This is a genomic window from Rouxiella badensis, from assembly GCF_002093665.1.
GTDB classification, from domain to species: Bacteria; Pseudomonadota; Gammaproteobacteria; order Enterobacterales; family Enterobacteriaceae; genus Rouxiella; species Rouxiella badensis.
In genome coordinates, this window is the sequence record NZ_MRWE01000019.1 from 1 (window position 1) to 57,671 (window position 57,671).

48 protein-coding genes and 4 tRNA genes (1 of these 52 running past the window's edge) are annotated in these 57,671 nt (G+C 54.5%); 30 read left to right on the top strand and 22 right to left on the bottom strand.

Translation table 11 applies throughout. The features are described from left to right. Positions 1-240: 240 nt before the first annotated feature. The 6 genes from actP to BS640_RS12510 all read right to left on the bottom strand — a co-directional run bounded on the left by actP (position 241) and on the right by BS640_RS12510 (position 7,680). Positions 241-1,899 carry a cation/acetate symporter ActP gene (gene actP, locus BS640_RS12485; protein ID WP_017493020.1) on the bottom strand — a complete coding sequence of 553 codons (1,659 nt, stop codon included), beginning with the start codon at positions 1,897-1,899 and terminating at the stop codon, positions 241-243. Beyond that, positions 1,896-2,207: a DUF485 domain-containing protein gene (locus BS640_RS12490; protein ID WP_017493021.1), complete on the bottom strand. Its 312-nt coding sequence runs from the start codon at positions 2,205-2,207 to the stop codon at positions 1,896-1,898. Before BS640_RS12490 ends, actP begins: the two co-directional genes overlap by 4 nt. 54 nt (positions 2,208-2,261) lie before the next feature. Beyond that, positions 2,262-4,223 carry an acetate--CoA ligase gene (acs, locus tag BS640_RS12495; protein WP_017493022.1) on the bottom strand — a complete coding sequence of 654 codons (1,962 nt, stop codon included), beginning with the start codon at positions 4,221-4,223 and terminating at the stop codon, positions 2,262-2,264. 122 nt (positions 4,224-4,345) lie between these two features. Beyond that, entirely contained in the window at positions 4,346-5,377 is a 1,032-nt protein-coding gene (locus tag BS640_RS12500) for a S66 family peptidase (protein ID WP_084912664.1), read from the bottom strand. Between the two features lie 104 nt (positions 5,378-5,481). Continuing rightward, the gene (locus BS640_RS12505; protein WP_084912665.1) at positions 5,482-6,954 is read right to left on the bottom strand and encodes a sensor histidine kinase; all 1,473 of its coding nucleotides are present in this window, start codon (positions 6,952-6,954) and stop codon (positions 5,482-5,484) included. 3 nt (positions 6,955-6,957) lie between these two features. Further along, entirely contained in the window at positions 6,958-7,680 is a 723-nt protein-coding gene (locus BS640_RS12510; RefSeq protein WP_017493025.1) for a response regulator transcription factor, read from the bottom strand. A 158-nt stretch (positions 7,681-7,838) separates the two neighbouring features. Here BS640_RS12510 and BS640_RS12515 point away from each other — a divergent pair, with 158 nt between their 5' ends. The 6 genes from BS640_RS12515 to BS640_RS12540 all read left to right on the top strand — a co-directional run bounded on the left by BS640_RS12515 (position 7,839) and on the right by BS640_RS12540 (position 15,419). Next, positions 7,839-8,459 carry a cytochrome b/b6 domain-containing protein gene (locus BS640_RS12515; protein WP_017493026.1) on the top strand — a complete coding sequence of 207 codons (621 nt, stop codon included), beginning with the start codon at positions 7,839-7,841 and terminating at the stop codon, positions 8,457-8,459. 7 nt (positions 8,460-8,466) lie between these two features. Further along, the gene (locus BS640_RS12520) at positions 8,467-9,261 is read left to right on the top strand and encodes a molybdopterin-dependent oxidoreductase (RefSeq protein ID WP_084912666.1); all 795 of its coding nucleotides are present in this window, start codon (positions 8,467-8,469) and stop codon (positions 9,259-9,261) included. A gap of 60 nt (positions 9,262-9,321) precedes the next feature. After that, positions 9,322-9,552, top strand: a complete 231-nt coding sequence (locus tag BS640_RS12525) for a pentapeptide MXKDX repeat protein (RefSeq protein ID WP_017493028.1) — start codon at positions 9,322-9,324, stop codon at positions 9,550-9,552. A gap of 230 nt (positions 9,553-9,782) precedes the next feature. Then, entirely contained in the window at positions 9,783-11,174 is a 1,392-nt protein-coding gene (fes, locus tag BS640_RS12530; RefSeq protein ID WP_084912667.1) for an enterochelin esterase, read from the top strand. Beyond that, positions 11,161-11,370, top strand: coding sequence for an MbtH family protein (locus BS640_RS12535; protein WP_017493030.1), 210 nt, complete (start codon positions 11,161-11,163; stop codon positions 11,368-11,370). Before fes ends, BS640_RS12535 begins: the two co-directional genes overlap by 14 nt. 113 nt (positions 11,371-11,483) lie before the next feature. Continuing rightward, the gene (locus BS640_RS12540) at positions 11,484-15,419 is read left to right on the top strand and encodes an enterobactin synthase subunit F (protein WP_084912696.1); all 3,936 of its coding nucleotides are present in this window, start codon (positions 11,484-11,486) and stop codon (positions 15,417-15,419) included. A 36-nt stretch (positions 15,420-15,455) separates the two neighbouring features. Here BS640_RS12540 and BS640_RS12545 read toward each other — a convergent pair whose 3' ends face one another. The 3 genes from BS640_RS12545 to fepD are packed head-to-tail and all read right to left on the bottom strand — an operon-like array spanning position 15,456 to position 18,330. Beyond that, positions 15,456-16,256, bottom strand: a complete 801-nt coding sequence (locus BS640_RS12545) for an ABC transporter ATP-binding protein (RefSeq protein WP_017493032.1) — start codon at positions 16,254-16,256, stop codon at positions 15,456-15,458. Beyond that, entirely contained in the window at positions 16,256-17,287 is a 1,032-nt protein-coding gene (gene fepG, locus BS640_RS12550) for an iron-enterobactin ABC transporter permease (RefSeq protein WP_017493033.1), read from the bottom strand. The genes BS640_RS12545 and fepG overlap by 1 nt, the downstream gene beginning before the upstream one ends. Then, positions 17,284-18,330 (bottom strand): Fe(3+)-siderophore ABC transporter permease, encoded by a 1,047-nt coding sequence (gene fepD / locus BS640_RS12555; protein WP_017493034.1) that lies wholly within the window; start codon positions 18,328-18,330, stop codon positions 17,284-17,286. Before fepD ends, fepG begins: the two co-directional genes overlap by 4 nt. A gap of 196 nt (positions 18,331-18,526) precedes the next feature. Here fepD and entS point away from each other — a divergent pair, with 196 nt between their 5' ends. After that, on the top strand, positions 18,527-19,789 hold the full coding sequence (entS, locus tag BS640_RS12560; RefSeq protein ID WP_084912668.1) for an enterobactin transporter EntS: 1,263 nt from the start codon (positions 18,527-18,529) through the stop codon (positions 19,787-19,789). A gap of 44 nt (positions 19,790-19,833) precedes the next feature. Here the strand turns inward: entS and fepB are convergent, their stop codons facing one another. Further along, positions 19,834-20,799 (bottom strand): Fe2+-enterobactin ABC transporter substrate-binding protein, encoded by a 966-nt coding sequence (gene fepB, locus BS640_RS12565; protein ID WP_084912669.1) that lies wholly within the window; start codon positions 20,797-20,799, stop codon positions 19,834-19,836. Positions 20,800-20,989: 190 nt separating this feature from the next. Here fepB and BS640_RS12570 point away from each other — a divergent pair, with 190 nt between their 5' ends. From BS640_RS12570 to dhbA, 4 genes are read left to right on the top strand one after another with little or no spacing between them, the layout of a single operon-like run. Then, the gene (locus tag BS640_RS12570; protein WP_084912670.1) at positions 20,990-22,192 is read left to right on the top strand and encodes an isochorismate synthase; all 1,203 of its coding nucleotides are present in this window, start codon (positions 20,990-20,992) and stop codon (positions 22,190-22,192) included. Between the two features lie 29 nt (positions 22,193-22,221). After that, entirely contained in the window at positions 22,222-23,850 is a 1,629-nt protein-coding gene (locus BS640_RS12575) for a (2,3-dihydroxybenzoyl)adenylate synthase (RefSeq protein ID WP_084912671.1), read from the top strand. A gap of 3 nt (positions 23,851-23,853) precedes the next feature. Then, positions 23,854-24,717 carry an isochorismatase family protein gene (locus BS640_RS12580; RefSeq protein ID WP_084912672.1) on the top strand — a complete coding sequence of 288 codons (864 nt, stop codon included), beginning with the start codon at positions 23,854-23,856 and terminating at the stop codon, positions 24,715-24,717. Beyond that, positions 24,717-25,475 carry a 2,3-dihydro-2,3-dihydroxybenzoate dehydrogenase gene (dhbA, locus tag BS640_RS12585; protein WP_084912673.1) on the top strand — a complete coding sequence of 253 codons (759 nt, stop codon included), beginning with the start codon at positions 24,717-24,719 and terminating at the stop codon, positions 25,473-25,475. The genes BS640_RS12580 and dhbA overlap by 1 nt, the downstream gene beginning before the upstream one ends. A gap of 419 nt (positions 25,476-25,894) precedes the next feature. Here dhbA and BS640_RS12590 read toward each other — a convergent pair whose 3' ends face one another. The 6 genes from BS640_RS12590 to aspA form a co-directional block, all read right to left on the bottom strand. Then, on the bottom strand, positions 25,895-26,818 hold the full coding sequence (locus BS640_RS12590; RefSeq protein ID WP_081601466.1) for a glycosyltransferase family 2 protein: 924 nt from the start codon (positions 26,816-26,818) through the stop codon (positions 25,895-25,897). Between the two features lie 489 nt (positions 26,819-27,307). After that, positions 27,308-27,383: transfer RNA gene (locus BS640_RS12595), tRNA-Phe, on the bottom strand. A 131-nt stretch (positions 27,384-27,514) separates the two neighbouring features. Continuing rightward, a complete protein-coding gene (dicD, locus tag BS640_RS12600) occupies positions 27,515-28,090 on the bottom strand; it encodes a division control transcriptional repressor DicD (protein WP_026110786.1) in 576 nt (191 codons plus the stop codon). 77 nt (positions 28,091-28,167) lie between these two features. Continuing rightward, positions 28,168-29,925: a protein-disulfide reductase DsbD gene (locus tag BS640_RS12605; protein ID WP_084912674.1), complete on the bottom strand. Its 1,758-nt coding sequence runs from the start codon at positions 29,923-29,925 to the stop codon at positions 28,168-28,170. 180 nt (positions 29,926-30,105) lie between these two features. Next, a complete protein-coding gene (locus tag BS640_RS12610; protein WP_084912675.1) occupies positions 30,106-31,407 on the bottom strand; it encodes an anaerobic C4-dicarboxylate transporter in 1,302 nt (433 codons plus the stop codon). Positions 31,408-31,589: 182 nt separating this feature from the next. Further along, positions 31,590-33,026, bottom strand: coding sequence for an aspartate ammonia-lyase (aspA, locus tag BS640_RS12615; RefSeq protein ID WP_017493789.1), 1,437 nt, complete (start codon positions 33,024-33,026; stop codon positions 31,590-31,592). A gap of 367 nt (positions 33,027-33,393) precedes the next feature. On the opposite strand from aspA, the gene BS640_RS12620 reads away from it, so the two are divergent. The 4 genes from BS640_RS12620 to BS640_RS12635 all read left to right on the top strand — a co-directional run bounded on the left by BS640_RS12620 (position 33,394) and on the right by BS640_RS12635 (position 36,726). Beyond that, positions 33,394-33,876 (top strand): FxsA family protein, encoded by a 483-nt coding sequence (locus tag BS640_RS12620; protein ID WP_084912676.1) that lies wholly within the window; start codon positions 33,394-33,396, stop codon positions 33,874-33,876. Positions 33,877-34,032: 156 nt separating this feature from the next. Beyond that, the gene (locus tag BS640_RS12625) at positions 34,033-34,326 is read left to right on the top strand and encodes a co-chaperone GroES (protein ID WP_017493787.1); all 294 of its coding nucleotides are present in this window, start codon (positions 34,033-34,035) and stop codon (positions 34,324-34,326) included. A gap of 50 nt (positions 34,327-34,376) precedes the next feature. Then, positions 34,377-36,023, top strand: coding sequence for a chaperonin GroEL (gene groL / locus BS640_RS12630; RefSeq protein ID WP_017493786.1), 1,647 nt, complete (start codon positions 34,377-34,379; stop codon positions 36,021-36,023). Positions 36,024-36,381: 358 nt separating this feature from the next. Continuing rightward, positions 36,382-36,726 (top strand): DUF4156 domain-containing protein, encoded by a 345-nt coding sequence (locus BS640_RS12635; RefSeq protein ID WP_084912677.1) that lies wholly within the window; start codon positions 36,382-36,384, stop codon positions 36,724-36,726. 103 nt (positions 36,727-36,829) lie between these two features. On the opposite strand, the gene epmB is transcribed toward BS640_RS12635, so the two are convergent. Next, positions 36,830-37,858: an EF-P beta-lysylation protein EpmB gene (epmB, locus tag BS640_RS12640; RefSeq protein WP_026110778.1), complete on the bottom strand. Its 1,029-nt coding sequence runs from the start codon at positions 37,856-37,858 to the stop codon at positions 36,830-36,832. Between the two features lie 40 nt (positions 37,859-37,898). Here epmB and efp point away from each other — a divergent pair, with 40 nt between their 5' ends. The 3 genes from efp to BS640_RS12655 all read left to right on the top strand — a co-directional run bounded on the left by efp (position 37,899) and on the right by BS640_RS12655 (position 38,971). Then, the gene (gene efp / locus BS640_RS12645; protein ID WP_017493725.1) at positions 37,899-38,465 is read left to right on the top strand and encodes an elongation factor P; all 567 of its coding nucleotides are present in this window, start codon (positions 37,899-37,901) and stop codon (positions 38,463-38,465) included. A 106-nt stretch (positions 38,466-38,571) separates the two neighbouring features. Further along, positions 38,572-38,688, top strand: a complete 117-nt coding sequence (locus tag BS640_RS12650; RefSeq protein WP_376783578.1) for an entericidin A/B family lipoprotein — start codon at positions 38,572-38,574, stop codon at positions 38,686-38,688. Positions 38,689-38,836: 148 nt separating this feature from the next. Further along, a complete protein-coding gene (locus tag BS640_RS12655) occupies positions 38,837-38,971 on the top strand; it encodes an entericidin A/B family lipoprotein (RefSeq protein ID WP_017493726.1) in 135 nt (44 codons plus the stop codon). A gap of 48 nt (positions 38,972-39,019) precedes the next feature. Here BS640_RS12655 and blc read toward each other — a convergent pair whose 3' ends face one another. After that, the gene (blc, locus tag BS640_RS12660) at positions 39,020-39,544 is read right to left on the bottom strand and encodes an outer membrane lipoprotein Blc (protein WP_084912678.1); all 525 of its coding nucleotides are present in this window, start codon (positions 39,542-39,544) and stop codon (positions 39,020-39,022) included. 107 nt (positions 39,545-39,651) lie between these two features. On the opposite strand from blc, the gene epmA reads away from it, so the two are divergent. From epmA to BS640_RS12675, 3 genes are all read left to right on the top strand, one after another. Beyond that, positions 39,652-40,629 carry an elongation factor P--(R)-beta-lysine ligase gene (gene epmA, locus BS640_RS12665; protein WP_084912679.1) on the top strand — a complete coding sequence of 326 codons (978 nt, stop codon included), beginning with the start codon at positions 39,652-39,654 and terminating at the stop codon, positions 40,627-40,629. A 292-nt stretch (positions 40,630-40,921) separates the two neighbouring features. Then, positions 40,922-42,298: a nucleobase:cation symporter-2 family protein gene (locus BS640_RS12670; RefSeq protein WP_084912680.1), complete on the top strand. Its 1,377-nt coding sequence runs from the start codon at positions 40,922-40,924 to the stop codon at positions 42,296-42,298. Positions 42,299-42,385: 87 nt separating this feature from the next. Beyond that, positions 42,386-43,744, top strand: a complete 1,359-nt coding sequence (locus tag BS640_RS12675) for an 8-oxoguanine deaminase (RefSeq protein ID WP_084912681.1) — start codon at positions 42,386-42,388, stop codon at positions 43,742-43,744. Positions 43,745-43,789: 45 nt separating this feature from the next. Here the strand turns inward: BS640_RS12675 and mscM are convergent, their stop codons facing one another. From mscM to rsgA, 3 genes are all read right to left on the bottom strand, one after another. Then, positions 43,790-47,122: a miniconductance mechanosensitive channel MscM gene (gene mscM, locus BS640_RS12680; RefSeq protein WP_017493731.1), complete on the bottom strand. Its 3,333-nt coding sequence runs from the start codon at positions 47,120-47,122 to the stop codon at positions 43,790-43,792. Positions 47,123-47,143: 21 nt separating this feature from the next. Then, complete coding sequence (gene asd, locus BS640_RS12685) at positions 47,144-48,049, bottom strand: archaetidylserine decarboxylase (protein WP_017493732.1); 906 nt, start codon at positions 48,047-48,049, stop codon at positions 47,144-47,146. Between the two features lie 116 nt (positions 48,050-48,165). Beyond that, positions 48,166-49,203 (bottom strand): small ribosomal subunit biogenesis GTPase RsgA, encoded by a 1,038-nt coding sequence (gene rsgA, locus BS640_RS12690; protein ID WP_017493733.1) that lies wholly within the window; start codon positions 49,201-49,203, stop codon positions 48,166-48,168. A 109-nt stretch (positions 49,204-49,312) separates the two neighbouring features. Between rsgA and orn the strand changes: the two genes are divergently transcribed. From orn to BS640_RS12710, 4 genes are all read left to right on the top strand, one after another. Continuing rightward, a complete protein-coding gene (gene orn, locus BS640_RS12695) occupies positions 49,313-49,858 on the top strand; it encodes an oligoribonuclease (protein ID WP_084912682.1) in 546 nt (181 codons plus the stop codon). Between the two features lie 204 nt (positions 49,859-50,062). Continuing rightward, positions 50,063-50,138 (top strand) — tRNA-Gly (locus BS640_RS12700). A gap of 72 nt (positions 50,139-50,210) precedes the next feature. Then, a tRNA-Gly gene (locus tag BS640_RS12705) sits at positions 50,211-50,286 on the top strand. Between the two features lie 72 nt (positions 50,287-50,358). Further along, positions 50,359-50,434, top strand: a tRNA-Gly gene (locus BS640_RS12710). Positions 50,435-50,736: 302 nt separating this feature from the next. Here the strand turns inward: BS640_RS12710 and queG are convergent. Further along, a complete protein-coding gene (gene queG, locus BS640_RS12715; RefSeq protein ID WP_084912683.1) occupies positions 50,737-51,894 on the bottom strand; it encodes a tRNA epoxyqueuosine(34) reductase QueG in 1,158 nt (385 codons plus the stop codon). Here queG and nnr point away from each other — a divergent pair. The 5 genes in view from nnr to miaA are tightly spaced (at most 42 nt apart) and all read left to right on the top strand, a layout consistent with a single transcriptional unit that may run on beyond the window. Further along, positions 51,893-53,407: a bifunctional ADP-dependent NAD(P)H-hydrate dehydratase/NAD(P)H-hydrate epimerase gene (nnr, locus tag BS640_RS12720; protein WP_084912684.1), complete on the top strand. Its 1,515-nt coding sequence runs from the start codon at positions 51,893-51,895 to the stop codon at positions 53,405-53,407. The two genes, queG and nnr, sit on opposite strands and share 2 nt — an antisense overlap. Positions 53,408-53,417: 10 nt before the next feature. After that, a complete protein-coding gene (gene tsaE / locus BS640_RS12725; RefSeq protein ID WP_084912685.1) occupies positions 53,418-53,885 on the top strand; it encodes a tRNA (adenosine(37)-N6)-threonylcarbamoyltransferase complex ATPase subunit type 1 TsaE in 468 nt (155 codons plus the stop codon). 7 nt (positions 53,886-53,892) lie between these two features. Then, entirely contained in the window at positions 53,893-55,674 is a 1,782-nt protein-coding gene (gene amiB / locus BS640_RS12730; protein WP_084912686.1) for an N-acetylmuramoyl-L-alanine amidase AmiB, read from the top strand. Between the two features lie 42 nt (positions 55,675-55,716). Next, the gene (gene mutL, locus BS640_RS12735) at positions 55,717-57,645 is read left to right on the top strand and encodes a DNA mismatch repair endonuclease MutL (protein WP_084912687.1); all 1,929 of its coding nucleotides are present in this window, start codon (positions 55,717-55,719) and stop codon (positions 57,643-57,645) included. Beyond that, a protein-coding gene (miaA, locus tag BS640_RS12740; RefSeq protein ID WP_084912688.1) for a tRNA (adenosine(37)-N6)-dimethylallyltransferase MiaA crosses the window boundary here: on the top strand, positions 57,638-57,671 show its beginning. 908 nt of this gene lie beyond the right edge of the window; only the first 34 of its 942 coding nucleotides appear in the window; the start codon lies at positions 57,638-57,640; its stop codon lies off the right edge, out of view. The genes mutL and miaA overlap by 8 nt, the downstream gene beginning before the upstream one ends.

Consider the following 57,671-nt stretch of genomic DNA (forward strand, 5'->3'; position numbering starts at 1 on the left):
GAAGTGAAACGCCGTAGCGCCGATGGTAGTGTGGGGTCTCCCCATGCGAGAGTAGGGAACTGCCAGGCATCAAATAAACAGAGAAACCTCAGTCGAAAGACTGGGGTTTTTTTGTTGCTTGCAGCGGCCCGAAGGGGGTATGGCGAAGTCATGCATAAACTGCCAGCCATCAAATAAAGAACAAAAAGCCCTCAGTCTCGCGACTGAGGGCTTCTTTTTTGGAGAATTTTTGGGCGTTATCTAGTGCTTACTGCTCTGCGAAATGCCAATACCGGTCTGAGAACGTACAAACTGCGGCCAAAAAAGCTCTCTTTCCCGCTGTCCTTCTGCCGATTTATCGGTAATCGAAAAGAACCAGATGCCGACAAAAGCAACAATCATCGAGAACAGTGCAGGGTATTCATACGGGTAAATTGGCTTGGCGTGGCCCAGAATCTGTACCCAAATTGTCGGGCCAAGGATCATCAAAATGACCGCAGTGAGCAACCCTAACCAGCCTCCAATCATCGCCCCGCGCGTAGTCAGTTTGGACCAATACATCGACAGTAAAATAATCGGGAAATTACAGCTTGCCGCAATTGAGAACGCCAATCCGACCATAAACGCAATATTCTGTTTTTCAAACAAAATACCCAGTGCGATCGCGACGAAACCCAGCACCACTACGGTAGATTTCGACACCCGCAGCTCGGCTAATTCAGTTGCCTTACCGTCCTTCATGACGCTGGCATAAAGGTCATGAGAAACCGCAGAAGCGCCTGCTAACGTTAATCCAGCGACAACGGCCAGAATTGTCGCGAAGGCCACCGCCGAGATAAAACCGAGGAAGAAACTGCCGCCAACCGCGTTAGCCAAATGCACCGCTGCCATATTGTTACCGCCGAGCAGGACACCACTGGCATCTTTGAAGGCAGGATTGGCACTGACCAGCACGATAGCACCGAAGCCGATAATAAAGGTCAAAATATAAAAATAACCAATAAAACCAGTGGCATAGAACACACTTTTGCGGGCTTCCTTGGCATCATTCACCGTGAAGAATCGCATCAGTATATGCGGTAGGCCAGCGGTACCAAACATCAGTGCCAGCCCGAGGGACAGTGCCGATATCGGGTCAGATACCAGCCCTCCCGGACTCATGATCGCTACCCCTTTCGGATGCACGGCAACCGCCTGAGAGAACAGCGTATTAAAGTTAAAGCCGACCGACTTCATGACCATAATTGCCATGAAAGTTGCCCCCGCCAGTAGCAGCACGGCCTTGATGATTTGTACCCAAGTGGTGGCCAGCATGCCACCAAAGAGAACGTACAGCACCATCAGAATACCGACCAATACCACGGCCACTAGATAGTTCAGCCCGAACAGCAGTTGAATCAGCTTACCCGCACCGACCATCTGTGCAATCAGATACAGTGCGACGACAACCAGCGAGCCGCAGGCCGATAGAGTACGAATCGGTTTCTGCTTCAGGCGGTAGGAGGCTACGTCAGCAAAAGTATACTTGCCCAGATTGCGGAGACGTTCGGCGATAAGAAACAGAATGATCGGCCAGCCAATCAGAAAACCAATTGAGTAGATAAGTCCATCATATCCCGAGGTGTAAACCAGCGCGGAGATGCCAAGAAAAGATGCGGCAGACATAAAGTCGCCCGCGATAGCCAGACCGTTTTGCAGGCCCGTAATCTGCCCACCTGCGGTGTAATAGTCCTGACGAGAGCGGGTGCGTTTAGAAGCCCAATAGGTGATATACAGCGTCGCGCCCACGAACAGCACGAACATGATGATAGCTTCAACGTTGAGCGGCTGCCGTTTAACTTCACCGCCAACGCCCTCAGCGGCCCAGGCGGTAGAGCTCAACGCCAGAGAGGCCAGAACGCCCAGACGACGCGCGTTCATGGTTGCACCTCACGGATGATATCGGCCGTCAGACGATCAAACTCGCCGTTGGCACGAAACACATAGATTCCGGTCAGTACAAAAGAGATAACAATCAGCCCTACGCCAACCGGGATCCCACGGGTGATGGTCGCACCGGCATACAGCGGCGTGCCCAGCCACCCGGGTTCGAAGGCGATAAGAAAGATGAAAGCAACGTACAACAACAGCGTAATGCCAGAAAGCAGCCAGGCGAACCGGCTGCGTTTTTGCACCAACTCTTTAAAGCGCGGGTTACTTTCAACCTTTTGATAAATGAGATCATTCATCTACACCACTCCTATGAGGCATTGATTGAGTTCACCGCGCTGAAGCGGTGAAAATTATGACGACGCTTTCATTGATTGTTTTTCTTCCAGCAGTTTATCGACCACGCCAGGATCGGCGAGGGTAGAAGTATCTCCGAAGTTAGTGGTGTCGCCAGCGGCAATCTTGCGCAGGATACGACGCATAATCTTGCCCGAGCGGGTTTTTGGTAATGAATCGGTCCAGTGAAGAATATCCGGTGTGGCGATCGGCCCTATCTCTTTACGTACCCAGTTACGCACTTCGGTATAGAGCTCTGGCGACGGTTCTTCACCGTGATTCAGCGTGACGTAGGCATAAATAGCCTGCCCTTTGATGCTGTGTGGGAAGCCAACCACGGCCGCCTCGGCAATTTTTGGATGTGAAACCAGCGCGGACTCGATTTCCGCCGTGCCCAGACGGTGACCGGAGATGTTCAGCACGTCATCAACGCGGCCGGTTATCCAGTAATAGCCGTCTTCGTCACGACGCGCGCCGTCGCCGCTGAAATACATATTTTTGAAGGTTGAGAAATAGGTCTGCTCGAAGCGCTCGTGGTCGCCGAATAGCGTACGCGCTTGTCCCGGCCAGGAATCGGTGATAACCAGATTACCCTCGGTTGCACCTTCCTGCGGATTGCCCTCGTTATCGACCAGCGCAGGCTGCACGCCGAAGAATGGACGGGTCGCCGAACCGGCTTTCAGCTCGGTCGCACCCGGCAGTGGGGTGATCATAAAACCGCCGGTTTCGGTCTGCCACCAGGTATCAACGATAGGGCACTGGCTGTTGCCGATAGTCTTGTAATACCACTCCCAGGCTTCCGGGTTAATGGGTTCACCCACCGACCCCAGAATACGCAGCGAACTGCGGCTGGTGCCTTCAATGGCTTTATCGCCCTCTGCCATCAGTGCGCGGATGGCGGTCGGAGCGGTATAGAGAATGTTAACCTTATGTTTATCAACTATCTGAGACATACGGTTGGTGGTCGGATAGTTTGGCACACCCTCGAACATCAGCGTAATCGCGCCCACCGCCAGTGGGCCGTACAGCAGGTAGCTGTGGCCTGTTACCCAGCCCACGTCCGCCGTACACCAATAGACGTCGCCAGGGTGATAGTCGAAGACGTATTTGAAGGTCAGGGCGGCATAAACCAGATAACCGCCGGTGGTGTGAAGCACACCCTTTGGCTTGCCGGTCGAGCCGGAAGTGTAAAGGATAAACAGCGGATCCTCAGCCTTCATCTCGGTCGGTGGACACTCAGCCGAAGCGTTGGCGATAACGTCATGCCACCACAGGTCCCGCCCCTCTTTCCACTCACCTTTCTTACCGGTGCGCTGGTAAACAATCACGTTAGTCACACTGACGACGGCAGGATTTTTCAGCGCGTCATCGACGTTTTGCTTCAGTGGAATAGTGCGACCGGCACGCAGGCCTTCGTCGGCAGTAATGACCAGCTTGGCGTTAGAGTCGATAATACGGCCAGATACGGCTTCCGGAGAGAAACCGGCAAAGATGACGGAATGCACCGCGCCGATGCGTGCACAGGCCAGCATCGCGACGGCAGCTTCAGGCACCATCGGCATATAGATAGCCACCACGTCACCTTTGGTCACGCCATGGTCTTTCAATACATTGGCAAATTTACACACGTCTTCGTGCAGCTGCCTGTAGGTCACAAATTTGTTCTCGGCCTTCGGATCGTCGCCTTCCCAGATGATAGCGACCTGATCCCCTCGTTCGGCGAGGTGACGGTCGAGGCAGTTTGCGGCCAGATTCAGCGTACCGTCTTCAAACCATCGAATATCGATGTTGCCCGGTGCAAACGAGGTGTTTTTTACTAGGGTGAAAGGTTTGATCCAGTCCAGCACTTTAGCCTGCTCGCCCCAAAATGCCTCAGGATCCTGCACAGATTGTTGATAATATTGCTGATATTTCTCGGGTGTGATCAGAGTTCGTTCTGCAATAGACGCAGGAATAGGATGCTTGTGGGATTGGCTCATCATTTTTCTCCTTAGGAATACGTTAATACTATGTCAATCAAAGGTTAATTGTAGTTTGCACCCGGGCTTTGTTTAGGTTTTGGGTGGCAGATCACGCAAAGTGGTGACTCGTTAATCAACGGTCATTGATGAATAAGATAAGGTGAAATTAATTCAATCTTATTGCTCTCAAAATCGATCTGAATTTGGCTGCCTAACGGGAGAGTCAGCATCGGATGTGTGTGGCAACAGTCAAAGCCATCGACCAGGGGAGGAACGCGGTCACCGAGCACCTCAAGTAATACGTCTACCGGACGACGCCCGGTAGCGGAATCATTAAATCCTTCGTGTTTTCCCAGCAAAATGGCGGCAACGCGGTCGAAAACGCCGTTAATTTTCAGCAGAGAGAACGCACGCTCGACGGTCGCAATATCCTTCAGGCTGTCTTCAATCAATAAAATATCGCCCTTTCCGATCTCCGGCATATACGGACTGCCCCAGATACCAGACATCGTATTCAAATTGCCGCCTAGCACTCTGCCGGAAACTTTCCCGTTACCCAGGAAGCGGCAGTCGTTGTCATAGCACTGTTTAGGACGTTCGGGCACCAGGTTATCCCAGTTGAGACGTTCGTCGCTCCAGAAAGGCGGTAAGGGATAGGCGTAAGGCAAGGCGGGTGGCGTGACCAGTATCTGTGCGAAGGAATCCCAGGTGGTATCAACCAGAGGAGGAAACTCGCCGAAGGAGGCGACCAGCGCGGGACCGTAAAAAGTAATCAGCCCCGTTTGGGCATAAATGCCGAGCAGCAGCGCGGTGGTGTCCGAATAGCCGATAATAATTTTAGGATCGGCCTTAATCGCCTCATAGTCGAGGTAGGGCAGCAACGAATTGCTGTTCATGCCGCCGATAGTCGACATCACGCAGCGTACCTGCGGATCGCGCAGCAGCTGATTCAGCTCTTCTGCCCGCTCCTGTATCGATCCCGCGCGGTAGAAGTCTGCCTTATGCGTCAGCTGTCCCGCTTTTAGCCTGAAGCCCTTGCTCTCAACGAACTGCCTGGCGCGCGCAAACCGGTTCGGGGCGGTGACGGTGACAGGGGAAGAGGGCGAAAAAAATCCAATCGTTTCGCCTGGGTTAAGTGGCTGAGCTAGCAACGTTTTTGAAGGCGTATCCATCGTCGTCTCTCCTGACGTATAAGGGAGACTTACCATCGCTTATTCGTTGCACTTCCTCAATCAAAATGATTCACGGCACTTATACAATGCATAAAACATCGGCGTTAAAGTGGCACCGAAAATTCAAAACAGGCACCTTTGCCGGGCTGCTCAATCAGCGCAATATTGCTGCCGTGTAATTCGAGTATTCGTTTTACGATCATCAAGCCTAAGCCGCCGGCTCGTTTTCGACCGGTACTCAAAATTGAGGGGCGAATGAACAAGTCTTCTTTCAGCTCTGCGGCAATGCCCGGTCCGCTGTCGTTAAGTTGAACCACTACCTTCTCTTTCTGCTGCCAGAGACGAATCTCAATGGTGCCGTAATCGGGGGTGAAACGAATGGCGTTATCCAGCAGATTAGTCATAACACGCTCTATCAACGCCAGGTCGGCATTCACCAAAGGGATGCCTGGCGAGATATCCGCACGAAGGATCAGATGACGTGTCTCTGCGGTGAGCTCAAACTTCTGATACACGTCCTGAACCAACTCGCCCATCGAAAAGGGTTCTTTTTGCGGTTTGACCACACCATATTCGAGGCGCGCCAGTTCAAAAAGCTCTTGAGCTAGACGGCCAACCTTTCTGCTCTGCACCAGCGCAATGTTCAGATAACGGTTTCGCTCCTCGTCGCTTAGCTGCTCTGATTTGACCGACAGCGTTTCCAGATAACCATGCAGGGAGGTTAACGGGGTACGCAAATCATGCGAGATGTTGGCGATAAACTCCCGCCGCTGCTGGTCCTGACGGGTGAGCCTTTGCCACTGTTCGTCAATGCGCTTGGCCATCTTGATAAACGCCTGTTGCAGCAGAAAAACCTCGTCACGCGGGCCTTGGGGGGAGGCAATCGTTTTAGATAGCTGTTGCACAGCCTCCATCCCGCCGCTGTCCAGATTGCTGACCTGCTCGGTCAATCGGCGGATGGGACGCGTCACCCAACGAAAGGCGATGGCACCGGCCACCAATCCAAATAAAATAACCAGCCCCATTGAACGCACCGCCATCAGCACGGCCCAGTGAAACTGGGCGTCTTTATCCAACGCGGTAACCTCGTCGCCCAATAATACGATATAGACGTACCCCTGCACCTGCCCATTGTCGATCAGTGGGGCGGCACTAAAGACCTGGAGTGAAGCGCTGTCTGCGCTTCGTGGGTTGTCGCCATAGACCGGCATTTTGGCACCCTGCAATAACGCCTGCACCGGCTGCAAATTGACCTGCGTCCTTTTTACTGACCCTTTGGGTGCCGCATCGCCAATAATTTTTCCCTGTTTATCGAGGAGATAAACCTCAACGCTGGGGTTGACCGCCATCAGTTGATCGAAAAGCGTGTGCACCGAGGCATTATTTAATCCGTTCTGACTCAGCAGGGGATTGCTCTCGGCGATGTGTTTGGCCAGATTCTGCGAAAGGCGTTGAATAACCGCCTGGCTATATTGATTGCTCGACCGTACCTGCAAATACCCTGAGATTGAGCCGCAGGCGACCAGCAGCACAATAAAAACCAGCGTTAACCTCTGCGATAGCGTCATATTTTTCACGGTTTACCCCTGGTTTTCATCGCTGGAGAGCATGAACTTATAGCCCATACCCCATACGGTCAGGATCCTTTCTGGCTCGGCAGGGTTGGCCTCGATTTTGATGCGCAGGCGGTTGATATGAGTGTTCACCGTATGCTCATAGCCTTCATGCTGATAGCCCCATACCTGATTAAGCAGGCTGAGGCGTGAGAATACTTTTCCTGGATTCCTGGCAAAGAAATAAAGCAGGTCGAATTCGCGAGGTGTGAGCTCGATACTCTGCTGATTAAGCAGCACTTCTCTGGAAATGGGATCAATAACCAGCCCTTTAAAACTCAGCGTGCCTGCATCCATTTGCAGATTACGTCCCATCGCTTCCTGACGGCGGAATAATGCTTTAACGCGAGCAACCAACTCCAGCATAGAAAATGGCTTGGCGAGATAGTCGTCGGCCCCAAGTTCCAGCCCGAGTACGCGATGCACTTCGCTCGAGCGTGCGCTTATCATGATGATTGGGGTATAGCGCGTCATATTGCGCGCCCTACGGCAAATCTCGAGCCCGTCGATGCCCGGCAGCATTAAATCGAGAATTAACGCATCCCATCCCCCTTTTTCCAGCAGCGCGACGCCCAGATTGCCATCGGGCGCATGGGTTATTTCATAACCTTCGTCAGTGAGATGAAGCGTCAGAAGTTCAGCAATATTACTGTCGTCTTCGACAATCAGGATCTTTTTATTCTTTTCCATTACTGGCCCTGAGGTGGTTAAAACCTGTGCATTACCTTGCAGTCTACACAAGGTCATCCGTTGGAGTTATCACATTTTATTTAACTTTGCGTGAGGTCTTGGGGAACAAATCGGCTTAATACTCTCCCCATCGAAACCGCTGAGTCAGGGAGTGCATGATGGCACTGCATACCACACCTTTACTGCCCGCAGGACAGCAAAATATCCACGCCTTATGGCTGCGTTTAGCGCATTGGATCAATGCGTTGGCAATATTGATTATGGTCACCAGCGGATGGCAAATTTATAACGCCTCGCCGTTGTTCGACTTTGAGTTTTCGAAAACCATAACGCTCGGCGGCTGGCTGGGGGGCGCCATTCAATGGCACTTTGCCGGGATGTGGTTATTCGGCATAAACGGCCTTTTTTATCTCCTGATGAACGTTGCCACCGGCCGATTACAGAAAAAATTCTTTCCGGTAACCCCGCGCGCACTGTGGGACGATCTTCTTGCCGCCGTGAAAGGCAAGCTGGCGCACAACGATTTACGTCATTACAACACGGTGCAGCGCGTTGCTTATCTGTTCGTCATGGCAGATGGCGTCCTGTTGGTGGTCTCCGGGCTGGTGGTGTGGAAATCGGTGCAGTTTCCATTATTAAGAACCTTGATGGGCGGGTTTGATGCTGCTCGCTACGTACACTTTTTTGCCATGTCAGCGATGGTCGGTTTTGTCGCCGTCCATTTAATTATGGTGATGTTGGTACCCAGAACATTACTGGCAATGCTGCGCGGACGCTGAGGCCATCATGAGAAAAAAAGACAGCAAAATCATTATTCCGAATGCCGATACGCAGGACGTGATCCATGAGGCTCAGCGCTTGATTGCTCGTAAGCTCGGGTCAACCTCCCGCCGCCATTTTTTGCGACAGGGCCTGACGCTTGGCGGGATGGTGATGCTCACGGGCTGTGATATCAGCGATAACAGCAGTGTGGAAAAGGCCTTGGTTGCAATTTCCGGCTTTAACGACAGAGTACAGGCGTGGCTCTTTGGCGCGGATCGTCTGGCACCGGAATATGCCGAATCGATGATAACTCGCCCCTTTCCTTTTAACGCCTTTTACGGCGAAGAGGAGGCTCCAGAGGTGGATGCCCAGACTTACCGTCTGCAGATAGCGGGCAATGTATTGGACAAATCCAGTTGGTCGCTGACTCAACTTTATCAGATGGCTCAGGTCAGCCAGATAACCCGTCATATCTGTGTAGAAGGCTGGAGCGCAGTCGGTAAGTGGGGAGGGGTTCCATTTTCAACTTTCTTGAAGCTGGTCGGTGCGGATCTCAATGCTAAATACGTGAGCTTCAAATGCGCTGATGACTATTACACCAGCATTGATATGGCGACTGCGCTGCATCCCCAAACGTTGCTGGCATTGACTTATGACGGTCAGATTTTGCCGCGTCAGTATGGCTTCCCTATGAAATTAAGAATGCCGACCAAGCTTGGCTACAAGAATCCTAAACATATCAAGGTGATTGAAGTGACTAACGCCTATCCCGGCGGATATTGGGAGGATCAGGGGTACAACTGGTTTGGCGGTAGCTAAAGACGAATTCTGAATGACCCTGCACACTCCGTGCATTTTCTTACCTTAGAAGGAAATACTATGAAAAAGTTAATCGCTGTTTTGATCTCTTCAACATTGATGTTGGGCATGATGGGCGCACACGCTGAGGATGCGATGAAAAAGCCAGTGGTCAAGAAAGACAGTATGGGGATGTCTAAAGACGCGATGTCTAAGGATTCTATGTCCAAAGATTCTATGTCCAAAGATTCGATGTCTAAAGGCAAGATGAAGAAAGATGAAATGAAGAAAAAATCTGCGATGAGCCAATAGGTTCGCCTCGACTGACTCCGTGTGTTTGGTACGCGGAGTCAGAATTAAGCCTAACAATATCCCCTCAAAAACTAACACTGCCAGCAAGTTACCCGCGTTAGCGTCAATCCTGCACAAAACATCACGCCGTTATTTTCATGGTTGGTTACACGCTATTGCAAATGAAAATAATTATCAATACTATTCTCTGTACCGTTTAATGTTTTTGAATCATAACAAGAGTAATTGTTTTGAAACCAGATTGTTTAGACAGGCTGTCGACATCAGCGAGCGAAACGCTGTTAAACAGCAAGCATGCAGGGAGCAGCGGTTGGTGGCTGGAAGTCGCTCGACGGGGTACGCCCTGGATAGAGCCCTCCGGTGAGGGGCGATGCAAAGTCACCTTCTTCTGGCGCGATCCGCAGGGGAGTGAATTTACCTCCGCCTACAAACGGGTCTGGATCAACATTAACTGTCTTACCGATCACCATCAGTCATCGCCGCCTCAAAGCCTACAGCGCCTGAGTGGAACCGACGTCTGGCACTGGCAAATCGAACTGAAATCCGACTGGCGCGGCAGCTACAGCTTTATCCCGAGCGTCGAGGACCGCGGTGTTCCCGATGATGCAGAAGATGCGTTCGGCCGTATGTTTGCGGTGCGCAGCTGGTGGAGAAGCATTTTTGCCAGCGCGAGCCATGATCTACTGAATCCAACTCGCAGCTGGCCCGGTGCGAAGGGCCACGCGCTTTCCGGCGTAAGCCTGCCGGATGCACCTGCCCAGCCTGCCTGGCAAGATTTTGACTGTTACGCCACCTCCAGCGGACTCTGTATGCCCGCACCGCCAGCTAAAATACAGCGTTATCAGTGGAATAGCTCTCGTCTTGGCAATGAGCGCAAGGTGTGGATCTATACCACCGGTGAAAGTGAGAACCCCGCATCGCGCCCGTTGGCTATCCTGCTCGACGGCCAATTCTGGTCGCAGAAAATGCCGATTTGGGAACCGCTGATGCAGCAAACGGCGCAGGGAAAATTGCCCGAAGCGGTGTACGTGCTGATTGAGGCGATCGACACCCAGCACCGCAGCGAAGAGCTCACCTGCAACCCTGATTTCTGGTTAGCCGTGCAGGAAGAGCTGCTGCCGGAGGTCGCGAGCCTGGCGCCTCATACGCGCAGCCCGTCCAAAACCGTAGTCGCAGGGCAAAGCTTTGGCGGGCTGTCGTCGCTGTACGCCGCGCTTCACTGGCCGCAACGCTTTGGCTGCGTGCTGGCCCAGTCCGGCTCATTTTGGTGGCCGCGTCGCGATATGCTGCAGCGCCACACGGTGCCCGAAGACGCCTGCTGGCTGCCAAAACAGGTGCAGCAGGGACTGGGGCAGAACGCCGCACTCAGAATATTTATGGAGGCCGGTAGGCATGAAGGCCTGATTCATCAGGTGAACGACAGCCTGGTCAACATTCTGCAGGACTCCAATCACAGCGTGCATTACCGCATCGTTGAAGGCGGACACGACGCGCTGTGCTGGCGCGGTGGATTGGTTGACGGCCTGCAGGCGCTTTGGGCCGAGAAATTCATCGCTCGTCAACCCTCTCTCTCTTTTTCATTAAATTCAATCAAGTCAGGAGCTCAGCATGGAAAAGCTTAACCCCTTCGATGACGAAAATCAGCGCAGTCTGATCCTGGAAAACGAGGAGAAGCAGTTCAGCCTGTGGCCGGATTTCAGCGAAATTCCTGCGGGCTGGCAGCCGATTTTTGGGCCGGCATTGCGCGCTGATTGTATCAGCTGGCTGGAAAGCCATTGGCAGGATATGCGTCCCGCCTCGCAGCGCGCCGCTTCATAAGCTATTTATCAGGAGTACTTAGGGTGCAAGACGTGACTTCGAAGCGACAGCCAGTGAAGGCTGAGACGCCAAATAAACAGAGTTCAAAACCACATTCTTCCAGCCGCGATATGATGCCGCTGGTGGCCGCACAGCCGGGTATTTGGGTTGCAGATCAACTTTCTCCCCACGATAACGCCTATGCCGTTGCTCACTATATCGAGCTGACCGGCTCGCTCGAGCGCGAGCACATGAGTGAGGCCATTGCTCAGGGGCTGGCGGAGGCTGACACGCTGCGTATGCGTTTTGAAGAGCAAGACGGCGTGCCGATGCAGTGGTTTGACGCGACGGCGACGATCCCTGCCGTGGAGTGGGTCGATCTTTACGATCGTGCGCGGTCAAAAGCGGCATCCGGGCAGCAAACTGCTGAAAGTCAGGAGTCGGCGGCGATCGCGCTGATGCGTCAGGATCTCAATGGCGCTCTGCGTGTGGCCGACGGACAGCCGCTGTTGCGCCACATACTGATCCGCGTGGGGGAGGATCGTTGGTTTTGGTACCAGCGTTACCACCATGCGATCGTGGATGCCTACAGCTTCACCGCCATCGCTCGCCGCATCGCTCATCTCTATACCGCCCTGTGTCAGCAGCAACAGCCCGAGGAGACGCCGTTCGTGGCTTTCCGCGAGGTCGTGGAAGAGTATCAGCAGTATGAGCAATCCTCCGTCCGTCAGCGCGACAGGGAGTTCTGGCTTGAAAAGGTACGTCAGCTGCCGACTGCGGCCAGCGTCAGCCCGCAGCCATTGGCCGGTCAGACGCCGTCGACGCATATTTTCCGCCTGTCTCAGGCCTGTTCGCACGAACCGTTTTCTCAGCTCATTGCGGCCGGTGAGGCGCACAGATTAACGCCTTCAGACATGGCGTTAGCGCTGGTTTCGCTGTGGGTCGCACGGTTGAGCGGGCAAAACGAATTTGGTGCCGGATTTATCTTTATGCGCCGCATGGGATCCGCCGCGCTCTGCGCCACCGGACCGGTTATCAACGTGCTGCCGATGGCGTTTAACGTCGCACCACAGAATACCTTGGTCGAGGTGGCCGCTGAGATTGCGCGTGAGCTGAAGATGGCGCGTCGTCATCAGCGCTACGACGCCGAGCAGATCCAGCGCGACGTCGGCAGTATCGGCGATGCCCAGCCGCTTTATGGCACTGTCTTTAACTTCAAGATGTTCGATTTCCGTCTCGATTTCAACGGCATGGAGGGTGTCACGCACGAGCTGGCATCAGGACCGGTTCGCGACCTGGAGATTGCGCTTTATATCGATGAGACGGGGCAGCTTACCGTCGACTTGCTCGCCAACGGCGAACGTTATCAGGCGGACGAGCTGGCTACCCACTTGGCACGCTTGCCGCTGCTGCTCGAACAGTTTGCTGCCAACCCCGCGCTGCGGGTTGGCGATGCCAATATGCTGAGCGCCGATGACCATGCGCTGTTGGCTCGCGTCAACGACACCGCCTTCCCGGTCGAGGAAAACACCCTTAGCCGTCTTCTGGCACAACAGGCCGAGAAAACCCCTGACAGCCCGGCGCTCGCCGATGAGCAGCATTATTTTACCTATCGCGAGACCCGCGAACAGACCCTTGCTCTGGCGCAAAGGCTGGTGGAACAGGGCGTTCAACCCGGAGATATCGTCGCCGTAGCGTTGCCGCGATCCGTATTCCTTTCGCTGGCGCTGATGGCAATCGTCGAGGTCGGGGCTGCTTACTTGCCGATGGACACCAGTTATCCTGACGATCGTCTGGCGATGATGCTGGAGGACGCCTCGCCGCGTCTGATTATTACCGACAACAGCCAGTTGCCTCGCTTCGCCAGCTTCGGCAACGTGATGCTGTACGACGCGCCTCTCAGCATAAGCTCAGATTTACCTCAGAGTTTTAAGGGCGCTTCGCCTCATCATCCGGCTTATCTCATCTTTACCTCAGGGTCGACGGGCAGGCCTAAAGGCGTGGTGGTAGGTCACCAGGCTATCGTAAACCGTCTGCTGTGGATGCAAAACCACTACCCGATGAACGGTGACGACGTCGTACTGCAAAAAACGCCGAGCAGCTTCGACGTCTCGGTCTGGGAGTTTTTCTGGCCGCTTATCGTCGGCGCAAAACTGTTTATGGCCCCGCCGGAAGCGCATCGCGATCCTCAGCTGCTTCAGCAACTGATCGCCTCTCACCGCGTGACCACGATGCATTTTGTTCCCTCGATGCTGGCCGCGTTTGTCAGCACGCTGGAAGAGCCGGACGCAGTGCGCCAATGTGCCTCGCTGCGTCAGGTATTTTGCAGCGGCGAAGCGTTACCGGCCGAGCTGTGCCGCCTGTGGCAGCGTCGGACTGGAGTCGCGCTGCACAATCTTTATGGACCGACCGAGGCCGCCGTTGATGTGAGTTGGCATCCTGCGTGGGGCGAGGCCTTGGCCGCCGTCAGCGGGGCAAATGTGCCGATTGGCCTGCCGGTCTGGAACACCGGTCTGCGTATTCTCGATGCCCGCCTCCAGCCGGTACCACCGGGCGTCGCGGGTGACCTCTACCTGACCGGCGTGCAGTTGGCACACGGCTATCTTGCGCGCCCTGACCTGACTGCCAGCCGTTTCGTAGCCGACCCACAGGGCAACGGTGGACGCATGTATCGCACCGGTGACGTGGCGCGTTGGTTGTCGACCGGCGCGGTAGAGTACCTCGGGCGCAGCGACTTCCAGCTCAAAATTCGTGGACAGCGTATCGAGCTGAGCGACATAGACCATGCGCTGCTCTCATTGCCTGGCATCGCGCAGGCGGTGACGCATGCCCTGACCCTGGGTCACGTAGGGCAGGATGCGACCGGCGGCGATTCTCGCCAGCTGGTGGGGTATCTGGTTGCTCAGCCCGACGTGCGCCTGGATCCCGAGGCGCTGCGCCAGGCGCTAACCGGCCTGTTGCCGCCGCATATGGTGCCGGTGGCGTTGGTCGAGCTGCCGACGTTGCCGCTGAGCGCCAACGGTAAACTGGACCGTAAAGCCCTGCCGCAGCCGGAATCTGCGCAGCAGACCCAGGGACGTGAGCCGGAGCCGGGACTGGAGACGGTGGTAGCCGAAACGGTGGCAGCGTTGCTGGGCCGTGAAACCGTGTTCGCCGACGATGACTTTTTTGCACTCGGTGGCCACTCACTGCTCGCGATGCGCCTCGCCGCCCAACTGCGCCGCGAGCTGAGTAGACCGGTCACGGTAGGGCAGATTATGGTGGCCTCCAGAATTGAACAGCTTGCGGCGTTACTGAGCGAAGAGCAGAGTCAGGCTGAAGCCGATAACTGTGGATTCGAGGCGCTACTGCCGCTGCGCAGCGGCACCGGACCCACGCTGTTTTGTTTGCATCCGGCATCCGGTTTCTCTTGGCAGTTCAGCGTGTTGCCACGCTATATCGACCAGCAGTGGTCGGTGGTCGGCATCCAGTCGCCGCATCCGGATGGCCCGCTATGCACCAGTCAGAATATGGACGAAGTGTGCGACGCGCATCTGCAAACCGTGCTGAGCGTGCAGCCGCACGGGCCTTATCACTTCATCGGCTATTCGCTCGGTGGCACGCTGGCGCAGGGTATCGCGGCACGCCTTCAGGCACGGGGTGAAGAGGTGGCGTTTCTTGGGTTGCTGGACACCTATCCGCCGGAAACCCAGAACTGGGACGTCATGCTTGATGACAACGTGCTCAAGGAGATCCAGCGCGAAAGGCAGCAGTTTATTGCCGTCTCCGAAGAGGCGTTGGATCCAGACGACGCCGGCGACAAGCACGGCATGTTCGACAAGATCGAGGCCAATTACGCCGATTCAGTACGGCTGCTTTCGGCGACCCACACGGCGCGCTTTAACGGCGAGGCGACTCTGTTTGTGGCGAAACGTACTCTGCAAGAGGGGATGGACGTGCAGCAGACGTGGTCTCGCTACGTGGATGCTTTACGGGTTCATGAGCTGGACTGCGCGCACGTAGATATCGTTTCTCCGGCGTCCTTCAAGGTGCTGGGGCCGATGCTGAATCGGCTGCTGCGTGCGCTGTAGAATAAACAACCCCGCCTGGTGCGGGGTTTTTTTTACCTATTTGCCGTGGCCCAGTGGAATGATCAGCGGGGTATGGGAAATCGGACAGTCGATGATATGACAGCGCAGGCCAAACACCTGCTCTATCAGTTCTGGGGTGACAATATCCGCCGGTGCACCCTCTGCGACAATCTTGCCGTCTTTCATGGCGATAAGATGGCCCGCGTAGCGACAGGCGTGATTAAGATCGTGTAGGACGACGACCAGCGTACGCGCGTTTTGCTGATTCAGCCTGCACATTAACTCCATCAAATCAATCTGATGTGCGATATCCAGCCAGGTTGTCGGCTCGTCGAGCAGCAGCAGCGGCGTCTGCTGCGCCAGCACCATCGCTATCCAGACGCGCTGGCGTTGGCCGCCGGAAAGGTTATCGACCAGCCTGTCGGCAAGTTCATACACGCCGGTGGCGCGCATCGCTTCCTCGACCGCCTGTGTGTCTTCCGCTCGCCAGCGGCTGAAGAGATTCTGATGTGGATAACGCCCTCTGGCGACCAAATCTGCCACGCTGATATCTCCCGGTGCGGTCGAATTTTGCGGCAGCAGGCCCAGCTGTTTGGCGACCTCTTTGGTCGGCATCTCACCGATCATTTTTCCATTCAGCCACACCGCGCCCTTTTGCGGCTGCATCAGGCGGCTCAGGGTACGCAGCAGAGTCGATTTGCCGCAGGCGTTGGGGCCGATAATGACCGTGACTTTGCCCTCAGGGACAGCGACCGACAAATCGCGTGCGACCACCTTTTTCTCATAACCGAGGGTGAGATTTTCTGCCCGTAACGGGGAAAACTGTGCAGTGCTCATTAGCGTCGTGACTCCCGAATGAGTAATACAATCAGATAGATGCCGCCAAGGCTGACGGTAAGCACGCCAACGGGTATTTGGTAGGGCATAAACAGGCGCTGGGCGGTGACGTCGGCGGCCAGCAGCAGTAGAGCACCGGTCAACGCCGCAAAGAGCAGCGGCTGTTGTTGATTGGCACACAGACGGCGAGAAATCTGTGGGGCAACCAGCGCGATAAATGAAATCGGTCCGGCGACGGCGGTCGCCGCAGCAGTCAGCGAAACCCCGGTCAGCAACAGCAGCAGGCGCGAACGTTCGACCGGTACGCCAAGCGCAGAGGCCGTGTCGTCGCCCATTTCAAGCAGCCGCATTCTTCTGCACAGCATTTGCGCCAGCAGCACGGCAACAACGATGACGCCGATCGCAGGGAGACTCTTCTGCCAGGTGATGCCGTTGAGCGAGCCGGCGCTCCATAAACCGGCGGTCAGCGCCGACTCCAGCGAGGCATTGATGATGAGCCAGGTATTGGTGCCAATCAGCAGGGCGCGAATGGCAATGCCGACCACGATCAGCCTGAAAGTCTGCACGCCCTTACGCCACGCCAGCCAGTAAATCAGCAGGCCAGTAAGGATGCCTCCCGCCATGGCACCGGCGGTTATTTCGCTGATGCTGCCGTTGAACAACACGATAGCGATCAGCACACCGCTGTAAGCACCGGTGTTAAAGCCGATGACGTCGGGGCTGCCGAGCGGATTTCGCATCAGTGACTGAAATATGGCACCGCTAATGCCCAGTGCTGCGCCCAGAACCAAGGCCATTGCGACACGGGGTAAACGCCATTGGGTGACAATAACCGACAGATTTTTCGGGCCTTCACCGCGCAGTGCATCAATCACCTGATGGGCACTGAGCGAGAGCGTGCCGCTGCCAAGCGCGTAGACGGCTAACAACACGCAGCCCAGCAGCAGCGCGAAGGCGGTCAGCAGCGGGCGTGCGAGGCGTGATTTTGGGGGCGTCAAACGCGGTGAGTTCAGGGCGGGATCCATGCTCATCCTCGGCTCAGTCCGTCAGGGCGGCGTACCAGCCAAATCAGCATCGGCGCGCCAATGAAGGCGGTAACCACTGAAACCCGCATCTCGCCCACCACCAGAATTCGACCCAGCAGGTCGGCGGCCAGCAGCAGCGACGGCGTCAGCACCAACGTCCAGGGCAGCATCCAGCGCGGATTGGCGCGCGAAAGACGACGGGCAATGTGCGGCATCATCAGACCGACGAAGCCTATCGGGCCGACGGCGGCCGTCGCACTGCCACAAAGCAAAGTTATCGCCAGCAGGCCGGTGAGCTGCGTCAGAGCGATGCGCGTGCCCAACGCGGTGGCCAATTCGCTGCCCAGGGTCAGATTATTAAGCGAACGACTCATCAACAGCGTCAGCAGGCTGGCAAAGAGAATGGGCGGAGCGACGGTGCGGATAACAGCCATGCTGCGTATGTCGAGGGTACCGGCCTGCCAGAAGCGCAGCTGATCGAAGGCCTGTGGATTAAGCAGCGAAATACCCGAAGACATGCCTTCGAGCACCGCGCCGAGTGCCACACCGGCTAGCGTGAGACGGACAGGATTGATGAGTCCGCGTCCTAGCGCACCTATCACCGCGACCAGCAGTGTCGCTATCATCGCACCGCCAAATGCGTACCACAGATAGTGGTTGATATCGGTGGCGCCAAAAAAGGCGATGCCGATAACTACCGCAAAGCTGGCACCCCAGTTGACGCCAAGAATGCCAGGATCGGCCAGAGGATTGCGGGTGAGAATCTGCATCAGCGCGCCTGAAAGCCCGAGCGCCATTCCCGCCAGAATGCCCGCTAGCGTGCGCGGCAGACGAGCGTCGAGCACTATCACACAGTCGGCGTTGCCACATTGCCCCTTTAACGCTGTGATGACCGTATCAAAGGGGATAGATTTTTCCCCCACTGACAGGCTGAGAACTATCATCAAAAGGAGCAGCAGGAGAGCCACGAAAATACCACCCAGCTGGCGTGAGACAAGGAAAGAAGGCGGTGAGGTATTAAGTGCGGTGGCATGGGTCTGCCGAGACATAAGCTCTATCCATTTTTTATCGAAACGGTCCATCGATTCGAACCAATGATGTAATGTTAATGATATTTATTATCGTTATCGCTTGTATTTGTATATGTTAGCATGACTCATCGATCTGTTGCAGCATCCACGCTTGCGGATCCGCTACACCGCCATTTTGGCTACGATTCAAATGACTTTTGGTATAAAAACTTGCATGGATAAGCCCTCTATTTTATTGAATTTTAGTTTACTGAAAACGCACCCTGACTTCCGGTCAGTATTCTGTGCACGCTTTATTTCTATTCTGGCGCTTGGCCTGCTCGGCATTGCTCTGCCGGTGCAGATACAGGCGTTAACCGGCTCTACCCTGCTGGTGGGGCTGGCGGTAACGCTGGCGGGGAGCGGGATGTTTGTCGGGCTGCTGATGGGCGGCGTCATGGCCGACCGCTACGAACGCCGCCGGTTGATTCTTTTTGCCCGATCCACCTGCGGTCTCGGTTTTGTCGGTTTGTGCGTTAACGCTGCCATGCCTTCCCCTTCGCTGGCGGTTATTTATTTCCTGTCCGTCTGGGACGGCTTCTTTGGCGCAGTGGGCGTGACCGCGCTGCTGGCCGCAACGCCTGCGCTAGTGGGGCGTGAGAACCTAGTGCAGGCGGGGGCCTTGAACATGCTGACCGTGCGCTTCGGCTCGATCCTTTCGCCTGCCATCGGCGGCCTGATCATCGCCAGCGGCGGCGTAGTGTGGAACTATGGTCTGGCGGCGCTTGGCACGCTGCTGACCTTGCTGCCTATCCTGCAATTGCCGCAGCTCGCACCGCCGCCGCAGCCGAGGGAACATCCGCTGCGGGCGCTGATGAGCGGATTCCGCTTCCTGTTGCAGAACAAGATTATCGGCATGGTGGCGCTGATTGGTGCGCTCTTGACGATGGCCAGCGCGGTTCGCGTGCTCTATCCGGCGCTTTCCGGGCAATGGCACGTTGACCCGTCGCGGCTGGGGTTAATGTATGCAGCGGTTCCTTTGGGGGCGGCCATTGGTGCCTTTACTAGCGGTCGGGTGGCCGGCGTGGCGCGTCCCGGCTGGATGATGCTGATGACTGCCATTGCCTCATTTGTTGCCGTCGGCCTGTTTAGCCTGATGCCGTGGTATAGCACTGCGCTGCTGTGTCTGGTGATTTTTGGTTATCTGAGCGCCATCAATTCTTTGCTGCAATATGGGCTGATTCAGCGCCTGACGCCAGATGAGTATTTAGGACGAATCAACGGATTATGGACGGCGCAGAACGTCACGGGTGATGCGTTGGGCGCGCTGCTGCTTGGCTCGATGGGGTCTATTATGCTGCCCGCCGTTAGCTCGGCGAGTTTTGGGCTGGGGGCGGCGATCGTTGGCATCGTATTGGCCTTCTTTATGCGTGCACTGCGCAACGTCAGCCAGGGCGAGGTGGGAGCGGTTCAAAATCTGACGCGTTCGGTGAAGTAACGTTAACCGCGGGCCAGCGTCAAACTCCGGCCCGCTGCGCAGTTTTAGTGACTGCTAAACTGTTTTTCTAACTGCGTTAGCACATTGCTGGCGCTGTAGTAATCCAATCTGAAAGTATCATCACCTAACGCATAGACCTGCTTGCCTTGTACCGCAGGCAAGTGGCTCAAGAACACGTTTCCTTCCACACGCTGCACGTCATTTTTATCGCCAGCAAACAGCAGCAGCGTTTTGCCGTTCAGGCCGGCCGCCATATTTTCCCCTGCTAACTGCAGGATATCCTTACGCACGCCCTGCGACTGGCCGCTAGCAGCATTGGCCGGCGGTTGTGCGAGCGTAAAGCCCAACTGTTGCAGCATCTGCCCCTGTGGGGAAGCCGGTGTCCACAGATTGGCCGCTTTACCGTCTGGACGATAAACCAAGGCAGAAACCGGCTGTGGCGGCAGGTGAATGCTCGCCTTCACCGCTTTCTCACGTGCGTCAAAGCGGGCAACCGCTTTGGCGGCCTGGTCCTCCTTGCCCGTCGCCTGGCCTAACTCCTGCGCCAGCTCCTGCCAGCTTTTATCGTCGTAGTTGACCACCAATACCGGCGCAACGGCCGACAGCTGGTCGTAAAGTTTTATCGCCGAGTCACCGCCGGTGGCGGCCACGACGATCAGATCCGGCGCAGCTCCGGCGATCGCTTCAGCATTGGGTTCACCGATATACAGGCGCTGCACGCCGCGCTGTTTGGCGACGTCACCCCATTGGCGGAAAAAACCCTGAGCGTCGGCGATTCGCGTGTTTGGGCTAGTCGCTCCACTGGCAACAACGGGGGCATCAATAGCCAAAAGCGTGCCGGTCACGGTCACGCTGGTGGAAACAATGCGCTGTGGAGCGTGCTGGAGCGTAATCGTACCCCGCGAGGTTTTAATCTCCCTCGGCCAACCGTCAGCGGCGTGGGCCGAAGCCGTTAAAGTAAAAAATACTCCCAAAATTACTGCCAGTTGGCGAAAACCTGTCCACTTCATTTTCAAAACCTTAAATGTGAGTAACTGCCGGTTTCAGTCGGTTGCGAGCAATACCAGAGCGGATGAATCGTGCCGGACTGAATTCTCGCGCATTGACACTGATAAATGCATAACGTACTTTAAACATGTTTAAATACAAATGATAATAATTATCATGAGAATTATCATTATATCACGTAGGATTATACAGATGGATACTGTGTTGAAAACGTTCGATTTTGCCGATGGGCAGCAAGACCTTGAAAGCGTAAACGTTGCCGAACTTTCCCCTACCTCGGGCTTTTTCTTTACCTCGCCATACCGAAGTCTTAGTACGGAAGGTTGTCTGGTCAAAATTTCAGAACCTGCTGCCGATGGCGACGTTATGGGTGGCAAGTTCCAGCAGGCCATTGAGGCCGCTTTTTCCGACGCACGTGCGGCAGGCATAAAACACCCTGTACTGTGCGGCGCGATTCCCTTCGATAAACGCCAACCTTCGGCGCTTTTCGTGCCACAGAAGACCCGCTGGCTCGCGCGCGATGCCGCGATGTCCGTCGCCACGCAGGCCGAATCTTCTTTGCCAGAGATCCTCACCAAAAACGAATTGCCTGGGCAAGACGTGTTTATGCAGATGGTCAGCGATGCGGTGCAGGCGATGAACGACGGAAAGCTGGACAAAACGGTGCTGTCGCGTCTGCTCGAGATAAAAACCTGTGAGCCGGTGGCGCGTCCGGTGCTGCTGAGTCGGGTTGTCAGTCAGAATCCAAACGGCTATCACTTCCATGTCCCGCTCGAGAAGGGGGCGCTGATCGGTGCGAGCCCGGAGCTGCTGCTGCGTAAACACGGCAATAAGTTCCACTCCAATCCGCTAGCCGGTTCCACCCGCCGAGAGAGCCATCCGAAAAAGGATAGGGAAGTCAGCCGCGCGCTGCTTGAGTCTGGTAAAGACCTTTATGAGCATCGCATCGTCACTGAAGGGATGGGTAAGGTGCTGAAGAGCCGCAGCCGTGCCCTGGATATCCCGTCTTCCCCTGAATTGCTGAGCACCGCGACGCTCTGGCACCTCTCGACGCCGATTAATGGTGAAGTCCAGGACGCGCAGGAGAACGCATTGTCGCTCGCCTGCCTGCTGCACCCGACGCCTGCGCTGTGCGGGACACCAACGTTGGTTGCCCGAGATCTGATAGAACAGCTTGAACCTTTCGATCGTGGGCTATTCGGCGGGATCGTCGGCTGGTGTGACGATCGTGGCAACGGTGAGTGGGTTGTCACCATTCGCTGCGGCACGGTCAGCGACGATCGGGTGCGCCTGTTTGCGGGGGCGGGCATTGTTCCCGACTCCTCACCCGAATCCGAGTGGCGCGAAACTGGCGTCAAACTCAATACCATGCTGCGCGCATTTGGTCTGAATTAACGACAGAAACTGACGTTCGAGAAAATACTATGAGCATTGCCTTTACCGCCTGGCCGGAGAATCTTGCACGGCTTTACCGCGAACGCGGTTACTGGATTGATAAACCCCTGATCGACATCTTGACGCGTCAGGCCAATAACGACCACGTCGCGATGATTGATGCGGCGGGCAGCATGACCTATCGCGAGCTTGAGAAGCAGTCCAATCAACTGGCGGGCGCCCTGCGCCGCCGCGGACTGACCTCGGGTGACACCGCGCTCGTTCAGCTTGGCAACGTAAACGAATTTTATGTCGTGTTCTTTGCGCTGCTGAAAATTGGAGTGGTGCCGGTGAATGCACTGTTCAGCCATCAGCGTACCGAGCTCCAGTCCTATGCCAGCCAAATCAAGCCAGCCCTGCTGATTGCCGACCGCAGTCATGCACTGTTTGGCGACGATGCCTTCCTTGATACGTTTCTGGGTCAGCACCCGTCCTTACGGCAGGTTGCGCTGCGCGGTGCGCAGTCGGAAGAACAATCACTGGCGGCGTGGATTAGCGAACAGCAGGCAACGTTTACTGCCTCGCCAACCGCCGCCGATCGGGTCGCCTTTTTCCAGCTTTCGGGGGGCAGCACCGGTACGCCGAAGCTGATTCCACGGACCCATAACGACTACTACTACAGTATTCGCCTGAGCGTTGAGGTGTGCCGATTCAATAGCGAAACGCGTTACCTCTGTGCGCTGCCGATTGCCCACAACTATCCGATGAGCTCACCAGGTGCGCTCGGTGTGTTTTACGGTGGCGGTCAGATGGTGCTGGCGGCGGATCCGAGTGCGCTGGTGTGCTTCCAGCTGATTGAAAAGCATCAGATTAATGTGACGGCGCTGGTCCCTCCTGCGGTTACGCTGTGGCTACAGGCCATTGAAGAATGGGGCAGCAACCAGGCGCTGAGCAGCCTTAAGCTGTTGCAGGTCGGCGGCGCCAAGCTGGGGGAAACGCTGGCGGCACGCATTCAGAATGAGATTGGCTGCCAGCTACAGCAGGTATTCGGCATGGCAGAAGGGTTGGTGAATTACACCCGTCTGGATGATGACGAGCAGCATATCCTGACCACGCAGGGCTATCCGATGTCACCGGACGACGAGCTCTGGGTCGCCGATGAACAGGGTAATTCTTTGCCAGCCGGGCAAGTCGGTCGCCTGATGACGCGTGGCCCATACACCTTCCGCGGCTACTACAACAGCCCTGAACATAACGCTGAAGCCTTTGATGACAACGGTTTCTACTGTTCTGGCGATCTGATTTCACTGACTGAAGATGGTTACGTGAAGGTTGAGGGGCGTCTGAAGGACCAGATAAACCGCGGTGGCGAGAAGATTGCGGCAGAAGAGATTGAGAATCTGCTGCTGCGCCATGCTGACATCGTCAATGCGGCGCTGGTTTCCATGCCCGACGAGCTGATGGGCGAGAAGAGCTGTGCGTTTATCGTCTCAAACGTCGAGCTGAAATCTCCCGCTTTGCGTCGTCATCTGCGCGAGCAAGGCATAGCCGAATTCAAGCTGCCTGACCGCTTTATTCGCGTCGAACGGCTTCCGCTGACCCCGGTCGGCAAAATAGATAAAAAGCTTTTGCGCCAAACATTTGAAGCGCAATCACCGATCAAGACTTCTGGAGAATAAACGATGGCCATTCCAAAACTCGATTCTTATGCGCTGCCGACCGTTGCCGAACTGCCGACCAACAAGGTGCAATGGGAGCTGGAACCCTCGCGTGCTGCGCTGCTGATTCACGATATGCAGCAATACTTCCTCAATTTCTGGGGAGAGGATAGCCCGCTGGTCAAGCAGGTTGTTGAAAATATTGCCAACCTTCGCAGCTACTGCAAAGCGCAGGGTATCCCGGTATTTTACACCGCTCAGCCAAACAATCAGAGTGATGAAGACCGTGCGCTGCTTAACGACATGTGGGGACCGGGGCTGAATAAGCACCCTGAACAGCAGGCGGTCGTTGCTGCACTGGCACCGGACGAAGACGACCAGGTGTTAGTAAAATGGCGTTACAGCGCCTTCCACCGTTCGCCGTTGCAGGAAATCTTGCAGGAGACCGGCCGCGACCAGCTGATTATCTGCGGCGTCTACGCGCATATCGGTTGTCTGACGACGGCTATCGACGGCTTTATGCGTAATATTCAGCCGTTCATGGTGGCCGATGGTCTGGCCGACTTCTCGCGCGATGAGCATCTGATGGCGCTTCGTTATACTGCGGGCCGCTGCGGCCGCGTGGTAATGACCGAAGATTTGGTGGGTGCCAAAGGTGAAAGCATTAGCCTTGAGCAGCTGCGCCGTGAAATCTTGCCGTTGCTCGACGAAGACAGTGAAGATTTGGATAACGACGACAACCTGATCGACTACGGTCTCGATTCTGTTCGCATCATGGCGCTCGCGACGCGTTGGCGTAAAATTCGTGAAGACATCGACTTCGTGGCGCTGGCCAAAACGCCGACCCTCAATGGCTGGTTCAAGCTGTTGTCGGGAGAGAAGGCCTGATGGATAACGCGTTGGAATTTGCCAACAAGCGCGTCTGGGTCACTGGCGCGGGGCAGGGTATTGGCTACACGACCGCGCTGGCATTCGTTAAAGCGGGCGCTGAGGTGGTTGGCTTCGACAAGAATTTTAACGAGGGTGATTATCCTTTCCGCACCGAGGTGCTTGATGTCACAGACGCCAAGGCGGCGCGTGAAGTTTGTCAACGGCTGCTGGCCGAGCGTGACGGGCTTGACGTACTGGTCAACGGCGCGGGTATCCTGCGCATGGGTGCAACCGATGAGCTGAGTGACGAGGACTGGCACGACTGTCTCGCGGTTAACGCTGGCGGAGCCTTCAACATGTTCCGTCATACGCTGCCCGTATTTCGTCGTCAGAAGCGGGGTGCGATCGTCAGCATTGCCTCAAACGCTGCCCACGTTCCGCGTATCGGCATGTCGGCCTACTGTGCATCAAAGGCCGCACTGCGCAGTCTCTGTCTGAGTGTGGGACTCGAGATGGCACCGTTCGGCGTGCGCTGTAATCTGGTCTCACCCGGTTCAACGGATACCCCGATGCAGCGTGGCATGTGGACCTCACCGGAGAGCGAACAGCTGACCATCGCTGGTTTTCCTGAGCAGTTCAAGCTCGGTATCCCTTTGGGCAAGATTGGCAAGCCGCAGGATGTCGCGGAGGCGGTATTATTTATGGCTTCGGACCGTGCGGGGCATATCACCATGCAGGATATTGTTATCGACGGGGGAGCGACGCTGGCTGCCTGAATATTATTGTTCGTTTCTGCAAGCCCACATAAACCCGCCGCGTGCGGGTTTTTAATTATGGAGTTGTGATGAAGAATGCTAAACCTGTGAGACATAAATCACAATTTTCTGAGGGATTATTTACCCCCGTTTTACTTTTTCCAACATAAGCACTAAATGGATAACGCTAGGCGATATTTTTCTGTTTTAGACGCGGCCTTTTGCTGAGAGAGCGCACTATTTGTCAAGTTGATAACAGCAAAGCGTAATTTTAAAGTTAAAGATGAAAGTGAGTGATTTGATGAAGGACAACAGAAGTAAAGCGTGAAGATGCCGGGAAGGAGTATGGCTGAAAAGTGAACATCACGTCACGTTTGACCAAACACCAACTCCATGATTCACATCAGAATAGTGAGTGTTTTTTCTTGTTTCAACGCGAATTACCAGGAGCGAATAAGTTTTTTAACTTTAATTAGCTTACGTTTATAGCTAATTCTGACCGCCGGATGGAGTAAGAACGGCAGCGTATCAACTTCCTCGATATTCTGTTTTATCGAGCTTCTGTCTTTCCATTTTGAAATCGTTAAATGATTTCGATTTATAAATTCAATCCAATGGCAAACCTGAAGAAATTTATAATCACCTTTCAGGACTAATGACATTTGGTCCAGTCCATTACGGCAGAGTTTAATTTTCTCTTCATCGAGATCGCTGGATAATGTATTACCATGTTTGAAATACATATAAGGACCTGTGGAAGAGAAATAAATATCCTTGCAGCTTTTTAATACCTCGGGAAATACGAAGGCATCTTCGTAGCAAATATAATTCGGAAATTTGCAGCGTAAAAGAATACTGCGCTTAATAAACTTGCCGATAAAGTGGGCCTGAAACGCCTGGTGAATGAGGTATTTCTTGATGGCAATATCGGTGGTGATCTGCTTGAGCTGCATAGGCTCGTGGTTCACCGGTGAAGAGCTGTCACGGACCTCGGTCAGCTTGGTTATCAGCATGTCTGGCTCGTTGGTGGTCAGGAAATTGATAATTTCCACCAGGGAGTCGGGTTTGAGCTGGTCGTCGCCGTCAACCATGGTGATGTAGTCACCACGGGCCTGTGAGACACCGAAGTTCCTGACTTTACCGATGTTTTTAAAAGCGACGTTATACTGAACGACATTACTGCGGCCCGCGGCAAAGGCTTCGAAAAGGGCGGGCGTGTCGTCGGAAGAAGAGTCATTAATCAGCACGAGTTCGCACTGAGGGAATTTATCCCCCATAGCTACCTGGATAGAGTTGAGGCAAGCTGTTAGGTACTTCGCACAGTTGTGCGCAGTCACGATAACACTCAAATCATAGTGTTTCATTGTTATAATTTCTTAGGTTGCTAAGGTAATTGTTCTGTTCAGTCACTGCGTCATTAAGCATTTTAGCACTCCGCATCATGTCTGTCTTTCAGGTAATTAAACCAAGTCCAACTTAGATTAAGACAATAAAACGACGCCATCATTCATTTATTCTTTGCATGAAAGATAAAATTTTCAGTGTTTGACGAATATTTCAGAAAAAGAGTCTAACACGGTTAATCATAATAATAGTAGTTCTGACGCGTTTCGAGGGCTATGGGAAAAGGTTTAAATCTGTTTGCTATTGGTCAATGCGGGTATGATACGAAAGCGGGTTGATTTTTCAGTGAAAGCGGAGAATGGGCGCGGGCTTTTTAATAAAAAAATTACAAATCGTCTGCCGTGTACCGGGGGGCTGAGGGCGTTCTAAGCGGGAAAACTAAGAAAGTTTAATGCAGAGTCTGTCGCTGTAAAAGCAAAAAACCCGCCATAGGCGGGTTCTTCAGAATATGGTGCCCGGACTCGGAATCGAACCAAGGACACGGGGATTTTCAATCCCCTGCTCTACCGACTGAGCTATCCGGGCAACGGGGCGCATTAAACCGTATTGCCCCTGCGCCGTCAACGCATTTATGCATTTAAACCTTCAAAACCTGACTGACTGCTGGCTTTTCAGACAAAAATCACAGAGCTGGGGCAAATTTCGTCATTTTGAACTCAGGAAAGCGCACCGTGCTCACGACAGCGGGCGACGTTAAGCACGTCTTCAGCCAGTCTGCTTGCCACTTCAACGTCGTGAAGCTGGCGTTTGACTAATAGTCGGCTTAGACAGCCTTCAAGAATGAGCTCCATCTGGTGGGCAACCATTTCTGGGTCATCAGAACCCATTTCCTGTAGTAAAGACAGAGTGTAGTTGAATGAGGCTGTTTTCTGCTGTTCGGCTAACTGGTGAATTGGAGATTCCCTGTCGGGATAAAAGCTGCACGCAGCGATAAACAGGCATCCTGGGTAGCGGCTCTGCCTGACCTGTTCATTAAGTACTTTATAACGTGCCAGCAGCTTCTGAGGCGGCGTCAGCGTCTCATCTAACAGTAACTGACGACGCCAAACCTCAATTTGCTCTCCGTGGTGTCTGAGGCTGTCATAGAGCAGTGCCTCGGCGTCCGGCCAAAAAAGCTTTAGCTCGTTTAAAGGGACATCGACCAGGTCGGCTACCGACTCTAAAGACATTGTTGCCAGACCTCGTTGTTCCAATAGGTTGAGCGTTTGGTCTAGAACCTGTTCTCTTAGCACTTTTTTCCTCCTCAAAACTGGCGCTAATGGCGTTCACAGGGTGCTTCACCGCCAATAGCTCTGGGTATTAGTGTCGTTTAAGGCTGGGTATTGTGCAAATGCGCGCTAAATTCGCCGCTGTTCATAAAGCCGGTGACGCGCGACTGAGGGAGCTCTTTACCGTCCGGTCCAAAAAACAGAATGGTCGGCAGTCCCAGTACATTCAGGCGTTTGAGCAGAGCGGCCTGCTCAGAGCTATTCTGCGTCACGTCGGCCTGCAACAGCAGCGTGTTGGCAAGCGCTTCCTGAACCTGTGGCGAGGTAAAGGTATATTTATCAAACTCTTTGCAAGCGACACACCAGTCGGCGTAGAGATCAAGCATCACGCGGCGGCCCCTGGCCTGCTGAAGAGCCGCATTAAGTTCGTCAACGTTATGGATCTTCTCGAACTTAAGGGTAGGGCTGGCGGCCTCATTCGTCACTGGCGCCGAGAAGACCCAGTCTTGCAGCGGACGGCTGACTATCAGGGCGGCGGCGAGAAACACCAGTTGTATTACTCGGAAAACGCCGCGCGAACTCTTCATGCTGAGTTGCAGCGCCCAACCAAAGAAGGCTATGCCCAGAATGCTCCACAGGCGCAGGCCCCAGGTGTCGCCAATCACTCTCTCAAGCAGGAACACCGGCAGCGCAAGAATTACGAAACCAAAGCCTTCCTTTACGTAATCCATCCACGGCCCGCTGCGCGGCAGCAGGCGGTTGCCGAACAGCGTGGCGGCAATAAGTGGGATCCCCATACCGAAGGCATAAAGGTACAACGTCCCTGCGCCTGCCCACGGATTTCCGCTTTGGGCGATATACAGCAGAATGGCGCTGAGCGGTGCGGTAGTGCAGGGTGAACAGATAAGCCCGGCAATCGCGCCCATCACAAACACGCCAACCAGCGAGCCGCCTTTTTGACCGTTGCTCATCAGCGCAAGACGGGTTTGTACGGAAGAGGGCAGTTGCAGGCTGAAGAGTCCAAACATCGAGAGCGCCAGCGCAATAAACATCACCGACAGGGCAATCAGTACCCATGGACTTTGCAGGGCGGCCTGGAATTGCAGGCCCGCGACGGCCACCACGACGCCAAGCAGGGTATAGGTCAGCGCCATGCCCTGAACGTAGAGCATCGCTAGTAGGAAAATCCGCTTCAGGCTATGCGGGCGCTCACGGCCTAGAATAATGCTCGAAATCAGCGGATACATCGGCAAGACGCACGGCGTAAAGGCAATGCCTATGCCGATAATCAGCGCCCAAAGCGGCGAGAAAGGCAGCGGCGTGGGCTGAGGTGTCGTTTGCACCGCGACAGGCACAGCTGAGAAAGCAGGGTGGGTTGGGGCAACAAAGTCTGGCGCGTTGGCGGAAACCTGACTCAGCGGGATCTCTCGCGTCTCCGGCGGATAGCAGAACCCGGCGGCGGCGCATCCCTGATACGTTACGCGAACCTTGGCATTGGCCTTTGCTTCACGCAGCGGAATGGCAATGTTGAGGTTGTTTTTATAGATTTCCGAATCGCCGAAGAATTCGTCATGATGAGCGATCCCTTTTGGCAAAATAAACGCGGCAAGTGTGGCATTTTCGGCGACGATGTCGATTTTTTGACGATAAAGATAGTAGCCGTCACGAATTTGCCAGTTCAGGGCGAGATCCGAGCCTTTTTGCGAAAAATCGAAGGTAAACGCCTGATCGACCGTGACAAAATGCGGCGTATTAGATCCGCCAAAAAATGAGGCCTGGCTGGCGGTGGGCAAAAAGGTCAGGCTGCACAGCAGCAGACAGCAAAGTTGGAAGAATTTTTTAAGAAACGGGTAATCCATCACGGGAGCATTTTCTCTTGTATTAAGCCTTTCTGATAAGGCGCTGCGTCTTTCCATCGCCTGTTTTTCAACCCGCCATTATACCCTTCATGGCGGGTTGGGAGAACGTCAGCTGAGCATGATTAAGGCTCTTTACCAAGAAAATAAGCTAAACCAGAGACATAGCGCAGGGTAAAACTGTTAAAGAATAATGCTGCCTAGCGCAAAACTGAAAATCACAGACAGCACGATCGCCAGCGTCCCCGGAATAAAGAACGGATGATTAAAGACCAAGCGCCCGATGCGCGTGCTGCCGGTATCATCCATTTGCACGGCGGCGACCAGGGTCGGATAGGTCGGCAGAATAAACAGGCCTGATACCGCAGGGAAGGCAGCAACGGCGGTCAGCGGCGATACGCTCAGCGCCAACGCCAGCGGCATCAGCGCCTTGGCTGTGGCTGCCTGAGAGTAGAGCAGCGCCGAGCTGAAGAAGAAAATCACCGCCAGCAACCAAGGGTGTGACTGAATCAGGCCACCCGCCGTCTCTTTTATCCAGCCGAGGTTAGCCTGCACAAAGGTGTCGCCGAGCCAGGCTACGCCCAAAATACAGAGGCAGGCGCTCATACCGGCCTTGAAGGTGCCCGACGAGAGGATAAGATCGGTATCAACCTTGCACATCAAGGTGATAATCGTCGCGACGCTCAGCATGATGATTAAAATGGCGCTATTGGTGGTCATGATTGGCGTGGTTATCAGACCCATTCCTGGGCTGCTTATCACCGCGTAGGCGACGACCGATAAAACCCCAAGCAGGAAGATACCCACCGAGGCTTTGGCGCGTGGTTTTACCTCAAGCATCTTGTTGCCGCGCAGGCTAATGAGCCCTTCTTTGAAACGCTTTTGATAGACGGGATCATCATGCAGTTTGGAATCAAAAAAGAGGCTAATAATCAATGAGGTCAGCACAATAGCGCACAGCGTTGAAGGCATAAGCACCATTAAAAGATGCAGATAGCTGATGCCGTGACCTTCCATGACTGATGACATATATACCACGGCGGCAGAAATTGGCGACGCGGTGATGGCAATCTGCGCCGCGACGACCGCCGTTGACAGCGGACGGCTGGGCTTGATGCCTTGCTCCTTGGAAACCTCGGCAATGACCGGCAGCGCCGACAGCGAGATATTGCCCGTTCCCGCCAGCACGGTCAGGAAATAGGTCACTATTGGTGCCAGTAGGGTGATGTGTTTAGGATTACGGCGCAGCAGTTTTTCGGTTTGCAGCACCAGATAGTCCATTCCTCCTGCGACCTGCATAGCGGAAATCGCGGCAATAACGGCCATCACAATAGAGATGACGTCGAAAGGGATAGTCCCGGGTTTTACGCCTGCCAGCGCAAGCGCCAAAACGCCCAACCCGCCCGCGAAGCCGATACCTACGCCGCCGAGACGTGCACCCAGAAAGATGGCGGCGAAGACGATGACCAGTTCAAGAATTACCATAATCACTTTTCCAATTATTATTTTTTACTGCATTTACCAGAAGAATCGAAGTTGAATTATTAATGAATTGGCGAGCGAAGGCAGGGTTTTTTTCTATAAAAGAAGGGGCACGGAGTTCAAAAGACCTCCGCGCCCCCCATTACGCTTATAAACAGTAAGGTTTAGCGGTTAAGGCTGGCTGATTATTGCTCGTTTTCGTCGGTGTAGCGTTTGGCTTTGTAGGCCGGGTGCATCAGGTTCTCAACCGAGAAGATATCGTCCAGCTCGGCTTCAGTCAGCAGCCCGCGCTCAAGAACCACTTCACGCACGCTCTTGCCGGTTTCTGCACAGATTTTACCGACGATATCGCCATTGTGGTGGCCGATGAACGGGTTCAGGTAGGTGACGATCCCTATCGAGTTAAAGACGTAGAATTCGCACACTTCCTTGTTGGCTGTAATGCCGTTGATGCATTTTTCCAACAGGTTGTAGCAGGCGTTGGTCAAGATATGGATAGACTCAAACATGGCCTGGCCAATCACCGGTTCCATCACGTTCAGCTGTAGCTGGCCTGCTTCGGCGGCCATGGTAACGCACATGTCGTTGCCGATAACTTTGAAACAAACCTGATTCACCACTTCTGGAATGACCGGGTTTACCTTGGCTGGCATGATGGAAGAACCCGCCTGCAGCTCCGGCAGGTTGATTTCGTTCAGACCGGCACGCGGACCCGAAGACAGCAGGCGCAGGTCGTTACAGATTTTCGACAGCTTAACCGCCAGACGTTTAAGCGAGCTGTGCACCATCACGTAAGCACCACAGTCGGACGTCGCTTCAATCAGGTCTTCGGCCGGAATACACGGCAGGTTGCTGACTTCGGCCAACTTCTGCACTGCCAGCACCTGATAACCTTCTGGCGTGTTCAGGCGTGTCCCGATAGCGGTCGCGCCGAGGTTAACCTCCAGCAGCAGCTCGCCGGTGCGCAGCAGGTTGCGCGTTTCTTCTTTCAGCAGCACGTTAAACGCATGGAATTCCTGGCCCAGCGTCATGGGTACCGCGTCCTGAAGCTGAGTACGGCCCATCTTCAGGATTTTTTCAAATTCGACCGCTTTACGCTCGAAGCCGTCGCCCAGCTGCGCGATAGCATCGACCAGCTTAAGCAATGAGGCATAGACGGCCAGGCGGAAGCCGGTCGGATAAGCGTCGTTGGTTGACTGGCACTTGTTGAGGTGGTCGTTGGGATTAAGGAACTGGTAGTCGCCTTTTTGGTGGCCCATTAGCTCGAGGCCAATGTTTGCCAGAACCTCATTGGTGTTCATGTTTACGGAAGTACCGGCACCGCCCTGAAAAACGTCGATTGGGAACTGATCCATACATTTCCCTTTATCTAACACTTCATCGCAGGCTGCGATGATGACGTCGGCGATTTTGCGTGGGATGGTTTGCAGCTCTTTATTGGCGAGAGCGGCCGCTTTTTTTACCATCACCATGCCGCGAACAAACTCCGGCACATCGCTTATCTTAGTGTTACTGATATAAAAGTTTTCAACAGCGCGCAGGGTATGAATACCCCAGTAAGCATCGGCGGGAACTTCACGTGTACCCAGCAGATCTTCCTCGATACGAATCGTATTTGACATGAGAACCTTCTTTTTGGTGCTAAACAGTTACAGGCTGATTAGAGTTATGTTACGGACGCTGGATAAAATAAAATATTACACCACTTAGCTCGGCCGCGGGTGCGATCATATGCTGCTTATGGCGAAATGCACGCACTAAGTCCATCCCACAGGGGCTTTGTGACGAGAGGTTTAGATTTCTGTGAAATTTCTCACAATTAATTACCCCAACCCAATTAAATATCGCCAACAGGTTGAAATTGCCTCTTAACGATACCATCTCACTGTTGTCAGTCTTCATAGGATAACCCTATGGGACCCCCATTATAGAGTTCTGAATCGACGCCTGACAGGGCACTTCAGGGCTTGTCATCACAAGGAGAGCGCAGTGCGCTGGTTACCTCTGCTTCTGTTATTTCTGTTGGCTTACATTGAAATAACCTTATTTATCAAAGTCGCCTCTGTCATCGGCGTGGCGTTTACCCTGCTGCTGGTGGTCTTTACCTCCTGCGTGGGCGTGTCGCTTGTGCGCAATCAAGGTATGAAAACTATCTCCCAGCTACAGCAAAAGCTGGCGTTGGGCGAAAGTCCGGCCGCCGAGATGGTGAAAAGTGTTTCTCTGGTGCTGGCTGGTTTTCTGCTTGTGGTACCGGGATTCTTCACCGATCTCCTTGGCCTGCTGCTGTTGCTGCCGCCGGTGCAGAAATCTCTGACCCTGAAGCTGATGCCCCACCTGAATATCTATCGCCCCGGTGGTGCAGGCCCGGCGACGGGCAATACCTTTGACGGAGAATTCCAGCGTAAGGACGAGCCCACCGAGCGTCTGGTATCTCAAATTGATGAAGACCGTCAGGATCATAAGGATCGCTAAGTTTGCGGATAAAGAAAATTCAAAAAAATTTTCTTTTCTGCCCTTGAAGGGGCGCGTAATGCCCCCATTAATCAAACCACGAGGTCAGGATAGGCTTTCTACCTGGCGTTCAACCCTAAATTATTAGATATGGACCTGCTCACAGGAGAGTTATCAATGAAAATTCGTCCATTGCATGACCGCGTTATCGTCAAGCGTAAAGAAGTTGAAACCAAATCTGCTGGCGGCATCGTTCTGACTGGCTCCGCCGCTGCTAAATCTACTCGTGGCGAAATTCTGGCCGTCGGTCATGGTCGCATTCTGGAAAACGGTGAAGTGAAAGCGCTGGACGTGAAAGTTGGCGACATCGTCATCTTCAACGACGGTTACGGCGTTAAAGCTGAGAAGATCGACAATGAAGAAGTGTTGATCATGTCAGAGAGCGACATTCTGGCAATCGTTGAAGCCTAATCGTCTCGTCACCCCATTTTCTGAACTGAACGAATTTAAGGGAAATTATAATGTCAGCTAAAGATGTAAAATTCGGTAACGACGCCCGCGTAAAAATGCTTAACGGCGTTAACATTCTGGCTAACGCAGTTAAAGTGACCTTAGGCCCTAAAGGCCGTAACGTCGTTTTGGACAAATCTTTTGGTGCGCCAACGATTACTAAAGACGGCGTTTCTGTTGCGCGTGAAATCGAACTGGAAGACAAGTTCGAAAACATGGGCGCTCAGATGGTGAAAGAAGTTGCGTCCAAAGCTAACGATGCTGCGGGTGACGGTACTACGACTGCAACCGTGCTGGCTCAGGCCATCATCACCGAAGGTCTGAAAGCTGTTGCTGCCGGTATGAACCCAATGGACGTTAAGCGCGGTATCGACAAAGCTGTCGTTAACGCGGTTGAAGAGCTGAAAAAGCTGTCCGTTCCTTGCTCTGACTCTAAAGCTATCGCTCAGGTTGGTACTATTTCTGCCAACTCCGACGAAACCGTGGGCAAACTGATTGCTCAGGCGATGGAAAAAGTAGGCAAAGAAGGCGTTATCACCGTTGAAGAAGGCACTGGCCTGATCGACGAGCTGGACGTTGTTGAAGGTATGCAGTTTGACCGCGGCTACCTGTCTCCTTACTTCATCAACAAGCCAGAAACTGGCGCTGTTGAACTTGAAAGCCCGTTCATCCTGCTGGCCGACAAAAAAATCTCCAACATTCGCGAAATGCTGCCAGTTCTGGAAGCCGTTGCTAAAGCCGGTAAACCACTGCTTATCGTTGCAGAAGACGTTGAAGGTGAAGCACTGGCAACGCTGGTTGTTAACACCATGCGTGGCATCGTGAAAGTTGCTGCTGTTAAAGCACCAGGCTTCGGCGACCGTCGTAAAGCTATGCTGCAAGACATCGCAACCCTGACCGGCGGTACCGTAATCTCTGAAGAGATCGGTATGGAGCTGGAAAAAGCGACCCTGGAAGACATGGGTCAGGCTAAGCGCGTTGTTATCAACAAAGACACCACCATCATCATCGATGGTATCGGTGACGAAACCACCATTCAGGGCCGCGTAAATCAGATCCGTCAGCAGATCGAAGAAGCGACCTCTGACTACGATAAAGAAAAACTGCAAGAGCGTGTGGCTAAACTGGCAGGCGGCGTTGCCGTTCTGAAAGTGGGCGCAGCGACTGAAGTTGAAATGAAAGAGAAGAAAGCACGCGTTGAAGATGCCCTGCACGCTACCCGTGCTGCGGTTGAAGAAGGCGTGGTTGCCGGTGGTGGTGTTGCGCTGATCCGCGTTGCTCACAAACTGGCTGGCCTGAAAGGCGACAACGAAGACCAGACCGTAGGTATCAAAGTTGCACTGCGTGCAATGGAAGCACCTCTGCGTCAGATCGTTATCAACGCCGGTGAAGAAGCTTCTGTTATCGCCAACAACGTGAAAGCGGGTGAAGGCAGCTACGGCTATAACGCTTACACCGAAGAATACGGCGATATGATCGCGATGGGTATCCTGGATCCAACTAAAGTTACCCGTTCTGCTCTGCAGTACGCGTCTTCTGTAGCTGGCCTGATGATCACCACCGAGTGCATGATTACCGACCTGCCTAAAGACGACAAAGTCGACATGGGCGGCGCTGGCGGTATGGGTGGAATGGGCGGCATGGGCGGCATGATGTAATCATCCCCCGGCAGTCTTTCTGCTGCGTTCTGACTGGGCTTCGGCTCGGTCAGCACTAAAGAAGCCCGGCCTTTAAGGTCGGGTTTTTTTATGGATGGTTTTCAGGGTTTAGTCTGCCGTCTGCTTAGCGAACGCTTAAATGTGAAGTGATTCTGAAATTTGTACCTTTATTTTGTGGTGTTAAGTAAGATAAGTCTCATCGTCCTGATTAAATAACGTGTAAACTATGGGCACGCTCTGCCACGGGTTCGTGTCAGATAATGCGTTGAATTTTAGGTAAACTCGGCAACGGATGCCTTAGATTGCGAAATGTTATCTGATAGGCGTTAGGTACTTCTCAAAACAAATGGGGAAAGAGATGCGGATTAAAATGTTGCTTGGCCTTTCGGCAGTCATGCTGCTGGCGGGTTGCAGCACAGCAAATCAATTAAGCTCTGCCGGTCAACAGGTGAAATTCACCGACGAAAAACCGAGCAGCCAGTGTCAGGCTCTGGGAACCGTGACCGGTGCTCAAAGCAACTGGTTGTCAGGGACCTCCGGTGACGGCAGCTCCATGCGCGGCGCGGCAAACGATTTGCGTAACAAGGCGGCGGCACTGGGCGGCAATACCATTTATGGTGCCAATAGCCCAACGCAGAATATCTTCTCCAGCTTTGCACCGCTGGACAGCAAAATGGTCGGTCAGGTTTATAAGTGCCCATAAGCGGCCACAACCGATAACCATAGCCAATAAAAAAGGGATGCCAACGGGCATCCCTTTTGCTTGGCATCAATCTGCGCAGACTCCGAAAAAATTCAGTGAAAAATCAGGATTGCGTCAGACCTAAGTCCAGCGGCGTCTTGCTCGGCTGCCCACCAATCTCGCGGGTGAGGGTGGGCACCAGATAACCCGATACGCGACTCAGCAAACCTTTGATAAGCGCTCTTGCCTCGTCATCCTCGACCATAAAGTGCGCCGCGCCCTGCACCTTGTCCAGCACGTGGATGTAATACGGTAAAATGCCCGCATCAAACAGCGCATTGCTCAGCGTCGCCAGCGTCTCGACGTTGTCGTTCACGCCGCGCAGCAACACGCTTTGGTTGAGCAGCGTCACACCGGATTTTTTCAGACGCGCCATACTGTTTCTCAGCTCGTCATCAATTTCATTAGCGTGATTGATGTGGGTCACCATCAGGACCTGCAGCCTGGACTCACGCAGGCGCTCACAGAGCCCCTGCGTGATGCGAGCAGGGATAACCACCGGTAAACGGCTGTGAATACGCAGACGTTTAATGTGTGGAATGGCTTCCAGCTCGCTGATGAGCCAGTCGAGTTCGTGGTCTTTTGCCATCAGCGGGTCACCACCGGAGAAAATTATTTCATCCAGTTCCGGCTGAGTGCGGATATACTCCAGCGCCTGAGACCAATTATTTTTGTTTCCCTGGTTGTCCTGATAGGGAAAGTGGCGTCTGAAGCAGTAGCGACAGTTCACCGCACAGCCGCCTTTGACCAGCAGTAGTGCGCGATTGCGATACTTGTGCAGCAGCCCCGGTACCACGCTTTTTTGTTCATCGAGCGGGTCGGTGCTAAAGCCGGGTGCCGCGATAAATTCTTCGCGCGCAGTCAGAACCTGCAAAAGTAAAGGGTCTTGTGGACATCCCGGCTGCATGCGCGCAACAAACGCGCGCGGCACGCGCAACGGGAACAAACGACGGGCTTCGCGGCCCTGCTGCAGTTCTGCATGATCGTTAAGTGCCAGAAGAGTAAGCAGTTCGTCCGGGTCTGTAATAACATCGCCGAGTTGATACAACCAATCTTCTCTAAATGGCGTATTTAGGGTTACAATGTGTGCCATTTTTTTGGCTAAGCTACCAGTTTAAAATTAGAGGGCCATTATGGCGACTTATTCTAGCAACGATTTCCGTCCGGGTCTTAAAATCATGTTCGAAAGCGAGCCTTACGCTATCGAATCAAGTGAATTTGTAAAACCGGGCAAGGGTCAGGCTTTCGCACGCGTTAAGATGCGTCGTCTGCTGACCGGTTCTCGCGTAGAGAAAACCTTCAAGTCTACCGACTCTTGCGAAGGTGCGGACGTTGTTGATACCAACATGAACTACCTGTACAACGACGGTGAGTTCTTCCACTTCATGCACCCTGAGACTTTCGAGCAGCACGGTGTTGAAGAGAAAACCGTAGGTGACGCGGCTAAATGGTTGCAGGACAATGCGGAATGTATCGTGACTCTGTGGGACGGTCGTCCTATCGCAGTTCAGCCACCGAACTTCATCGAAGCTGAAATCACCGAAACTGACCCAGGCCTGAAAGGTGACACTGCCGGTACCGGCGGTAAACCAGCGACTCTGTCTACTGGCGCAGTTGTTAAGGTTCCATTGTTCGTACAGATCGGTGAAGTTGTTCGTGTTGATACCCGTTCTGGCGAATACGTTTCTCGCGTTAAGTAATTTTCGCGCAGACGTATAACGCATAAGGCGCTGCGGTGGCCAGGCTGCCGCGGTGCTTACGTTCGACCCTTTGAATTTTTGGAATACGTTTACAATGTTGAAGAGAATGTTGTTTATCGTGGTTTCAGTGCTGGCACTGGCAGCGTTAAGCGGATGCAATACGGTTCACGGTTTTGGTGAAGACGTGTCACACCTCGGCGGAGCCATTTCCCGAGCAGGCTGACTTAGGTCGGCCTTTTTTTCGCCGAGTATCCACGTTTCTGCACTTGTTCTTATTTGTCCGAAATTTCATCAACTCGCTCCACTCCGCGCCAATTTTAACTACACTTAGAGCGTTATACTTTACATTCTCTTATAGGAAGGATTTTTATATGCTGAAGAAAAGTATTCTCACCCTCGTGTCAGTTATCGTTCTCTCAAGCCTGTTAACCGCCTGCAACACGACGCGCGGCGTGGGTGAAGACATTTCTGCCGGTGGTCACGCCGTTTCCAGAGCTGCACAGTAATTGCTAACTGGGTGACGCCGATTTGCCGTGTCACCCGATTTAGCTCGCCTAAGGCTGTTTAACCCACACCAGTTTATCGGTATCAAAACCATAGCGCTGCGCGGTTTCCAGCAAATGCTGTTTTACCCCGGCATCAAGCTGAGGCGTTCGTGAGAGGATCCACAGATAGCTTTTATCCGGTCCACACACCAGCGCGTACTGATAGTCTTTGTCGAGCTCAATCACGTTGTAGCCGCCATAAAACGGCCCAAAGAAGGAAACCTTGAGTGCGGCGCGTGAGGTTGGGCCGGTGAAATAGCCTTTTCCTTCACTCTGCTGCCATTTGTTTTTCGCCGGGTTGAATCCGCGGTTGATCACCTTCACGCCGCCGTCGTTGCGCAGGCTGTAATTGGCGGTGACCTGCTCCATGCCCCTTTCGAAGCCGTGATCCAGCCGCGCCACCTCATACCAGGTGCCCAGATAGCGATTTAACTCGAAGTTATTGACCACTTTGACGTTCTCAGGCGGATTAATGCTACAACCGACTGAAAGTAATGCAGAAATAAATACACCTAATTTTGCCCAGATTCGCATAGTCGTCCCTTTCTCACGTTAAGCCTTAAGTGTAGCCAACGGAAATTTGTTTGCCTGCGGGGATGCGAGTAGACTGCATGCCCTGTCTGATATCGGAGTAAATCATCATGAGCGAAACAGCAAGCTGGCAACCCAGTGCATCTATCGCCAATTTGTTGAAGCGTGCGGCAATCGTAGCTGAAATTCGACGTTTTTTCAGCGATCGTGGCGTTCTGGAGGTGGAGACACCGACCATGAGCCAGGCAACGATCACCGACATTCACCTGTTTCCTTTTGAGACGCGCTTCGTCGGCCCCGGTGCCGCCGAGGGCATGACGCTCTACATGATGACCAGCCCAGAGTATCATATGAAACGCCTGCTGGCCGCGGGCAGTGGTCCTATTTATCAGATGGGCCGCAGTTTTCGCAACGAAGAGGCCGGTCGGTATCATAATCCCGAATTCACCATGCTCGAGTGGTATCGCCCACGCTATGACATGTATCGCCTGATGAATGAAGTGGATGACCTGCTACAACAGATCCTCGACTGCGACAGCGCCGAAACGGTCTCCTATCAGCAGGTGTTTATCCGCCATCTTGACGTCGACCCTTTGTCTGCCGACAAAGCGCAACTGCGTGAAGCAGCCGCCAAGCTGGATCTTTCCAACATTGCCGATGAAGAAGAGGATCGTGACACGCTGCTCCAGCTGTTGTTCGCGATGGGCGTTGAACCGCATATCGGGCGAGAAAAGCCGACTTTCGTTTACCATTTCCCGGCGACGCAGGCGTCCCTGGCCGAAATAAGTACCGAAGACCACCGCGTTGCCGAGCGTTTTGAGGTCTACTACAAAGGCGTTGAGCTAGCCAACGGATTCCGTGAATTGACCGACGGCAACGAGCAGCGTCAGCGCTTTGAGCAGGACAACCGAAAGCGCGCCGCACGCGGCCTGCCGCAGCATCCTATCGACAACAATCTGCTGGATGCCTTGAAGCACGGCATGCCGGAGTGTTCCGGTGTTGCGCTGGGCGTCGATCGCCTGATTATGATTGCGCTAGGTGCCGACAGCATCGCCGACGTATTGGCTTTCCCCGTTACCCGCGCCTGATATTCTCGCGCAGCGATAAGAAATCCTGTCCCTGTGGGTCAGGATTTTTTTTATCTACAAATCTTGCCTTGTGGCGGTGCTTTGCACATTCATAGTGCGAATCTATGAGGATTTCACGTCTGATGAAACAAAAGTATGCAAATTAGTATTTTATGATTTTAAAGTTTCAGTAAAAAATTATGCGAAAAATACATTATTTTTCATTAAGTTATACAAGTTATGCTTAGTTTTTTACCGAATGGCCTGGTTTATGCATTAAAGGGGTAATACTCCCTTATCGCGGAACCACGTTATGTCAGAATCCAATGAAAAAGAGCTGCTCTATGGGCTGGAAGCCCGCATCGCTCCTGCGACTGCGTTTTTCACCGCCGTACAACACCTGCTGGCAAGTGTGGTTGGGATCATCACTCCGCCGCTGATCGTTGGGTCGGTACTTGGGCTTAATGCCTACCTGCCTTATCTGATAAGCATGTCGCTGCTGGCTTCCGGGATAGGCACCTTTATTCAGGCACGCCGTATCATGGGGATCGGCGCAGGAATGATCTGCCTGCAGGGAACCAGTTTTGCTTTTCTGGGCGTGATCCTCTCCGGCGGCTTTCTGGTGAAAAGTCGCGGTGGCTCGCCGGAAGACATCATGGCGATGATCTTCGGCGTTAACTTTGTTGCCGCCTTTATTCCGCTGTTGATCAGTCGTTTCATCGGTCAGCTGCGCCGTGTATTTACACCGCTGGTGACCGGAACTGTCATCGTACTTATTGGTATCAGCCTTATCAAGGTGAGCATCACCGATTGGGGCGGTGGCAACGGCGCAGCCGACTTTGGCGCACCGGCTAACCTTGGGCTTGGGGCATTAACCCTGCTGGTGATTGTTATTCTTAACCGTATTCCCGTGCGTGCGCTGCGCCTGTCTGCCATTGTGGTCGGTATTGCCGTAGGTTGCCTCGCCGCCGCGTTGACCGGCCATCTGACCTTCAAGCCGCTACAGGGGAGCTGGTTTGAGTTGCCGCGCCTGTTCCGCTTTGGTTTCCATTTCGATTGGACTGTCTTCGTGCCGATCGCGTTGGTCTCTTTCATCAGCATTCTCGAGGCAGTCGGTGACCTGACCGCCAACTGCATGCTGTCGCAGCAGCCGATTGAGGGGGAGGCTTTCCGCAAGCGTCTGAAGGGCGGGATTCTAGCTGACGGTGTGAGCTGCATGATTGCGGCAATGTTATCCTCTTTCCCAAATACGACTTTCGCGCAGAATAATGGCGTTATCCAGATGACCGGCGTAGCCAGTCGCCGCGTGGGGCTCTATATCGGCGTTTTACTTGTGGTGCTAGGCCTTTTCCCGGCTATCGGTGGCCTGTTGCAGCAAATTCCCGCACCGGTGCTGGGGGGAGCAACGCTGGTGATGTTCGGCAGTGTGGTAGCCGCGGGTATTCGTATTATGACTCAGGCACCGCTTGGCCGCCGCGAGATGCTGATTATCGCTATTTCATTGGGGATCGGGCTGGGAATCGAAGCCGTGCCTGAAGTCCTTAAACAGTTCCCACAGGTCGTGGGCAATATCTTTGGTCATGCGGTGACCAGCGGTGGAATTGTCGCTATGTTGCTGAATTTCCTGATGCCAATGGAAAAAACTACCGCGATGGTCATTGAGCCAGTGAAATCGATTAAAGCAAACTGATATCCTGCGCTGCGGCGCCCCTGGATCAGCAGACAGGGCATAACTGAGCTGGCTAACCTTATGATTATCAACTTAAAGGAGCCAGTTATGTTGACGCAACGTACTTGGATCAAAAACCCTCTCGCCGTTTTCACCGCCAACCAGCTCGACGCCGCCGGCGGTCTCGTTATTGAAGGCTCACGCATCGCCGAGCTGCTGTCCGCGGGGCAGCAGCCAGCGCGGCCGGTAGACAGTGTCATTGACGCCGCCGAATGCGTGCTGCTGCCGGGTCTTATCAACACCCATCACCACTTTTATCAGACGCTGACGCGAGCCTGGGCACCAGTGGTCAATGCCCCGCTATTCCCGTGGTTAAAACAGCTTTATCCCGTGTGGGCCCGTCTCCAGCCTGAAGCGCTGGCGTTAGCGAGCCGCGTTGCAATGGCCGAGCTGCTGCTCTCTGGCTGTACCACGACCACCGACCATCACTATCTGTTTCCGCAGGGGATGGAAGAGGCCATCGACGTTCAGGTCGAGGTGGTCGGTGAATTGGGCATGCGCGCCTTATTGACTCGCGGCTCGATGAGCCTCGGGGAAGACGACGGCGGTCTGCCGCCGATGCATACGGTGCAATCCGCCGAGGTGATTCTGGAAGACAGCCAGCGGCTGATTCAGCGCTATCACCAGCGCGGCGAGGGAGCCTGGATGCAAATCGCGCTGGCGCCTTGCTCGCCGTTCTCCGTGACCCCCGATATCATGCGAGAAAGCGCCGCGATGGCGCAGCGCGAGGATGTCCGTCTGCACACCCATCTGGCCGAAACGCTGGACGAGGAGCAGTTTTGCCTTGAGCGCTTTGGCCTGCGCACGGTCGACTATCTCGACAGCGTCGGCTGGCTCAGCGATAGGACCTGGCTGGCTCATGGGATCCATTTCAACGAAGAAGAGATCCGCCGACTGGGCGCTGCGGGTACCGGCATTTGCCACTGTCCGGTATCTAACATGCGGCTGGCGTCAGGCATGTGTCCAACGCGGGATCTCGAGGCGGCAGGGGCACCGATCGGCCTTGGCGTGGATGGATCCGCCTCAAACGACGCCTCAAACCTGATGTATGAGGCGCGGCAGGCGCTTTATCTCCAGCGTCTGCGTTACGGAACAGAATACGCCACGCCGGAGCGGATCCTAGGCTGGGCAACGCGGGGATCTGCACGGGTCATTGGCCGCGAGGATATCGGGCAGCTTGCGGTGGGTAAACAGGCGGATCTGGCGTTATTTAGGCTGGACGAGCTGCGTTTTAGCGGAAGTCATGACCCGATCGCCGCGCTGTTGCTGTGTGGGGCAGAACGCGCTGACAGCGTGATGGTCGGCGGAAAGTGGCGCGTACGTGAGGGGCAAATTGTCGGCCTGGATGTGAAGTCGCTGATAGCCCGGCATCGTCATGCTGCGAAGCGACTGTTTGCCGACATTTAAGGTGGTGGCTCCCTGTGCGTGATATGCAGGGAGCCAACAGGAGCTTTAGAGGTCGCCCGGCGATCGTGGACCGGCGCTGCTGATCGTGGCGTTGCTGCCGTTTTGGCCGCGATGCAACGTCTCCATGCGGACCTGGAAAGGCGGGAATGGCAGAATAATGCCATGCTCGCGGAACCCGGCCAGAATCAGCTGGTGGATTTCATGACGCAGCGGCATACGGTGCGCCATTTCTGCGGCGTGCATACGCAGCTCGAAGATCTGAATACCCTGTTGCAGGTCGACCAGATACGCCTCTGGAGCCGGTGTATCCAGCACCAGCGAACATTTGCGCGCCGCCTGGGTAAGAATAGACGTCACCTCTTCGCTGTTTGCCTCTACCGGTGCGGGCACCGTCAACACCACGCGCGTGACGGAGTCCGACAGCGACCAGTTGATAAACTGCTCGGTGATGAACGCCTTGTTTGGCACGATGATCTCTTTGCGGTCCCAGTCGACGATGGTTGTCGCTCGGGTATTAATCTTGGTCACGCTGCCGGTCAAATTACGAATAGTCACCGTATCGCCGATGCGGATAGGCTTTTCAAACAGGATCATCAGGCCTGAAATAAAGTTGGCGAAGATCTCCTGTAAACCAAAGCCCAGCCCCACGCCCATCGCCGCGACCAGCCACTGCAGCTTGCCCCATTCGATGCCAAGCATCGAGAACCCGGTCAGCCCACCTATCAGCAATACCGCGTATTTGGTGATAGTCAGCGCCGCATAACCGGTGCCCGGCGTCAGATCCAGATGCTGTAACAGCGCCAGCTCGAGCAGGGCGGGCAGGTTACGCACCAGCTGGGTGGTGATGATCAGAACCAGAATGGCGATCAGCACGTGGCCCAGCGTGATCGGCTGCATGCTCTCGACGCCCTGGGTGGTCGAGGAAACGTCCCACAGCTTGATGTTCTCGAGGAAAGAGAACGCCGAATGGATTTCCGACCACAGGAAAATTAACGACACCAGCGCAACCATCGCCAACAGTGAACGTACCAGACGCAGAGACTGGGCGCTGATGGCGTCGAGATCGACCACCGGCTCCTCGATTTCAATCGCCCCTTCATTGCTGTTTACCTGCTGTTCCTCTTCACCGCGCGCACGCTGCGAGAGGATTTCGGCACGGCGCTGTTTGGCGCGTTCGAAGGCAATTTTACGGCGTTGAATCAGCATCCAGCGGCGGATGATGTGGTAAATGACCAGCAGCAGGAACCAGATGGCCAGCGACGTTTCCAGACGCGCCAGAAGCGCCTGTGAGGTCGCCAGATAGCCGAGCATTGAGGCAAAGGCCGCAATCAGCGGTGCACTCAGCATCAACCACCAGAGCGTGCTGTTCAGCAGGTTCTCGCCGTTGCCCTGCTTGTCGAGATACAGCGGAATACCGGCACGTTTCAGGCTCTGCGTCACCAGACTCAGCAGTACGCAAAGAATGATAAAGCACAGTCTTCCCAGCGTGTTGGAGAACTCGCGGTCGTTGAGATTATCGAAGGTTATCAGCGCCATAATCAACGGCACGACCAGCCAGATTGACAGCGAGTAGTAGCGCAGCGCACGCGAAACGCGGCGCTGCGGCCAGTTGAAGTGGGTGATGAACAGCCCTTTCGGATGCGCCAGATAGTGGCTTATCATAAACAGCCACAGTACCGGCAGCGCGGCGGTCACGCCGTCACCGATGGCGACCGCTATCGGGAATGGCCACGCGCTTTGCAGGCCGTAACCCAACGCCGCCCACAGCACTGGCAGGGGCAGGGCGACCAGAATCGACCAAAATACCGTGCGGGCGGTGAGCGAGAAGTGGTCCTGAGTGACCTTGCCAACGCGGCTGCTGGCACGGTCAAGGAAGTTGTAGTAGTGGCGACGGGAGCTGATGCTGACAATCACCAAAATCAGTGCGCCAAACAGCGGCAGCAGCGTTTCTTTGCTGGTAACCATCATCACCGAGGCTTTGCCCAGCTGCGAGAGTGTATCCAGTGATAGCAGACGATTCAGGTCGTGCATGGTTTGTAGCGGATAATTGAAGCTCAGCGGGCTGACGTCGGCGACCCAGAACAGATAGCGGTGCGCGGCGTCATTAATGTCTTTAAGCGCGTCAACCAGCTGGGTATTGGCGACCTTGAGCTTGGTCAGCTCAAGAATTTGGGTGTCACACCCTGAAAGCAGCGAGTTGAGCAAATCGGTCTGAGTTTTCAACTGCGCTTGAAGAATTTTTTGCTGTGCGGCGCTCAGCGGTTGGCCGTCGTCCTGACGCCCCTGGCGGTACTGCTGCTGTTTACCGAGTAAGTCTTCATAGTGCAGCCGCTGCACCCGCAGCTGACCCATCTCACCGTCGAGCTGCTGTGGTTTTGGCATTTCAGGCAGCTTGGCAACCTGGGCACGCAGGGTTTCACCGAGCAGCGGCGATGCGTCGAGCCACTGCGCCTGCTCGCGGATGGTGCTCAGTGCCTGACGAACCTGCAATGTTTGCGCGGCGGCCTGACGTTGCTGGGAGGAGATGAGGTCCATGCGCTGCGCCTGCTGGTTTAGCGCCAGCGAAAGCTCGCGGTTGGCCTGCAACTGTTGGGTAATCGATTTCGGCAGCTCACCGCTCTGCTCGGCCAGTTGCTCAGTTTTTTCAAGCGCATTTTCGGCCTCGCGCTGGCGCTGGCTGTTGAGATTGTTGCGCAGCGTTTGCAGCAGTTCATCGAGACGATCGTGACGCGTCTTATACAGTTCGGCGCGGATACGCGACAGTTCCTGACGATTACTCGCAGAAAGCTGTGCCAACTCAAGCTCGTCGACGCGCGCCTTGCGGGCGGCAGATTCTGCCTGTAACGCCTTGGCTTGAGCCTGCGCCAGCGGTGAATTGCTCTTGGTGAGATTTTGCAGGCGTTGATCGACGTCGGCCAGTGCGTTGCGGGCCTCAGACTGCTGCTGTGGAAGTTGACTCAGGGAATCACTTATCTCCCGCGAACGGTCCTGCTCCTGGCGCAGCTGGCGTGCTTCTTCGAGCAGCTGGCTGCTGACCTGCAGGATCTGCTGGTCAAGCTCAGCGCTTGAGAGGCTGTCGTCCACCGGCAGCGCTTTTTCACTCTGGGTTTTTAGCTCCTGACGCAGGCTCTGCGTCAGGCGCGGAAAGTCGTCGATGACCGTCTGGTATTGTCCTGAGCGGGCGAGGGAAGCACGTGCCTCACCCATCCAGTTAATCGCATTTTGCAGCAACTCGACGATCTGCGCCTGATTGGCCGTATCCTTACTGGATTGGGCTTGTTTTAGCTCTTGCTGGAGCTGGTCTTCTGAAAGCGCTGCGTTGGCATACAGTGGCAGCGCCAACAGCAAACTCAGCAACAGGGTTGAGATCAGGCGCACGACAATTTCCTTTCAACAAACTTAAATAACGTTCTCGGCAGAGACCGGTTCGACGGCGTGTGGGCGCAACGCCTCGGCAAAAGGTTCGCCCATGCGCGTTACGGTGCCGTTTTTCAACTGTGGCATAAATTCGACCTGATTGGCGGCAAAAAGGTTGATAACGGTTGAACCGAGCTTGAAGCGGCCCATTTCCTGGCCTTTTTCCAGCGCGATCGCGCCTTCTTCACCGGCAGCAGGGTAGGTCCAGCGTTTGATAATACCTTCACGCGGCGGGGTAACCTGACCAGACCATACGGTTTCGATGCTGCCCACGATGGTCGCGCCAACCAGGATTTGTACCATTGGGCCAAATTCAGTATCGAACACGCAGATGACGCGTTCATTGCGTGCGAACAGATTAGGCACATTCGCGGCGGTCAGCGGGTTAACCGAGAACAGGTCGCCCGGTACGTAGGTCATCTCGCGCAGTACGCCGTCGCACGGCATGTGAACGCGGTGGTAGTCGCGCGGGGCCAGATAAGTGGTTGCAAACAGGCCTTCTTTGAACTGTTCAGCCAACTGATAGTTGCCAGCCAGCAGCGCTTCGAGAGTGTAGAAATGGCCTTTAGCCTGGAACAGCTTGCTGTCGACAATCGCACCCAGCTGGCTTATTGCGCCGTCGGCAGGCAGGCACAGCATGTCCAGCCCGCTGACAACAGGGCGAGCGCCATCGCGCAGCGGACGCACGAAGAATTCATTAAAGGTTGGGTAAGCCGAAAAGTTCGGGTCCAGCGCTTCTTTCATATCAACTTTGTAATAGCTGGCAAAAGCTTTGATTACCCACTGGGTCAGCATCGCGGCGCGGCGTTCTGCACCCCAGCCGGCAAGTCGGGTCAGCCCTTGTTTAGGAAGTAAGTATTGAAGTTTTATTTTGATCCTATCCAGCACGGGGAGCCTCTTAAAGTATCGTCTGCCGCACTAAGCGACAGATCGTAGGAAATAAAAAAATGAAAAATAAATAGCCAAAAACGAACCGGCAATTGTACTGAAATTACCGGCGTTTTTTAAAGTTCATCGAAGTTTTTACGCGTTTTTACATCGGCCATGCTTTCGAGAATACGGTGATAGTTGTCAAAACGCTCCTCGGCAATCTCGCCTTTGTCGACGGCTTCACGAATTGCACAGCCCGGATCGCTGCCGTGTTTACAGTCGCGGAACTTGCAGTAGCCCAGATAAGGGCGGAACTCGACAAAGCCCTGGGTAATTTGCTCAGGGGCAAGGTGCCACAGGCCGAATTCACGCACGCCCGGGGAGTCGATGACGTCACCACCGTGCTGGAAGTGATAAAGCCGCGCAGCAGTAGTGGTGTGCTGGCCGAGCCCCGAGTTATCCGAGACATCGTTAACCAGAATCTGTTGGTCGCTCGGTGGCAGCAGCGCGTTCAGCAGGCTCGATTTACCCACGCCCGACTGACCGGCAAAGATGCTGATGCGGTCGGTCAGCGCGGCGATAAATTCCGGCATGCCTTCACCGGTATAGCTCGACACTTCAAGGACGCGATAGTTGATGTGGCGATAGATATCCATCATTTGTGCCACGAATTTACGGCTTTCGTCGTCCAGCAGATCGATTTTGTTCAGCACGATCAGCGGCTCGACCTCAACGGTTTCGCAGGCCACCAGATAGCGGTCGATGATGTTGAGTGACAGCTCGGGCAGGATGGCCGAGACAATCACAATCTGATTGATGTTAGCGGCAATCGGTTTAACGCCATCGTAGAAATCTGGACGTGTCAGTACCGACGTGCGTTCATGCACGGCTTCAACGATACCTTTGACGCTGGCGTTCTCGCCGGAGCGCCATACGACGCGGTCGCCGGTAACCAGCGAACGGATGGTCCGACGGATGTTGCAGCGGTGCTGGCTGCCGTCGGAAGCTTCAACGTCGGCGTGCATCCCGAAACGGCTGATGACCACCCCCTCTTGGGGTTCGCCGTGCAGGGAGTCGTCCAGCTCTTTACGCTTGTCGGTCTTAGTCAGACGACGTTCGTGGTTGGCGTTAACGCGACGTTGTTGCCCTTTTGACAGTTTTATCTTAGTCACTGCGCCTCACTTGACTGGCTTTAATCGCTCGTTGCGACCAAAACGTCTATGATACCAGCTATTTCGTATTAATTAACCGTTGTGGGACTTTTCATGACTGGAGCTATTTATGTCAGCGAGTGATAACAATCTAATTTGGATCGATTTGGAAATGACCGGCCTCGATCCGCAGCGCGACCGTATCATCGAAATCGCAACGTTAGTGACAGACGCCAATCTGAATATTCTGGCCGAGGGGCCGGTGATGGCGGTGCATCAGTCGGACGCACAGCTTGCCTTGATGGACGAATGGAACGTGCGTACGCACACCGGAAGCGGATTAGTGGAACGCGTCAAGGCCAGCCCTTATGACGAACAGGCCGCCCAGCAGAAGACTATCGAGTTCCTGAAACAGTGGGTTCCGGCAGGTAAATCTCCTATTTGCGGCAACAGCATCGGTCAGGATCGCCGTTTCCTGTTCAAGTACATGCCGGAGCTGGAGTCTTACTTCCATTACCGTTACCTTGACGTCAGTACGCTGAAAGAGCTCGCGCGTCGCTGGAAGCCAGAAGTGCTCGACGGCTTTACCAAGCAGGGAACGCATCAGGCGATGGACGATATTCGCGAGTCAGTGGCCGAACTGGCCTACTATCGCGAAAACTTTATCAAGCTGTGATAACGGGCTAAAATATTTTTTCGTCTGATTTACGGCGTTAAAAGTAAAAAATTGCTGGTTAATTGAACGCCTTGCTCTTTTAATCAGCACTTGAACGATTTATTGAATAAAAACGGTTTTTTTTGGGAAAGGGGGCTTGCGGGACGAAAGATTTCTCGTATAATGCGCACCCCGTACCGATGAAGAATTTCGTTAGTACGCAGAGCGGGAATAGCTCAGTTGGTAGAGCACGACCTTGCCAAGGTCGGGGTCGCGAGTTCGAGTCTCGTTTCCCGCTCCAAATTTTTTTGATTGGCTTTCAAAGTTTTATCAAAGAAAAATAGCAGTACAGAAAACAGTAGCACCATGCGACGCGGGAATAGCTCAGTTGGTAGAGCACGACCTTGCCAAGGTCGGGGTCGCGAGTTCGAGTCTCGTTTCCCGCTCCAAATTTTTTTGATTGGCTTTCAAAGTTTTATCAAAGAAAAATAGCAGTACAGAAAACAGTAGCACCATGCGACGCGGGAATAGCTCAGTTGGTAGAGCACGACCTTGCCAAGGTCGGGGTCGCGAGTTCGAGTCTCGTTTCCCGCTCCAATTTTCTTCTTCAAATCACTAAGCCAGTCACCATGCCCTCTTGGGGCCTTTTTCGTCGTTTAAAAAAATGACTTGAATTAATTCTGTGAACAGAGTTATCCACAGATTTAGTTTACTTTTTGCACTGATCTTTATTTGTCCTGCGGATATTGTTAAAAAATAACTTATTGATTTTTAATGAATAAAATTAATAGCAAAACGTTATGGCGATCGCTTGCTCTTTTTTTTGCAATTGATCGGCAAAGCAATTTTATTTTTATGCACAGCGGAGACGCTAGCGCATTTACAGAAAATTGCCTCTTTTAAGCGTCCCTCGGCAAACCTTTTTCCACAGCGCGAATCAGTCGTTTCTTCTGAGAAGACTGCACCTCTATCTGATGTTCGCTCCGCCTGGTCAACTGCTGCGCGATAGCCCACTCGATATGTTCATCCAGCATGCTATTTTCCCCTTTTCTGCTTTCTAACGCCAAAACGATGCTTTCGTCATAGGGAGCGTTACCCAAGGCGACGGAAATATTTCGCAGCCAGCGCAGGTATCCGATACGCCGAATAGGTGAGCCTTCGGTAATGCGCAGAAACTTCTCTTCTTTCCAGTTAAACAATTCGACCAGCTGCGGCGCATGCAGCGCAGCGCGCGGACTGAAATCATCTTCGTCGGTCAGCTGAGAATAGCGATTCCAGGGGCAAATAAGCTGGCAGTCGTCGCAGCCGTAGATACGATTGCCCATCAGCGGGCGGAACTCTTCAGGAATGGCCCCTTCGAGCTCGATGGTCAGATAGGAGATACAGCGGCGGGCATCGACCTGATAGGGCGCGACAATAGCGCCGGTCGGGCAGGTAGTGATACAGGCCACGCATCGCCCACACTGTTCTTCCTGAGGTTTATCCACCGGCAGGGGGAGGTCGATAAGCAGTTCGCCCAGGAAGAACCAGGAACCTGACTCACGGTTTAATATAAGTGAGTGCTTGCCAACCCAACCAAGCCCGGCTTTCTCAGCAAGAGGACGTTCCATGATAGGTGCGGAATCAACAAAAGGGCGAAAGCTCAGCGCTGAATCGGGCTGCGCTTCGGTGCAGTAAGTCTGGATCATGTCTCCCAGCTTTTTCAGACGCTGGCGCAGAACCTTGTGATAGTCGCGGCCCAACGCATAGCGGCTAACATAGCCAAGCATTGGATTATTCAACGTTTTTGCGAAAGCCGCCTTGGCAGGCAGGTAGTTCATGCGCACGCTTATCACCCGCAGCGTGCCGGGTAAAAGCTCATGTGGACGTGCGCGCATCATGCCGTGGCGCGCCATCCAATCCATCTCTCCATGATATTGTTTATCAAGCCACTCTTGCAGCTTTGGCTCTTCGGCCGAGAGGTCGGTATCGCAGATACCAACCTGTTGGAAGCCTAGCGACTGGCCCCATTGCTTGATATGTTGGGCTAATTGATCGAGATCGAGGAGGTGCGTCATGACTAACCAAATTGAAAAACAGAACCCGGCAAGTTTACCATACTCCGTCTATTCTGCAGACTGGTTGCGAGATGCGGAGGCACAGGCGGCGCGGGATACCGGCCTGTCGCTATTTACGCTGATGCAGCGCGCCGCCGCGGCCGCATTTCGCCATGCGCGTTCGACCTTTCCTCACGCCACGCGCTGGCTGGTGTTGTGTGGCCACGGTAATAACGGTGGTGACGGCTATGAGGTAGCAAGATTGGCCAAAGGCGCGGGTCTTGACGTCACGTTATTGGCAATAAGCAGCGATAAACCGCTGCCCGATGAGGCGGAACAGGCAAGAAAGGGCTGGCTCGACGCCGGTGGCACGATTGGCGATATCACCTCGGCGTGGCCTTCTGGCAGAGAGCTGGTGGTTGATGCGCTGCTCGGTACCGGCCTGAAATCTGCACCCAGAGAGCCGATGACGCGCCTCATCAAGGCGATTAATCACTATGATGCGCCTGTCTTGTCGCTAGATATTCCCTCCGGTCTGGCCGCAGAAACCGGCACCGCAGCCGGTGAAGGGGTTCATGCCACGCTGACCGTGACTTTCATTGCCCTTAAACCTGGGCTGCTCACCGGACAGGCCCGAGACTACGTGGGTGAGTTGCGCTGTGACACGCTCGGCCTCGAAAGCTGGCTTAGTGGCCATCTTCCTCTGCTGCAACGTCTCGACGCTGCACGGCTGGGGCAGTGGCTAAAGCCGCGTCGGCCTTGCTCGCACAAGGGCGAACACGGACATCTGCTGCTGGTCGGCGGTGATACCGGCTTTGCGGGGGCTATCCGCATGGCGTCCGAAGCGGCTTTGCGGGCAGGTGCAGGAATGGTGCGAGTACTCACTCACAAAGAGAATATTGCGCCGCTGCTGACCGCCCGTCCTGAACTGATGGTGCAGGAACTGAACGACGACTCACTGACCGAGGCACTCGAATGGGCCAGTGCGGTGGTAATAGGCCCGGGCCTTGGCCAGAAGGCGTGGGGGCAATCTGCCTTCAAACGTATCGCCGAAAATCAAAAACCCGCGTTATGGGACGCAGATGCGCTTAACATGCTGGCAAAAAGCCCTGAGAAACGGCAAAATCGCGTCTTGACGCCCCATCCCGGTGAAGCCGCACGCCTTTTGGGATGCACTGTGAAGGAAATCGAAAGCGATCGCTTACTTTCTTTACGACGCCTTACCCATCGCTATGGGGGGGTAGTGGTCTTAAAAGGGGCAGGCACGCTGATTGGCACCGAAGAGGGCCAGACCGCGCTGGCCGACGTCGGCAATGCGGGGATGGCCAGCGGCGGCATGGGCGACATTCTGTCAGGCATCATTGGCGGTCTGCTCGCTCAGAAGTTATCTTTCTATGATGCAGCCTGTGCCGGAACTGTGGTTCACGGCGCGGCGGCGGATATCATCGCTCAACGCCAGGGCACTCGCGGCATGCTGGCAACGGATTTGTTAACCTGGATAGCCCCAACGGTTAACCCTGACCTAGAAAAATAGAAACTACCCAATGAATCAAATTAACTTACCTTTGCCAGATGAAGTCGCCACCCTGAAACTTGGGGCTGATTTAGCCGCCGCCTGCACCGGTGCGACGGTCATCCATCTGTTTGGCGATCTGGGGGCTGGAAAAACGACCTTCAGTCGTGGGTTCCTGCAGGCGCGCGGTCATAACGGCAATGTTAAAAGTCCGACCTATACTCTGGTCGAGCCTTATCAGCTTCATCCGATGGCGGTCTATCATTTTGACCTGTACCGTCTGGCCGACCCGGAGGAGCTGGAGTTCATGGGCATACGCGACTACTTTACCGAAGACGCGATTTGTCTGGTGGAATGGCCTCAACAGGGGGCGGGCGTTTTGCCTGAGCCCGATCTGGAACTGACTCTCGCCTATCAGCCAGAGGGACGATTGGCGACCATCAAGGCCGTTTCCGAGACAGGTAACCGGCTGCTGCAGATGCTACAAAAGCAAGGATAATGCTGTAATGATTCAATGCGTTAACAGATTTTGGAAAAGAGTCGCGGCTATGTTGGTACTCACGGTTACCGTGATGATACCTACGGCATTCGTTCCTGCTTTTGGCGCAGGTATGAAAAACATCAATGTTTCCAACGGGAGTACGCAATCCACCGTTACCATCAACTTTGATGGCAAGCCTGACTATTCCTTCTTCCCGCTGCATAGCCCGGAACGCGTAGTCATCGATATCGTGCAAACGGGCGTGATGCGTGGTTTACCGCTGAATTTTAGCGGCCAAAATCTGGTTAGACGCGTGCGGGCGAGTACGCCTGCGGATGCCAAGACGCAGCGTCTGGTGTTTGAGCTGACGCAAAAGGTCAGAACCAATGCCCAGGTGCAGCAGGACGGCGGTCAGTACACCGTGGTGTTTACCCTCAGCGCCGCCGCGCCACAGCGCACCTCTTCTTCGGGAATGATCACCCGTGCCCAGCCGGGGAACCGCTTGGTCACGCCACCGCCACCGCGCGGTAATCCGTTTGACGGCAGCCAGAGTCCGCGGGTCGCCGCTGCGCCAGGGCCGAGCACACAGCTCACGCCACGTACCAGCGGAACCACCTCGGATAATCAGGTCATCGTCGCCATCGATGCGGGCCACGGTGGGCAAGACCCCGGCGCACAGGGCGTAGGTGGACTAAAAGAGAAAAATGTCACTATTGCCATCGCCCGCAAACTGCAGGCAGAGATGGCGCGTGATCCGATGTTTAAACCGGTATTGACCCGCGATGGCGATTACTTCATCTCGGTAATGGGCCGTTCCGACGTGGCGCGTAAAAAAGGCGCCAACCTGCTGGTCTCCATTCACGCCGATGCGGCACCTAACCGCAGCGCGAATGGTGCCTCTGTCTGGGTGCTTTCAAACCGTCGCGCCAACAGCGAAATGGGTAACTGGCTTGAGCAGCACGAGAAGCAGTCCGAGCTGCTAGGCGGGGCGGGCGATATGCTGGCCAACACCGCGTCGGATCCTTATTTGAGTCAGGCGGTGCTTGACTTGCAGTTCGGCCACTCGCAGCGCGTAGGTTATGACGTTGCCGTTAAAGTATTGCAGCAGTTGCGCAAAGTCGGCGCACTGCACAAGGCCAAGCCAGAGCACGCCAGCCTTGGAGTATTGCGTTCACCGGATATTCCTTCGCTGCTGGTAGAAACCGGCTTTATCAGTAATCCTAGTGGGGAGCGGCTGCTTGGAAGCAGCGCGTATCAGGATAAAATTGCCCATGCCATCTATGAAGGCTTGCGCAGTTATTTCCTGGCGCATCCGTTACAAACCGGCCCAAAGGTCGAAAACCGACCGTTGCTAGCCAGCGCAACGTCGGTCACTAGCTCCAACGCTTCGGCACCGGACAGCAGCTCTTTGAGCCAGCCGGGGCCGATTGAAACCACGGCCGCACTGGGCGGCGCGACGCAGATTCATCAGGTCAAACGCGGTGAAACGCTGACGGGCATTGCGGTGCATTATGGAACCACCATGAGCGCACTGCGCGATCTTAACAAGCTGAAGAAAGACGGTGTCTGGGTCGGACAGCGTCTGAAAGTGCCGGCGGGCACCTCGGCGGTGTCGAGAAACACTACCGCTAAAGTGACGACGGCGCGTGCGACGAAACGACCTTCAAGGCACAAAGTGGTGCGCGGCGATACGCTGTCGGCCATTGCCTCGAAGTACGGTGTCAGCATGAGCGACATCAGAACGGCAAACCATATGAAATCCGGTGACGTGCAGCTTGGGCAGACGCTGACCATTCCGCAGTCGTAAACGGACGTAAGCGATATTCTTCTTAAGATGACAGGAGCGGCTATGCCGATTCGGGTACTGCCACCGCAGCTGGCAAATCAGATAGCGGCAGGTGAGGTTGTTGAACGGCCCGCATCGGTAGTGAAAGAGCTGGTCGAAAACAGTCTTGACGCCGGTGCGACGCGTATCGATATCGATATCGATCGCGGCGGCGCGAAGCTTATCCGCATCCGCGATAACGGCTGCGGCATCGCTAAAGACGAACTTGCGCTGGCGCTGGCCCGTCACGCCACCAGTAAAATCAGCTCGCTTGACGATCTCGAAGCGATTCTCAGCCTCGGTTTTCGCGGTGAGGCGCTGGCCAGTATCAGCTCCGTTTCGCGTTTGATGCTGACGTCGCGCACCGCCACGCAGGACGAAGCCTGGCAGGCTTACGCCGAAGGGCGTGACATGGCGGTGACGGTAAAACCCGCCGCACATCCACAGGGATCGACCGTAGAAGTCCTCGATTTATTTTATAACACCCCCGCTCGCCGCAAGTTCATGCGCACCGAAAAAACCGAGTTCACGCACATTGATGAGGTGGTGAGGCGTATCGCGCTGGCCCGTTTCGACGTCGCGTTTAACCTAAGCCATAACGGTAAGCTGGTCCGCCAATATCGCGCGGTGAAAGATCCCTCGCAGAACGCGCGTCGCCTGGCGAGCATTTGCAGTACCACTTTTGTCGAGCACGCCCTTGAGGTGGAATGGCGTCACGGTGATTTGGCGATCCGCGGCTGGGTTGCCGATCCTGCCGGTTCGCGCAGTCTGACCGAGATGCAGTACTGCTACGTCAATAACCGCATGATGAAGGATCGCCTGATAAATCATGCGATCCGCCAGGCTTATCAGGACAGGCTCAAAGACGATCAGCAGCCCGCTTACGTGTTGTATCTTGATGTGGATCCGCATCAGGTTGACGTCAACGTGCATCCGGCCAAACATGAGGTGCGGTTCCATCAGTCACGGCTGGTGCATGATTTCATCTATCAGGCGGTGGTGGCGGTATTGCAGCAGGCGGGCGATTTGCAGCTTAATACCGAGCAGCCGGTCGAAGAGCAGCCACGCTGGCAGCCGGAAAACCGTCAGGCGGCGGGCATTAACCATTTTTCCCAGCCTGCACCCTCGGCCAGAGCGACGCCGCCGCGCCAGGAACCGTCTTACAAAGCGCCGTCTGAGGGCAAGCCGATATTCCCTGAGACATCGCGTTCTGCGCATCTGCGCGAGCCCGTGCAGCGCTATAGCGAAGAAAATACCTACAGCAAACCGCAGGGCGAGCTTTATCAGCAATTGTTGAGGCCTGGCGACGATACGCCTGCGGCGGTTAAGGCCGTTGAAGCCTCGGCCATCGTCGAGAAGGCCAGACCCGCCGGGCATGAAGATGTGCTTGCAGGGCATAGCCAAAGCTTTGGCCGCGTGATGACCGTCTGTGCCGCAAGTTTTGCTCTTATTGAACGTGGGCAGAAAATTATGCTGTTATCGTTGCCGGTCGCCGAAAGATGGTTGAAAACGGCCCAGCTGACCCCCACCTCTGAAGGATTGAAGCCTCAACCGCTGCTTATTCCGGTTAAACTGACGCTAAGCAAGGAAGAGCGCGACGCATTCACGCACCATCAGGCGCTATTGCAACACTTTGGTATTGAAATGCTATTGGAGCACCAGCGTGGGACATTGCGCACAGTGCCTTTACCATTACGCCAACAAAATTTACAAAAGTTGATACCCGACCTGTTAGGCTATATTGCGGTTCTGCAGGAGGTCACTCCTGATGCGGTAGCTATGTGGTTTGCCCGCAGCATTGGCAGTGAGCATGACGTCTGGACGGTTTCACAAGCAATACAATTACTCGCGGACGTTGAGCGACTTTGCCCGCATCTGGTCAAGTCACCTCCCTCCGGACTCTTGCAACCCGTTGATTTACAGCCGGCCTTGGCGGCTTTTAAGCATGACTGATTCAGAAAACAAAGCATTACCTCCCG

Coding starts and splice junctions, on each gene's coding strand:
- BS640_RS12540 (WP_084912696.1), top strand. CDS start 11,484: ATGCCGCTGGTGGCCGCACAGCCGGGTATTTGGGTTGCAGATCAACTT.
- amiB (WP_084912686.1), top strand. CDS start 53,893: ATGATTCAATGCGTTAACAGATTTTGGAAAAGAGTCGCGGCTATGTTG.
- tsaE (WP_084912685.1), top strand. CDS start 53,418: ATGAATCAAATTAACTTACCTTTGCCAGATGAAGTCGCCACCCTGAAA.
- blc (WP_084912678.1), bottom strand. CDS start 39,544: ATGCGAATCTGGGCAAAATTAGGTGTATTTATTTCTGCATTACTTTCA.
- BS640_RS12535 (WP_017493030.1), top strand. CDS start 11,161: ATGGAAAAGCTTAACCCCTTCGATGACGAAAATCAGCGCAGTCTGATC.
- groL (WP_017493786.1), top strand. CDS start 34,377: ATGTCAGCTAAAGATGTAAAATTCGGTAACGACGCCCGCGTAAAAATG.
- acs (WP_017493022.1), bottom strand. CDS start 4,223: ATGAGCCAATCCCACAAGCATCCTATTCCTGCGTCTATTGCAGAACGA.
- BS640_RS12605 (WP_084912674.1), bottom strand. CDS start 29,925: ATGGATTACCCGTTTCTTAAAAAATTCTTCCAACTTTGCTGTCTGCTG.
- BS640_RS12575 (WP_084912671.1), top strand. CDS start 22,222: ATGAGCATTGCCTTTACCGCCTGGCCGGAGAATCTTGCACGGCTTTAC.
- actP (WP_017493020.1), bottom strand. CDS start 1,899: ATGAACGCGCGTCGTCTGGGCGTTCTGGCCTCTCTGGCGTTGAGCTCT.
- BS640_RS12625 (WP_017493787.1), top strand. CDS start 34,033: ATGAAAATTCGTCCATTGCATGACCGCGTTATCGTCAAGCGTAAAGAA.
- BS640_RS12655 (WP_017493726.1), top strand. CDS start 38,837: ATGCTGAAGAAAAGTATTCTCACCCTCGTGTCAGTTATCGTTCTCTCA.
- entS (WP_084912668.1), top strand. CDS start 18,527: ATGGATAAGCCCTCTATTTTATTGAATTTTAGTTTACTGAAAACGCAC.
- fepG (WP_017493033.1), bottom strand. CDS start 17,287: ATGAGCATGGATCCCGCCCTGAACTCACCGCGTTTGACGCCCCCAAAA.
- nnr (WP_084912684.1), top strand. CDS start 51,893: ATGACTAACCAAATTGAAAAACAGAACCCGGCAAGTTTACCATACTCC.
- epmA (WP_084912679.1), top strand. CDS start 39,652: ATGAGCGAAACAGCAAGCTGGCAACCCAGTGCATCTATCGCCAATTTG.
- BS640_RS12545 (WP_017493032.1), bottom strand. CDS start 16,256: ATGAGCACTGCACAGTTTTCCCCGTTACGGGCAGAAAATCTCACCCTC.
- fepB (WP_084912669.1), bottom strand. CDS start 20,799: ATGAAGTGGACAGGTTTTCGCCAACTGGCAGTAATTTTGGGAGTATTT.
- BS640_RS12570 (WP_084912670.1), top strand. CDS start 20,990: ATGGATACTGTGTTGAAAACGTTCGATTTTGCCGATGGGCAGCAAGAC.
- orn (WP_084912682.1), top strand. CDS start 49,313: ATGTCAGCGAGTGATAACAATCTAATTTGGATCGATTTGGAAATGACC.
- aspA (WP_017493789.1), bottom strand. CDS start 33,026: ATGTCAAATACGATTCGTATCGAGGAAGATCTGCTGGGTACACGTGAA.
- BS640_RS12525 (WP_017493028.1), top strand. CDS start 9,322: ATGAAAAAGTTAATCGCTGTTTTGATCTCTTCAACATTGATGTTGGGC.
- BS640_RS12500 (WP_084912664.1), bottom strand. CDS start 5,377: ATGGATACGCCTTCAAAAACGTTGCTAGCTCAGCCACTTAACCCAGGC.
- epmB (WP_026110778.1), bottom strand. CDS start 37,858: ATGGCACACATTGTAACCCTAAATACGCCATTTAGAGAAGATTGGTTG.
- BS640_RS12650 (WP_376783578.1), top strand. CDS start 38,572: ATGTTGTTTATCGTGGTTTCAGTGCTGGCACTGGCAGCGTTAAGCGGA.
- queG (WP_084912683.1), bottom strand. CDS start 51,894: ATGACGCACCTCCTCGATCTCGATCAATTAGCCCAACATATCAAGCAA.
- BS640_RS12590 (WP_081601466.1), bottom strand. CDS start 26,818: ATGAAACACTATGATTTGAGTGTTATCGTGACTGCGCACAACTGTGCG.
- BS640_RS12510 (WP_017493025.1), bottom strand. CDS start 7,680: ATGGAAAAGAATAAAAAGATCCTGATTGTCGAAGACGACAGTAATATT.
- mutL (WP_084912687.1), top strand. CDS start 55,717: ATGCCGATTCGGGTACTGCCACCGCAGCTGGCAAATCAGATAGCGGCA.
- dhbA (WP_084912673.1), top strand. CDS start 24,717: ATGGATAACGCGTTGGAATTTGCCAACAAGCGCGTCTGGGTCACTGGC.
- BS640_RS12610 (WP_084912675.1), bottom strand. CDS start 31,407: ATGGTAATTCTTGAACTGGTCATCGTCTTCGCCGCCATCTTTCTGGGT.
- BS640_RS12515 (WP_017493026.1), top strand. CDS start 7,839: ATGGCACTGCATACCACACCTTTACTGCCCGCAGGACAGCAAAATATC.
- fepD (WP_017493034.1), bottom strand. CDS start 18,330: ATGTCTCGGCAGACCCATGCCACCGCACTTAATACCTCACCGCCTTCT.
- BS640_RS12670 (WP_084912680.1), top strand. CDS start 40,922: ATGTCAGAATCCAATGAAAAAGAGCTGCTCTATGGGCTGGAAGCCCGC.
- BS640_RS12580 (WP_084912672.1), top strand. CDS start 23,854: ATGGCCATTCCAAAACTCGATTCTTATGCGCTGCCGACCGTTGCCGAA.
- BS640_RS12675 (WP_084912681.1), top strand. CDS start 42,386: ATGTTGACGCAACGTACTTGGATCAAAAACCCTCTCGCCGTTTTCACC.
- BS640_RS12635 (WP_084912677.1), top strand. CDS start 36,382: ATGCGGATTAAAATGTTGCTTGGCCTTTCGGCAGTCATGCTGCTGGCG.
- BS640_RS12490 (WP_017493021.1), bottom strand. CDS start 2,207: ATGAATGATCTCATTTATCAAAAGGTTGAAAGTAACCCGCGCTTTAAA.
- efp (WP_017493725.1), top strand. CDS start 37,899: ATGGCGACTTATTCTAGCAACGATTTCCGTCCGGGTCTTAAAATCATG.
- BS640_RS12520 (WP_084912666.1), top strand. CDS start 8,467: ATGAGAAAAAAAGACAGCAAAATCATTATTCCGAATGCCGATACGCAG.